General features: G+C 43.8%; 69 protein-coding genes, 1 pseudogene and 2 other annotated features (1 of these 72 only partly in view). All 70 genes and pseudogenes read left to right on the top strand.

Annotated features, from left to right (window positions below):
* Positions 1-614: 614 nt before the first annotated feature.
* Entirely contained in the window at positions 615-1,076 is a 462-nt protein-coding gene (locus tag AC3WTL_RS21250; protein WP_492369991.1) for a CtsR family transcriptional regulator, read from the top strand.
* Positions 1,077-1,099: 23 nt separating this feature from the next.
* A complete protein-coding gene (mcsA, locus tag AC3WTL_RS21255; protein ID WP_048011542.1) occupies positions 1,100-1,648 on the top strand; it encodes a protein-arginine kinase activator protein McsA in 549 nt (182 codons plus the stop codon).
* A gap of 1 nt (position 1,649) precedes the next feature.
* A complete protein-coding gene (mcsB, locus tag AC3WTL_RS21260) occupies positions 1,650-2,729 on the top strand; it encodes a protein-arginine kinase McsB (RefSeq protein ID WP_222501354.1) in 1,080 nt (359 codons plus the stop codon).
* Positions 2,730-2,733: 4 nt separating this feature from the next.
* The gene (clpC, locus tag AC3WTL_RS21265) at positions 2,734-5,184 is read left to right on the top strand and encodes an ATP-dependent protease ATP-binding subunit ClpC (protein ID WP_048011540.1); all 2,451 of its coding nucleotides are present in this window, start codon (positions 2,734-2,736) and stop codon (positions 5,182-5,184) included.
* A gap of 314 nt (positions 5,185-5,498) precedes the next feature.
* Complete coding sequence (radA, locus tag AC3WTL_RS21270; RefSeq protein WP_035332338.1) at positions 5,499-6,878, top strand: DNA repair protein RadA; 1,380 nt, start codon at positions 5,499-5,501, stop codon at positions 6,876-6,878.
* A 2-nt stretch (positions 6,879-6,880) separates the two neighbouring features.
* Positions 6,881-7,954, top strand: coding sequence for a DNA integrity scanning diadenylate cyclase DisA (gene disA / locus AC3WTL_RS21275; protein WP_048011539.1), 1,074 nt, complete (start codon positions 6,881-6,883; stop codon positions 7,952-7,954).
* 218 nt (positions 7,955-8,172) lie between these two features.
* Entirely contained in the window at positions 8,173-9,261 is a 1,089-nt protein-coding gene (locus AC3WTL_RS21280) for a PIN/TRAM domain-containing protein (protein WP_048011538.1), read from the top strand.
* Between the two features lie 85 nt (positions 9,262-9,346).
* Entirely contained in the window at positions 9,347-10,033 is a 687-nt protein-coding gene (gene ispD, locus AC3WTL_RS21285; RefSeq protein WP_197249128.1) for a 2-C-methyl-D-erythritol 4-phosphate cytidylyltransferase, read from the top strand.
* A 14-nt stretch (positions 10,034-10,047) separates the two neighbouring features.
* On the top strand, positions 10,048-10,533 hold the full coding sequence (ispF, locus tag AC3WTL_RS21290) for a 2-C-methyl-D-erythritol 2,4-cyclodiphosphate synthase (RefSeq protein ID WP_048011536.1): 486 nt from the start codon (positions 10,048-10,050) through the stop codon (positions 10,531-10,533).
* A gap of 84 nt (positions 10,534-10,617) precedes the next feature.
* Positions 10,618-12,075, top strand: a complete 1,458-nt coding sequence (gltX, locus tag AC3WTL_RS21295; RefSeq protein WP_197249127.1) for a glutamate--tRNA ligase — start codon at positions 10,618-10,620, stop codon at positions 12,073-12,075.
* 46 nt (positions 12,076-12,121) lie between these two features.
* Positions 12,122-12,350, top strand: a binding site (T-box leader).
* Positions 12,351-12,456: 106 nt separating this feature from the next.
* Positions 12,457-13,125 (top strand): serine O-acetyltransferase, encoded by a 669-nt coding sequence (gene cysE / locus AC3WTL_RS21300; protein ID WP_048011534.1) that lies wholly within the window; start codon positions 12,457-12,459, stop codon positions 13,123-13,125.
* Positions 13,106-14,509, top strand: a complete 1,404-nt coding sequence (gene cysS / locus AC3WTL_RS21305) for a cysteine--tRNA ligase (protein WP_492369992.1) — start codon at positions 13,106-13,108, stop codon at positions 14,507-14,509. The genes cysE and cysS overlap by 20 nt, the downstream gene beginning before the upstream one ends.
* A 3-nt stretch (positions 14,510-14,512) precedes the next feature.
* The gene (locus tag AC3WTL_RS21310) at positions 14,513-14,938 is read left to right on the top strand and encodes a Mini-ribonuclease 3 (RefSeq protein ID WP_248349380.1); all 426 of its coding nucleotides are present in this window, start codon (positions 14,513-14,515) and stop codon (positions 14,936-14,938) included.
* Positions 14,935-15,678 (top strand): 23S rRNA (guanosine(2251)-2'-O)-methyltransferase RlmB, encoded by a 744-nt coding sequence (gene rlmB, locus AC3WTL_RS21315; RefSeq protein WP_048011531.1) that lies wholly within the window; start codon positions 14,935-14,937, stop codon positions 15,676-15,678. The genes AC3WTL_RS21310 and rlmB overlap by 4 nt, the downstream gene beginning before the upstream one ends.
* Positions 15,679-15,680: 2 nt before the next feature.
* Positions 15,681-16,190, top strand: coding sequence for an NYN domain-containing protein (locus tag AC3WTL_RS21320; protein ID WP_222501358.1), 510 nt, complete (start codon positions 15,681-15,683; stop codon positions 16,188-16,190).
* A 70-nt stretch (positions 16,191-16,260) separates the two neighbouring features.
* On the top strand, positions 16,261-16,917 hold the full coding sequence (sigH, locus tag AC3WTL_RS21325; RefSeq protein ID WP_048011544.1) for an RNA polymerase sporulation sigma factor SigH: 657 nt from the start codon (positions 16,261-16,263) through the stop codon (positions 16,915-16,917).
* A 99-nt stretch (positions 16,918-17,016) separates the two neighbouring features.
* Complete coding sequence (gene rpmG, locus AC3WTL_RS21330; RefSeq protein ID WP_048011529.1) at positions 17,017-17,160, top strand: 50S ribosomal protein L33; 144 nt, start codon at positions 17,017-17,019, stop codon at positions 17,158-17,160.
* Between the two features lie 117 nt (positions 17,161-17,277).
* Positions 17,278-17,460 (top strand): preprotein translocase subunit SecE, encoded by a 183-nt coding sequence (secE, locus tag AC3WTL_RS21335; RefSeq protein ID WP_048011528.1) that lies wholly within the window; start codon positions 17,278-17,280, stop codon positions 17,458-17,460.
* A gap of 130 nt (positions 17,461-17,590) precedes the next feature.
* On the top strand, positions 17,591-18,124 hold the full coding sequence (nusG, locus tag AC3WTL_RS21340; protein WP_048011527.1) for a transcription termination/antitermination protein NusG: 534 nt from the start codon (positions 17,591-17,593) through the stop codon (positions 18,122-18,124).
* Between the two features lie 211 nt (positions 18,125-18,335).
* Positions 18,336-18,761, top strand: a complete 426-nt coding sequence (rplK, locus tag AC3WTL_RS21345; RefSeq protein WP_009336545.1) for a 50S ribosomal protein L11 — start codon at positions 18,336-18,338, stop codon at positions 18,759-18,761.
* Positions 18,762-18,995: 234 nt separating this feature from the next.
* Positions 18,996-19,739, top strand: a complete 744-nt coding sequence (gene rplA / locus AC3WTL_RS21350) for a 50S ribosomal protein L1 (protein ID WP_319003814.1) — start codon at positions 18,996-18,998, stop codon at positions 19,737-19,739.
* A gap of 50 nt (positions 19,740-19,789) precedes the next feature.
* Positions 19,790-19,929, top strand: a sequence feature (ribosomal protein L10 leader region).
* A 34-nt stretch (positions 19,930-19,963) separates the two neighbouring features.
* A complete protein-coding gene (rplJ, locus tag AC3WTL_RS21355) occupies positions 19,964-20,464 on the top strand; it encodes a 50S ribosomal protein L10 (RefSeq protein WP_048011526.1) in 501 nt (166 codons plus the stop codon).
* 57 nt (positions 20,465-20,521) lie between these two features.
* The gene (gene rplL / locus AC3WTL_RS21360; RefSeq protein ID WP_048011525.1) at positions 20,522-20,887 is read left to right on the top strand and encodes a 50S ribosomal protein L7/L12; all 366 of its coding nucleotides are present in this window, start codon (positions 20,522-20,524) and stop codon (positions 20,885-20,887) included.
* Positions 20,888-21,115: 228 nt separating this feature from the next.
* Complete coding sequence (locus AC3WTL_RS21365; RefSeq protein WP_163144789.1) at positions 21,116-21,718, top strand: class I SAM-dependent methyltransferase; 603 nt, start codon at positions 21,116-21,118, stop codon at positions 21,716-21,718.
* A gap of 366 nt (positions 21,719-22,084) precedes the next feature.
* A complete protein-coding gene (rpoB, locus tag AC3WTL_RS21370; protein WP_457989664.1) occupies positions 22,085-25,648 on the top strand; it encodes a DNA-directed RNA polymerase subunit beta in 3,564 nt (1,187 codons plus the stop codon).
* A 130-nt stretch (positions 25,649-25,778) separates the two neighbouring features.
* Positions 25,779-29,378, top strand: coding sequence for a DNA-directed RNA polymerase subunit beta' (gene rpoC, locus AC3WTL_RS21375; RefSeq protein WP_163144787.1), 3,600 nt, complete (start codon positions 25,779-25,781; stop codon positions 29,376-29,378).
* 156 nt (positions 29,379-29,534) lie between these two features.
* Positions 29,535-29,783, top strand: a complete 249-nt coding sequence (locus AC3WTL_RS21380; protein WP_163144786.1) for a 50S ribosomal protein L7ae-like protein — start codon at positions 29,535-29,537, stop codon at positions 29,781-29,783.
* Between the two features lie 103 nt (positions 29,784-29,886).
* Entirely contained in the window at positions 29,887-30,309 is a 423-nt protein-coding gene (gene rpsL / locus AC3WTL_RS21385; RefSeq protein ID WP_009336562.1) for a 30S ribosomal protein S12, read from the top strand.
* Between the two features lie 42 nt (positions 30,310-30,351).
* Complete coding sequence (rpsG, locus tag AC3WTL_RS21390; RefSeq protein WP_009336565.1) at positions 30,352-30,822, top strand: 30S ribosomal protein S7; 471 nt, start codon at positions 30,352-30,354, stop codon at positions 30,820-30,822.
* Between the two features lie 51 nt (positions 30,823-30,873).
* A complete protein-coding gene (gene fusA, locus AC3WTL_RS21395; RefSeq protein ID WP_035332301.1) occupies positions 30,874-32,952 on the top strand; it encodes an elongation factor G in 2,079 nt (692 codons plus the stop codon).
* Between the two features lie 119 nt (positions 32,953-33,071).
* Positions 33,072-34,259 (top strand): elongation factor Tu, encoded by a 1,188-nt coding sequence (tuf, locus tag AC3WTL_RS21400; RefSeq protein ID WP_076262039.1) that lies wholly within the window; start codon positions 33,072-33,074, stop codon positions 34,257-34,259.
* A gap of 476 nt (positions 34,260-34,735) precedes the next feature.
* Complete coding sequence (gene rpsJ, locus AC3WTL_RS21405) at positions 34,736-35,044, top strand: 30S ribosomal protein S10 (RefSeq protein WP_009336571.1); 309 nt, start codon at positions 34,736-34,738, stop codon at positions 35,042-35,044.
* A gap of 40 nt (positions 35,045-35,084) precedes the next feature.
* A complete protein-coding gene (rplC, locus tag AC3WTL_RS21410; RefSeq protein WP_035332300.1) occupies positions 35,085-35,711 on the top strand; it encodes a 50S ribosomal protein L3 in 627 nt (208 codons plus the stop codon).
* 28 nt (positions 35,712-35,739) lie between these two features.
* Positions 35,740-36,363, top strand: coding sequence for a 50S ribosomal protein L4 (gene rplD / locus AC3WTL_RS21415; RefSeq protein ID WP_048011517.1), 624 nt, complete (start codon positions 35,740-35,742; stop codon positions 36,361-36,363).
* Positions 36,363-36,647, top strand: coding sequence for a 50S ribosomal protein L23 (rplW, locus tag AC3WTL_RS21420; protein WP_035332296.1), 285 nt, complete (start codon positions 36,363-36,365; stop codon positions 36,645-36,647). Before rplD ends, rplW begins: the two co-directional genes overlap by 1 nt.
* Before the next feature lie 31 nt (positions 36,648-36,678).
* A complete protein-coding gene (rplB, locus tag AC3WTL_RS21425) occupies positions 36,679-37,509 on the top strand; it encodes a 50S ribosomal protein L2 (protein ID WP_035332294.1) in 831 nt (276 codons plus the stop codon).
* Between the two features lie 60 nt (positions 37,510-37,569).
* A complete protein-coding gene (gene rpsS, locus AC3WTL_RS21430) occupies positions 37,570-37,848 on the top strand; it encodes a 30S ribosomal protein S19 (protein WP_009336580.1) in 279 nt (92 codons plus the stop codon).
* 18 nt (positions 37,849-37,866) lie between these two features.
* On the top strand, positions 37,867-38,208 hold the full coding sequence (gene rplV, locus AC3WTL_RS21435) for a 50S ribosomal protein L22 (protein WP_009336582.1): 342 nt from the start codon (positions 37,867-37,869) through the stop codon (positions 38,206-38,208).
* Positions 38,209-38,211: 3 nt separating this feature from the next.
* Positions 38,212-38,868 carry a 30S ribosomal protein S3 gene (gene rpsC, locus AC3WTL_RS21440; protein ID WP_035332293.1) on the top strand — a complete coding sequence of 219 codons (657 nt, stop codon included), beginning with the start codon at positions 38,212-38,214 and terminating at the stop codon, positions 38,866-38,868.
* A 1-nt stretch (position 38,869) separates the two neighbouring features.
* Positions 38,870-39,304 (top strand): 50S ribosomal protein L16, encoded by a 435-nt coding sequence (gene rplP, locus AC3WTL_RS21445; RefSeq protein WP_048011516.1) that lies wholly within the window; start codon positions 38,870-38,872, stop codon positions 39,302-39,304.
* Positions 39,294-39,494 carry a 50S ribosomal protein L29 gene (gene rpmC / locus AC3WTL_RS21450; protein ID WP_009336588.1) on the top strand — a complete coding sequence of 67 codons (201 nt, stop codon included), beginning with the start codon at positions 39,294-39,296 and terminating at the stop codon, positions 39,492-39,494. The genes rplP and rpmC overlap by 11 nt, the downstream gene beginning before the upstream one ends.
* Positions 39,495-39,515: 21 nt before the next feature.
* Positions 39,516-39,779, top strand: a complete 264-nt coding sequence (gene rpsQ / locus AC3WTL_RS21455; protein WP_309856954.1) for a 30S ribosomal protein S17 — start codon at positions 39,516-39,518, stop codon at positions 39,777-39,779.
* Between the two features lie 41 nt (positions 39,780-39,820).
* Entirely contained in the window at positions 39,821-40,189 is a 369-nt protein-coding gene (gene rplN, locus AC3WTL_RS21460) for a 50S ribosomal protein L14 (protein ID WP_009336590.1), read from the top strand.
* A gap of 37 nt (positions 40,190-40,226) precedes the next feature.
* Positions 40,227-40,538: a 50S ribosomal protein L24 gene (gene rplX / locus AC3WTL_RS21465; RefSeq protein ID WP_035332291.1), complete on the top strand. Its 312-nt coding sequence runs from the start codon at positions 40,227-40,229 to the stop codon at positions 40,536-40,538.
* Positions 40,539-40,564: 26 nt separating this feature from the next.
* Positions 40,565-41,104 (top strand): 50S ribosomal protein L5, encoded by a 540-nt coding sequence (gene rplE / locus AC3WTL_RS21470; RefSeq protein ID WP_009336592.1) that lies wholly within the window; start codon positions 40,565-40,567, stop codon positions 41,102-41,104.
* A 25-nt stretch (positions 41,105-41,129) separates the two neighbouring features.
* Complete coding sequence (rpsN, locus tag AC3WTL_RS21475; protein WP_009336593.1) at positions 41,130-41,315, top strand: 30S ribosomal protein S14; 186 nt, start codon at positions 41,130-41,132, stop codon at positions 41,313-41,315.
* Between the two features lie 29 nt (positions 41,316-41,344).
* Positions 41,345-41,743, top strand: a complete 399-nt coding sequence (rpsH, locus tag AC3WTL_RS21480) for a 30S ribosomal protein S8 (RefSeq protein ID WP_035332289.1) — start codon at positions 41,345-41,347, stop codon at positions 41,741-41,743.
* 31 nt (positions 41,744-41,774) lie between these two features.
* Complete coding sequence (rplF, locus tag AC3WTL_RS21485; RefSeq protein WP_048011515.1) at positions 41,775-42,311, top strand: 50S ribosomal protein L6; 537 nt, start codon at positions 41,775-41,777, stop codon at positions 42,309-42,311.
* 32 nt (positions 42,312-42,343) lie between these two features.
* Complete coding sequence (gene rplR / locus AC3WTL_RS21490; RefSeq protein ID WP_035332285.1) at positions 42,344-42,706, top strand: 50S ribosomal protein L18; 363 nt, start codon at positions 42,344-42,346, stop codon at positions 42,704-42,706.
* Between the two features lie 24 nt (positions 42,707-42,730).
* Entirely contained in the window at positions 42,731-43,231 is a 501-nt protein-coding gene (gene rpsE / locus AC3WTL_RS21495) for a 30S ribosomal protein S5 (protein ID WP_009336597.1), read from the top strand.
* Between the two features lie 13 nt (positions 43,232-43,244).
* On the top strand, positions 43,245-43,427 hold the full coding sequence (gene rpmD, locus AC3WTL_RS21500; protein WP_009336598.1) for a 50S ribosomal protein L30: 183 nt from the start codon (positions 43,245-43,247) through the stop codon (positions 43,425-43,427).
* Positions 43,428-43,459: 32 nt separating this feature from the next.
* Positions 43,460-43,900, top strand: coding sequence for a 50S ribosomal protein L15 (gene rplO, locus AC3WTL_RS21505; RefSeq protein WP_035332284.1), 441 nt, complete (start codon positions 43,460-43,462; stop codon positions 43,898-43,900).
* On the top strand, positions 43,900-45,195 hold the full coding sequence (gene secY / locus AC3WTL_RS21510) for a preprotein translocase subunit SecY (RefSeq protein WP_197212336.1): 1,296 nt from the start codon (positions 43,900-43,902) through the stop codon (positions 45,193-45,195). The genes rplO and secY overlap by 1 nt, the downstream gene beginning before the upstream one ends.
* Positions 45,196-45,253: 58 nt before the next feature.
* Entirely contained in the window at positions 45,254-45,904 is a 651-nt protein-coding gene (locus AC3WTL_RS21515) for an adenylate kinase (protein WP_048011513.1), read from the top strand.
* A complete protein-coding gene (gene map / locus AC3WTL_RS21520) occupies positions 45,901-46,647 on the top strand; it encodes a type I methionyl aminopeptidase (RefSeq protein ID WP_048011512.1) in 747 nt (248 codons plus the stop codon). Before AC3WTL_RS21515 ends, map begins: the two co-directional genes overlap by 4 nt.
* Before the next feature lie 16 nt (positions 46,648-46,663).
* A pseudogene (locus AC3WTL_RS21525) lies at positions 46,664-47,022 on the top strand (KOW domain-containing RNA-binding protein).
* Entirely contained in the window at positions 46,979-47,197 is a 219-nt protein-coding gene (infA, locus tag AC3WTL_RS21530) for a translation initiation factor IF-1 (protein ID WP_009336604.1), read from the top strand. The pseudogene AC3WTL_RS21525 and the gene infA overlap by 44 nt, the downstream one beginning before the upstream one ends.
* A gap of 35 nt (positions 47,198-47,232) precedes the next feature.
* On the top strand, positions 47,233-47,346 hold the full coding sequence (gene rpmJ, locus AC3WTL_RS21535) for a 50S ribosomal protein L36 (RefSeq protein WP_000868344.1): 114 nt from the start codon (positions 47,233-47,235) through the stop codon (positions 47,344-47,346).
* A gap of 23 nt (positions 47,347-47,369) precedes the next feature.
* Positions 47,370-47,735 (top strand): 30S ribosomal protein S13, encoded by a 366-nt coding sequence (rpsM, locus tag AC3WTL_RS21540; protein ID WP_009336605.1) that lies wholly within the window; start codon positions 47,370-47,372, stop codon positions 47,733-47,735.
* A gap of 22 nt (positions 47,736-47,757) precedes the next feature.
* Complete coding sequence (rpsK, locus tag AC3WTL_RS21545) at positions 47,758-48,147, top strand: 30S ribosomal protein S11 (RefSeq protein ID WP_035332274.1); 390 nt, start codon at positions 47,758-47,760, stop codon at positions 48,145-48,147.
* A gap of 173 nt (positions 48,148-48,320) precedes the next feature.
* A complete protein-coding gene (locus AC3WTL_RS21550; RefSeq protein WP_048011509.1) occupies positions 48,321-49,265 on the top strand; it encodes a DNA-directed RNA polymerase subunit alpha in 945 nt (314 codons plus the stop codon).
* 76 nt (positions 49,266-49,341) lie between these two features.
* The gene (gene rplQ / locus AC3WTL_RS21555) at positions 49,342-49,704 is read left to right on the top strand and encodes a 50S ribosomal protein L17 (RefSeq protein ID WP_009336608.1); all 363 of its coding nucleotides are present in this window, start codon (positions 49,342-49,344) and stop codon (positions 49,702-49,704) included.
* A 582-nt stretch (positions 49,705-50,286) separates the two neighbouring features.
* Complete coding sequence (locus AC3WTL_RS21560) at positions 50,287-51,126, top strand: energy-coupling factor ABC transporter ATP-binding protein (RefSeq protein WP_492369993.1); 840 nt, start codon at positions 50,287-50,289, stop codon at positions 51,124-51,126.
* A complete protein-coding gene (locus AC3WTL_RS21565; protein WP_248349376.1) occupies positions 51,102-51,971 on the top strand; it encodes an energy-coupling factor ABC transporter ATP-binding protein in 870 nt (289 codons plus the stop codon). The genes AC3WTL_RS21560 and AC3WTL_RS21565 overlap by 25 nt, the downstream gene beginning before the upstream one ends.
* The gene (locus AC3WTL_RS21570; protein WP_048011505.1) at positions 51,968-52,765 is read left to right on the top strand and encodes an energy-coupling factor transporter transmembrane component T family protein; all 798 of its coding nucleotides are present in this window, start codon (positions 51,968-51,970) and stop codon (positions 52,763-52,765) included. The genes AC3WTL_RS21565 and AC3WTL_RS21570 overlap by 4 nt, the downstream gene beginning before the upstream one ends.
* Before the next feature lie 12 nt (positions 52,766-52,777).
* A complete protein-coding gene (gene truA / locus AC3WTL_RS21575; protein ID WP_163144784.1) occupies positions 52,778-53,515 on the top strand; it encodes a tRNA pseudouridine(38-40) synthase TruA in 738 nt (245 codons plus the stop codon).
* A 449-nt stretch (positions 53,516-53,964) separates the two neighbouring features.
* A complete protein-coding gene (gene rplM, locus AC3WTL_RS21580) occupies positions 53,965-54,402 on the top strand; it encodes a 50S ribosomal protein L13 (protein WP_048011503.1) in 438 nt (145 codons plus the stop codon).
* Positions 54,403-54,422: 20 nt separating this feature from the next.
* On the top strand, positions 54,423-54,815 hold the full coding sequence (rpsI, locus tag AC3WTL_RS21585) for a 30S ribosomal protein S9 (protein ID WP_048011502.1): 393 nt from the start codon (positions 54,423-54,425) through the stop codon (positions 54,813-54,815).
* 356 nt (positions 54,816-55,171) lie between these two features.
* Positions 55,172-56,014 (top strand): pyrroline-5-carboxylate reductase, encoded by an 843-nt coding sequence (gene proC, locus AC3WTL_RS21590; RefSeq protein WP_492369994.1) that lies wholly within the window; start codon positions 55,172-55,174, stop codon positions 56,012-56,014.
* Between the two features lie 35 nt (positions 56,015-56,049).
* Positions 56,050-56,508, top strand: partial view of a glutamate 5-kinase gene (gene proB, locus AC3WTL_RS21595; protein WP_222501371.1) — the 5' end (the start) only. It continues 660 nt past the right edge of the window; only the first 459 of its 1,119 coding nucleotides appear in the window; it begins with the start codon at positions 56,050-56,052; its stop codon lies beyond the right edge, outside the window.

The following is a 56,508-nucleotide window of genomic DNA, read 5'->3' on the forward strand; positions in this document are numbered from 1 at the left end:
GCGCCGATGGTAGTTGGGGGCTGTCCCCCTGTGAGAGTAGGACGCTGCCGGGCAAATGAAAGAGCACCTGATGGGTGTTCTTTTTTTTGTGTGTAATTATCTTAGCTGGACTCTTCTTTTTATTGAAAATGCAGATATGGGTCACTTCTCGCATTGATGCGGCAGAATTAAATTATATGCGCCATTCCTCATCTCTCCCTCTGTTTTAATAGTCGATTTCATTCTCCGAAAAGAAGAATTGTGCCAAATGTAAGATAAACATAAAAACATGCTAGATAAAACGAAACTTCTGCTGGATATTATCAAAAACCTGTCAGAAACTGCACCGATGCAGCACCAAAGAATCTAAAAACTGCACACTTCCCAGTAGCTCAGCCATCCCCGCTCCAAAGACCAATCAGCCCATACACATCAGCTGTCATCCAAAAACTTTCCCCAACCAAGCACAAACCCGCCCATCCAAAAATATATTGTTATCGACATTAACTTCCATTATCAGGTTTGGGAAGTCAAAAAATGGGGGAAAATTATTAATACCCGCCAATTGCAAGAAATTACATAAATCATGTATAATTAATGTCAAATATAGTCAAAGTCAGATAGGGGGAGGCCTGGTGAGAAATATATCCGACATAATTGAAAATTATCTCAAACAGGTTTTAGAGAAGAGTGAAAGGGAAATCGTGGAAATTAAAAGAAGCGAAATCGCTGACAAATTCCAGTGTGTTCCTTCTCAGATCAATTATGTGATCAACACCCGTTTCACGATTGAAAAAGGTTATGCAGTAGAAAGCAAGCGGGGAGGCGGGGGCTTCATCCGGATTATGAAAGTCCAGTCCTATGACCATGCTGATTTGATTGACCAGTTAATATCTTTGGTGCAGAGCAGGATTGCCCAGAGTAGTGCGGAGAATGTCATCTACCGTCTGGTAGAAGAAGAGATTATAACACACAGAGAAGCTAGAATAATGCTTAGTGTTATAGACCGTTCTGTTCTGTATATTGATCTTCCTTTCAGGGATGAGCTGAGGGCAAGAATGCTTAAGGCAATGTTGACCACTTTGAAATATAAATAGTAGTGAGCTGGAGAGGTGAAGTCATGATTTGTCAGGAATGTAATCAAAGGCCGGCCACGCTGCATTTTACAAAGGTTGTAAATGGCGAGAAAGCAGAGTTTCATCTTTGTGAGAAATGCGCACAGGAAAAAGGTGAAATGTTTATGCTGGGCAGCGGGTCCGGTTTTTCAATAAATAACTTGCTTGCTGGCCTTTTAAATATTCAGCCTTCCTTTCAGGGATCGGGCCAGGATCCTTTTCAGCAGGAGAAGGTTTTGCAGTGTGAGCAATGCTCCCTGACCTTTCAGCAGTTTATTAAAGTTGGCCGTTTTGGATGCGCCAGCTGCTATGAGACTTTTAAAGATCAATTAAACCCTATTCTTAGAAGGCTGCACAGCGGGAATTCCTCACACAGCGGGAAAATTCCGGCCAGAATCGGGGGAACCATTCATTTGCGCAGGAATATTGATGATTTAAAAAATCATTTAAAAGAAATGATTTCCAAAGAAGAGTTTGAGAGAGCGGCAGAATTAAGAGATGAAATAAGGAACTTGGAAAAACAGCTCAATGCCGATCAAAAGGGAGGGGAGTAGCTTGTCGCTGGAACGTTTCATAAATCAAGCTATCAGCTCCTGGATGAGTGCGGAAGGCCCTGATTCCGATATTGTATTAAGCTCACGAATCAGACTCGCCCGCAATATAAAGCAATTTAAATTCCCTACCTTATTTTCAAATGAAGAAGCAGAAGCAGTCATTGAAAAATTAAAGGCAAGGGTGGAGCACTCTTCGTTTTCAAAACTTGGGGAAATGGAGCTTTTATTAATGGATAGCCTTCAGCCTCTTCAAAAAAGAGTGCTGATGGAAAAGCATCTGATCAGCCCCCATCTTGCTGAGAATTCAACTCATGGTGCCTGCCTTCTTTCTGAAAATGAAGAAGTCAGCATCATGATTAATGAAGAAGACCATATAAGGATTCAATGCCTGTTTCCGGGGTTTCAGCTTTCTGAAGCCTTAAATATGGCAAATGAAATTGATGATTGGCTGGAAGAAGAAGCCGATTATGCATTTGATGAAGATATTGGCTTTTTAACAAGCTGCCCCACAAATGTAGGAACAGGGCTCAGGGCATCGGTTATGATGCATTTGCCGGGCCTCGTTCTCACACACCAAATGAACCGGATTATTCCGGCAATTAACCAGTTAGGTTTAGTTGTTAGAGGAATTTACGGGGAAGGCAGCGAAGCTTTAGGTAATATCTTTCAAGTTTCAAATCAGATCACTCTCGGAAAGTCAGAAGAAGATATCGCCGAGGATCTGAAAAGCGTTGTCAGTCAGCTGATTTCTCAGGAAAGATCGGCAAGGGAAGCATTAGCAAAGACTTCTAACATACAATTAGAAGATAGAGTCTTCCGCTCTTATGGCGTTTTATCAAACAGCCGGATCATTGAATCAAAGGAAGCAGCACAATGCTTGTCAGATGTTCGCCTGGGGATTGATATGCAGTACATCAAAAACATATCAAAGAATATATTGAATGAGCTGATGATCCTGACACAGCCCGGATTCCTGCAGCAATATGCAGGCGGGCCGCTCAGACCGCATGAACGTGATATCCGCAGGGCTTCACTAATTAGGGAAAGATTAAAAATGGAAGATCAAGAGTTGGGAGGATGAAATTATGATGTTCGGACGATTTACGGAAAGAGCTCAAAAAGTATTGGCGTTAGCACAGGAGGAAGCAATCCGTTTAGGACATAATAACATCGGAACAGAGCATATTCTGCTTGGGCTTGTACGCGAAGGTGAAGGAATTGCGGCTAAAGCTCTGTATGCTTTAGGCCTCGGCTCTGATAAGATCCAAAAAGAGGTTGAGAATTTAATTGGCAGGGGGCAGGATGCTTCCCAGACCATTCACTATACACCGCGTGCCAAGAAAGTGATCGAACTTTCCATGGATGAAGCAAGGAAGCTTGGCCATTCCTATGTAGGAACAGAACATATCCTGCTTGGCCTCATCCGTGAAGGCGAAGGAGTTGCTGCGAGGGTATTGAATAACCTTGGAGTCAGCCTCAATAAAGCGCGCCAGCAGGTGCTTCAGCTGTTAGGCAGCAATGAGTCCGGCAGCCATCAGGGAGGCTCCGCAGCCAATGCGAACACGCCGACCTTGGATGGATTAGCGCGTGACCTGACTGCTATTGCCAGAGAAGGAAGCCTCGATCCGGTTATTGGACGAAGCAAAGAAATTCAGCGTGTGATTGAAGTATTAAGCCGCAGAACGAAAAACAACCCGGTTCTCATTGGTGAGCCTGGTGTAGGTAAAACAGCCATTGCAGAGGGCCTTGCGCAGCAGATTATTAACAATGAAGTACCGGAGACTCTTCGCGATAAAAGGGTTATGACGCTTGATATGGGTACAGTGGTTGCCGGAACGAAGTATCGCGGTGAATTTGAAGACCGCCTGAAGAAGGTAATGGATGAAATCAGGCAGGCAGGAAACATCATTTTATTCATTGACGAGCTTCATACATTAATAGGTGCAGGTGGAGCAGAAGGGGCGATTGATGCTTCCAACATTCTAAAGCCATCTCTTGCCCGCGGCGAACTTCAGTGCATTGGTGCAACTACACTTGACGAATATAGAAAATACATTGAAAAAGATGCGGCACTTGAAAGAAGGTTCCAGCCTATTACGGTTGATGAGCCGACAGCCGAAGAATCTGTTCAAATTCTTGAGGGGCTGCGCGACCGTTACGAAGCCCATCACCGCGTAACCATTACAGATGCAGCGATTGAAGCGGCCGTAAAGCTGTCAGACCGCTACATTTCAGACCGCTTCCTTCCGGATAAGGCGATTGATTTAATTGATGAAGCGGGTTCTAAGGTAAGACTGCGCTCTTATACTACGCCTCCAAACCTGAAAGAGCTTGAGGTTAAGCTTGAGGATGTAAGAAAAGAGAAAGATGCTGCCGTTCAAAGCCAGGAATTTGAAAAAGCAGCTTCCTTAAGGGATACGGAGCAGCGCCTGCGTGAACAGCTGGAAGAAACGAAGAAAACATGGAAAGAAAAGCAGGGCAAAGAAAACAGTGAAGTGACGGTTGAGGACATTGCCAATGTGGTTGCCAGCTGGACTGGAATCCCTGTTTCGAAGCTTGCCCAAACTGAAACAGAAAAGCTTCTAAACCTGGAAGAAATCCTTCATTCCCGCGTAATCGGGCAGGAAGAAGCCGTTAAGGCCATTTCAAAGGCTGTCCGCCGTGCCCGTGCAGGCCTTAAAGATCCAAAGCGCCCGATTGGCTCATTTGTATTCCTTGGCCCGACTGGAGTTGGTAAAACTGAGCTGGCCCGTGCCTTAGCAGAAGCTATGTTCGGTGACGAGGATGCGATGATCCGCATCGATATGTCAGAATACATGGAGAAGCACTCCACATCCCGTCTGGTAGGTTCTCCTCCAGGTTATGTAGGATATGAAGAAGGAGGCCAATTAACCGAAAAAGTCCGCAGAAAACCATATTCTGTTGTGCTTCTCGATGAAATTGAAAAGGCCCACCCTGATGTATTCAATATCCTATTACAGGTATTGGAAGACGGAAGATTAACAGACTCGAAGGGAAGAACCGTCGATTTCCGCAACACTGTTCTGATTATGACATCCAATGTAGGTGCTGAAGCACTTAAGCGGAACAAATACGTTGGCTTTAACATCCAGGATGGGGAACAGGATTACAAAGATATGAAAGGAAAGGTAATGGAAGAGATGAAGAAGTCCTTCCGTCCGGAATTCCTGAACCGTATCGATGAAATTATCGTTTTCCATGCTTTGGAGAAAAAGCATCTTCAGGAAATCGTTTCGCTTATGTCTGATACCTTAACGAAACGTTTGAAGGAACAGGATATTACACTGGAATTGACAGACGCAGCCAAAGAAAAAATCTCGGTAGAGGGCTATGATCCTGAGTACGGAGCACGTCCGCTCCGCCGGGCGATTCAAAAGCATATTGAAGACCGTTTATCCGAAGAGCTGTTAAGAGGAACAGTCCTAACCGGACAAAGCGTGGTAATCGATGTGAAGGATGGAGAATTTGTGGTGAGAACCGCAGAACCAAGCAGAACAGCAAACCTTCAAAAGTAAGGTGTAACGGACCATATAATATAAGCATCAGATGATCACACACAGCAAAAAGGTACACGTCCCTGTTATACGTGTACCTTTTTGTACTCTTTCAGGCCATTTTTAAATGCAGCCTTAAAAGAGGCTTATTCAGCCGTTTTATGTTAATTTTAAGAGAGAAAAAGATATCTGGACAAAAACATTTTAAGACCCGTTGGAAAAGGGAATAGGAAGTAAACGCACTTCTTTCATCACTGGTTCTTCCACGCAAGGCCGGTAATAATAAGATTTTCCTTTACCGCGGCTGGTATGAATGTACAGAGAGGGGAAGAAGTATGGCTAAAAGAAAAACGAAATTCATGTGCCAGGAATGCGGCTATGAATCAGCGAAATGGATGGGAAAATGTCCGGGGTGCGGACAATGGAATACGATGGTGGAAGAGGTAGAGAAGCCAGCTTCAACGAGAAGAGGCGCTTTTGCACATTCACAGGGAACGGCCATAGCGGCAAAAGCTACGCCGATAACATCCATTGAAACAGTCAGCGAACCCCGCATACATACCGATTTAAAAGAATTAAACCGTGTCCTCGGGGGCGGGATTGTAAGAGGTTCTCTTGTTTTGATCGGTGGAGATCCGGGCATCGGGAAATCAACGCTTCTTCTTCAAGTGTCCTCACAGCTTGCGAACAGGAAGCATTCAGTCCTCTATATATCAGGGGAAGAATCCATGCGGCAGACGAAGCTGCGGGCTGACCGTTTGGGTGTTTCTTCAGACAGTCTGCTCGTATATTCGGAAACCAGCCTTGAAGAAATCAGCAGAACGATTGAAACAGTCAACCCTGACTTTGTCATTATCGACTCCATACAGACGATTTTTCATCCGGAAGTGACATCGGCGCCGGGGAGCGTTTCCCAGGTTCGGGAATGTACCGCTGAACTGATGCGCATTGGCAAAACGAAGGGAATTGCCATTTTTATCGTAGGGCATGTTACAAAGGAGGGCTCCATTGCGGGTCCAAGACTTCTGGAGCACATGGTGGATACGGTTTTATACTTTGAAGGTGAACGCCATCACACATACCGGATTTTACGAGCTGTAAAAAACAGATTCGGGTCAACAAACGAGATGGGCATTTTTGAGATGAAGGAACTTGGGCTTGAAGAAGTAGCCAATCCATCTGAAATTTTCCTCGAAGAGCGGTCACAAGGGGCTGCCGGTTCAACAGTTGTTGCTTCCATGGAGGGGACGAGGCCTGTTCTTGTTGAAATTCAGGCGCTTATTTCCCCGACAAGCTTTGGAAATCCAAGACGAATGGCAACCGGGATCGATCATAACCGGGTCCCGCTCCTGATGGCCGTTTTGGAAAAACGGGTCGGAATGCTCCTGCAAAATCAGGATGCCTACTTAAAAGTCGCTGGCGGAGTAAAGCTTGATGAACCGGCAATTGATTTGGCCATAGCGGTCAGCATTGCGTCGAGCTTCCGGGATAAGCCGACAAAAGCAACAGACTGCATTATTGGAGAAGTAGGACTCACAGGCGAGGTCAGGAGAGTCTCTAGGATCGAACAAAGAGTACAGGAGGCGGCCAAGCTGGGCTTTGAACGGGTCATCCTGCCGGCGAACAATCTTGGAGGCTGGAGCGCGCCGGGAGGCATCGAACTGATCGGAGTTAGCTCTGTTGGTGAAGCGCTAAAGGCTGCGTTAGGGGGATAAACATGGAGACTAAAAAAATGGGCGAAAAAACAATGAGTGAAATCCTTCGGTTCATGGCTCCGGGTACGCCTATCAGGGAAGGAATTGATAATGTTCTGCGCGCCAATACAGGCGGGCTGATTGTATTGGGCTCAAAAGAAAAGCTGAGCAACCTTGTTGATGGGGGTTTTCAAATTAATTGCCCATTTTCGCCAAGTTATCTGTATGAGCTGGCCAAGATGGATGGGGCTATTATTTTAAATGAAGAGGGGAACAAGATTCTGATTGCGAATGCCCAGCTTGCTCCTGATCCTGGTGTACCCTCTACAGAAACGGGCATGCGGCACCGCACGGCTGAGCGGGTTGCCCGGCAAACAGGCGCATTAGTGATTGCCATTTCCCAAAGACGCAATGTCATTACCCTTTATAAAGGGCATTCCCGCTATGCGCTGAGGGATATTGGCGTTATTTTAACGAAGGCGAATGTAGCCGTCCAGACACTTGAAAAATATAAGGTCGTTCTTGAACAGAGCATCGGCAATCTCAGCATCCTTGAATTTGAGGAGCTTGTTACCTACAGTGACATCCTGCATGTTTTTCATAATATCGAAATGGTTCTGCGCATTAAAAATGAGCTGCTCACCTATTTAAGTGAACTGGGGACAGAAGGAAGGCTGATCCGGCTCCAGATGAATGAGCTGCTGGTGGAGCTTGAACGGGAAGCAGAATGGATTATTAGAGATTATGCTCAATCAAAAGACATCGACTCCAGGGGGGCGCTTGTCAAACTACAGGTCCTTTCAAAAGGGGAAATGCTCGAAGACTCTGTCATTCTAAAGCTTCTCGGGTACAACGGTTATATTCACACGGAAGAATTTAAATGCCCCCGCGGCTTCCGCATGCTGAATAAAGTTCCGCGCCTGCCGCCAATTATTATTGAAAATCTGATTAACCGGTTTGAAGAGTTCCCAAATATCATCACGGCAACTGTAGAGGAGCTTGATGAGGTGGAAGGAATCGGGGAAGTGCGGGCAAGAAAAATTAAAGAGGGACTCAAGCTCATAAAAGAGCAGGTTTTTGCGGATCGCCAGCTATAAAGAGACCATTGAACTATGTAATTGGATATGCTAAAATGGTTGGTTAATTATTTGACAGTTTATTGCCAATGGTGCTACCCTTAAGGTGGATGAAATTATTAATTAAAACAGGTCTTTTACTATCGTGAAATAATTATAAGGAACAAAATTGAAAATACCCCGGATTCAGGGTTTCAATTTTGTGAATTTGTTTATAATGAGTAAAAGGAGGTGAAGGAATGTTAAAACGTATTGTACAGGCATGCTTCCTTATTATTGGGGTAACGCTTGGAATATTCTTAATTCCTGACTTATTAAAATTAATCAGTTTAGATGGCATTCCTCTTTTAAACAATCCATACGTGTCCGCCATTTTAGGTGCTATTATTTTTTATCTTTTAACTTTTTGGGCGGTTGATCATGTCGTCAATTTCGTGAGATGGGCAGAAGAATCACTGGTAAAAGTACCTATAACAGATATTATTTTTGGAAGTGTCGGCCTGGTTTTTGGATTAGTCATTGCCTTTTTAATCGGATATGCCCTAAATGCGATTGAGGTTCCGATACTGAATACCGTTGCTCCCATTGTGCTAACGCTTATATTCGGCTACCTGGGATTTCAGGTTGGTTTTAAAAAGCGGGATGAGCTTCTAAGTTTATTTTCCAGCAAGAAAAAGAAGAGCAGTGAAGAAGAACTTGAGCCTGAAGCTGCACCTAAAAAATCGCTCAAGATTCTTGATACAAGCGTTATTATCGATGGACGCATTGCTGATATCTGCCAGACTGGCTTTTTGGAAGGCACGATTGTCATTCCGCAGTTTGTGCTCGAAGAACTTCAGCATATTGCTGATTCATCAGATGTATTAAAGAGGAACCGCGGCAGACGGGGTCTGGATATATTAAACCGGATTCAAAAAGAGCTTTCGATTAATGTGGAAATCTATGAAGGCGATTTTGAAGAAATCCAAGAGGTGGACAGCAAGCTTGTGAAGCTGGCTAAGTTAACGAATGGCGTCGTTGTGACCAATGATTTTAACTTAAACAAGGTTTGTGAACTGCAAAAAGTGGCAGTCCTTAATATTAATGACCTGGCTAATGCGGTAAAACCGGTTGTGCTTCCAGGTGAAGAAATGAAGGTACAGGTAATAAAAGACGGCAAGGAACAGAATCAGGGGATTGCTTATCTGGACGACGGCACGATGATCGTGGTGGAAGAAGGCAGAAATTACATTGGCAAACATATTGATGTACTTGTCACAAGTGTTCTGCAGACATCAGCCGGAAGAATGATCTTTGCAAAACCCAAACTTCTGGAAAAAGCTTTATAATGTATGATGGAAAGTAGGACAGAATGTGCAGGGAGATTGATTTCCCTGCCTTTTTGCCTGCTTTTTTAAAAGAGGAGTCAAAAATATGAATTATCAAGTGATTCTCCCGGCAGCCGGGCAGGGGAAACGAATGGGAGCCGGAAGGAATAAGCTTCTTCTGGAAATTGGGGATGTCCCTGTGTTCATACATACGTTAAAAGTTTTTGAGAGTGACCCGGAGTGCACGGGCATTGTTCTGGCCATTAATCCTCAGGATGAGGAAGAAATGCGCATTCTCTTAAAACAGCATCAGATAAAGAAGGTGGCTGCTATGGTTGAAGGCGGTAAGGAAAGGCAGCATAGCGTCTATAATGCGGCCAAAGCAGCTTCGGGTGAGGAAGTAGTGCTGGTTCATGACGCTGCCCGCCCTTTTATTACACGGGATTTACTGCAGCCTCTGGTGAAAGCAGCCTGGGAAAAAGGAGCTGCTGTTCTCGCAGTGCCGCTGAAGGATACCGTTAAAAAAGCTGACGGGCATTTAATTACAGAAACACTTGAACGTTCCTGCCTGTGGGCTGTTCAAACTCCACAGGCATTTCGTGTTTCTTCCCTGCTTGAGGCACACCGCAAGGCAGACGGAGACGGCTTTTTAGGAACAGATGATGCGAGCCTCGTGGAGCGGTTAGGGAATGAAGTGGTGATTGTTGAGGGAAGTTACGATAATATTAAGCTGACAACGCCGGAAGATATTTATTTTGCGGAAGCAATTATAAAGAAAAGAAGTCATATGTAAAGGGGATTGTTATCATGTTTCGGATTGGACAAGGTTTTGATGTGCATCAGTTTGCTGAAGGACGACCGCTGATTATCGGGGGTATTGAAATACCATATGAGAAAGGGCTTTTAGGGCATTCAGATGCAGATGTCCTGCTGCATACAGTGGCAGATGCCTGCCTTGGGGCCATTGGAGAAGGAGACATTGGACGGCATTTTCCTGATACCGATCCTGAATTCAAGGATGCCGATTCGGCAAAGCTGCTGCAGCATGTATGGGGAATCGTAAAAGAAAAAGGGTATGAGCTGGTTAATGCAGACTGCACCATCATTGCCCAGAAGCCTAAGATGGCTCCTCATATCGGTAAAATGCAGGAGCGGATTGCAGAGCTTCTGGAAACCGAAAAAGAAAATATTAATGTGAAAGCAACAACTACAGAAAAACTTGGCTTTACAGGACGGGGAGAGGGAATCGCCTCCCAGGCCGCTGTTTTGCTGAAAAAGATAGAGAACCGTTAAAATTACCTTTCAGAAGAAAAACCTGAGTGTTAAAATATAGCTTACGATAAACTCAAGATTCAAGATTTTAAGGAGGCAGTCAGTATGTCAAATGAAATCCGCGTCCGCTACGCTCCGAGTCCGACTGGGCATTTGCATATCGGAAATGCGAGAACAGCGCTTTTTAACTATTTGTTTGCAAGAAGCAAAGGCGGAAAGTTCATCATCCGCATTGAGGATACAGATAAAAAACGTAATATTGAAGGCGGCGAGGAAAGCCAGCTTCATTATTTAAAATGGCTCGGCATGGATTGGGACGAAAGCATTGACAGGGAAGGCGAATATGGCCCGTACCGCCAATCTGAAAGAAATCATATCTATGAAACCTACTATAAGGAATTGCTCGAAAAAGGGCATGCCTATAAATGCTATTGTACGGAAGAGGAGCTTGAAGCAGAGCGTGAAGCTCAATCTGCAAAAGGCGATACTCCTGCTTACTCAGGAAAATGCCGCCACCTGACAGAGGAAGAGAGAGCTGCACTTGAAGCTGAAGGCAGAAAGCCCAGCATCCGCTTCCTGGTGCCAAAAGGCAAGATGCTGACATTCAATGACATGGTAAAAGGGGAAGTGTCATTCGAGTCTGATGGATTTGGCGATTATGTCATCGTTAAGAAAGACGGCACACCTACCTACAATTTTGCCGTAGCAGTGGATGATCACCTGATGAAAATTTCTCATGTTCTGCGCGGGGATGACCATATTTCCAATACGCCTAAACAGCAGATGATTTATGAAGCATTGGGCTGGGACCTTCCGGTGTTTGGACATATGACTTTGATTGTCAATGAAAGCCGCAAAAAACTGAGCAAGCGCGACGAGACGATCATCCAGTTCATTGAACAATATGAAGAGCTCGGCTACTTGCCGGAAGCACTCTTTAACTTTATTGCTCTGCTTGGCTGGTCTCCTGCAGGGGAGGAAGAGATTTTCTCACAAGAAGAATTCATCGATATCTTTGATGAAAACCGCCTTTCAAAGTCTCCTGCCCTTTTCGATAAGCAAAAGCTTGAATGGATGAATAACCAGTACATGAAGAAGCTTGATCAGGAGCGATTGGTGTCCATTTCAGCCCCTCACCTGGTGAAGGCAGGGAAGATCAGCGGAAACTGGCAGCAGGAAAACGAAGAGTGGGTTAATAGCCTGATCACTCTTTACCAGGAAAAAATGAGCTTTGGCGCTCAGATTGTCGAGCTTTCTGAACTGTTCTTTACAGAGGAAATGACCGTTGATGAAGAAGCGAAGGAAGTTCTGGCTGAAGAGCAGGTTCCTGAAGTGCTGACTGCATTCCTGCAGGAAATTGATGCACTTGCAGAATTCAAAGCAGATGAAATTAAAGCGGCTATGAAGGCTGTGCAGAAATCAACAGGCCACAAGGGCAAAAAGCTCTTCATGCCTATCCGTTCCGCAACGACCGGCCAAACCCATGGACCGGATCTGCCGCAGGCAATCGAGCTTTTAGGAAAAGAAAAAGTAAAAACTCGATTAATGAGCATTATTGGTTAACATCTTGGAGAAAATGTAATATAGTATTAAGTAAATTATTCTATATTGAAAAGTGTTGAAGAGGAAAAGTAAGAAAAAAGATGCTTTTTAGAGAAAACCATCACCGGCTGAAAGTGGTTTAAGCCTCTCTTTATTCTGAAGTGCGCCTCTGAGCCTCAATTCGAACGGACGCCAAGCTTCCAAGTAGATTTGAGCGGAAACTTATCCGTTAACAAGTTAAAGTTGAGGCTGTTTAAGCCTAAACAGAGTGGAACCGCGCGTAAAGCGTCTCTGTCCGATTGTGGCAGAGACGCTTTTTTTATATGCAAAACCTGCAAGAAATCAGTATATGAGAAAAATATTTATTAAAAAGAAGATCTATGCCAGGAGGGGAAATGAACCATGTTTGCAAGAATGAAGGAAGATATCGAAGTGGTATTTGAACAGGATCCGGCAGCAAGAAGTTATTTGGAAGTAATATTAACCTACTCAGGATTACATGCTGTCTGGTCACACCGCATTGCCCACGCACTTTTTAAGCGGAAGTTTTATTTTCTTGCAAGAGTGGTTTCCCAGATCAGCCGCTTTTTCACAGGAATTGAAATTCATCCGGGAGCAAAGATCGGCAGACGCTTTTTTATCGACCATGGCATGGGGGTTGTCATCGGGGAAACGTGTGAAATCGGTGATAATGTAACAGTTTTTCAGGGTGTGACACTGGGAGGAACCGGGAAGGAAAAAGGCAAGCGCCATCCTACCATTAAGGACAATGCGCTGATTGCAACAGGTGCGAAGGTTTTGGGCTCTATTACAATTGGCGAAAATTCTAAGGTGGGTGCAGGCTCTGTTGTTCTTCATGAGGTTCCGCCTAATTCAACAGTAGTCGGGATTCCTGGAAGGGTGAAAATCCGGGATGGTGTGAAAATTAGCAAGGATTTAAATCATTGTGATCTTCCCGATCCAATTGCAGACCGGTTTAAGGAACTGGAAGGGGAGCTGCGGGAATTAAAAACGGAAGTGGAAACATTGAGGAAAGAAAGGAGCCAGATTCATGGCCATTCAAATCTATAATACACTTACTCGTCAAAAAGAGGATTTTATTCCCTTGGAAGAGGGAAAAGTGAAAATGTATGTGTGCGGGCCAACCGTTTATAACTATATCCATATAGGGAATGCCCGCCCGCCGATTGTATTTGATACCGTAAGAAGATATCTTGAGTTCCGCGGCTTCGATGTACAGTATGTCTCCAATTTTACAGATGTGGATGATAAGCTGATCCGCGTGGCCAACGAATTAGGAACGGATGTTCTGGCAGTTGCAGAACGGTTCATTAATGCCTATTTTGAAGACGTTTCTGCGCTCGGCTGCAGAAGGGCTGATGTCCACCCGAGAGTGACAGAAAGCATCGATATCATTATTGAATTTATCCAGACATTGATTGATAAAGGCTTTGCGTATGAATCAGAGGGAGATGTCTATTATCATACCCGGAAATTTGATGAGTACGGCAAGCTTTCTCATCAGTCCATTGATGAATTGCGAGTCGGCGCCCGCATTGCCGTCGGCGAGAAGAAACAGGACTCCCTTGACTTTGTTCTTTGGAAAGCGGCGAAGGAAGGGGAAATCGCGTGGGAGAGTCCTTGGGGGCAAGGAAGACCCGGATGGCATATCGAATGCTCCGCGATGGCGAAGAAATACCTTGGGGACATGATTGACATCCATGCCGGCGGTCAGGATCTGGCCTTCCCGCATCATGAAAATGAAATTGCCCAGTCGGAAGCACTGACAGGAAAAACCTTCGCCCGCTACTGGATGCACAACGGGTATATTAATATCGACAACGAAAAAATGTCCAAATCACTGGGGAATTTCGTCCTGGTTCATGACATTATCCAAAAGCATGACCCGCAGGTTTTAAGGTTTTTCATGCTGTCGGTTCATTACAGGCATCCGATCAACTACAGTGATGAGCTTCTGGAAAACACCCGGACAGGGCTTGAGCGCATTAAAACGTCTTATCACAATTTGCAGCACCGCAGAGAAGCAAGTGTGAACCTGACCGATAATAATCAGGAGTGGCTGGATAAAATTACAGCACTTCATGAGCAATTCATTCAAGATATGGATGATGATTTTAACACAGCGAATGCTGTATCCATTTTGTTCGAACTGTCTAAGCTTGCGAATTATTATCTGATGGAGAAAAACACAGCTGTGGAAGTGATCGATGCTTTCACGAAAAAATTTGAAACACTGTTTGATGTATTGGGGCTTTCACTTGAAGAGGCACATGCAGATCTTCTGGATGAAGAAATCGAGCAGCTGATTGAAGAGAGGCAGCAGGCCAGAAAAGAGCGAAACTTCGAACTGGCAGATAAAATCCGTGATCAGCTGAAAGAAATGAATATTATCCTTGAAGATACACCGCAGGGAATCAGATGGAAAAGAGGCTAAGCAATGCTTCACTATGATAAAAAAGTAGATGAAAAACAATTGAATAGTCTTGCCTTGGCGTATATGGGAGATGCAGTATTTGAGACCTATATACGCCACCATCTCCTTCAAAATGGACGGGTTCGGCCTCACTTTCTTCATAAAGAGGCGACCCGGTATGTTTCTGCAAAAGCCCAGTCCCTGATCATTCATGAATTAATAGACGCTGAACGGCTGACAGAAGAAGAACTGGCGGTCGTCCGCAGGGGGCGGAATGCCAAGTCCGGTTCGGTGCCGAAAAATACAGATGTCCAAACATACAGATACAGCACAGCTTTTGAATCTCTGATCGGCTATCTGTTTTTAGCGAAAAGACAGGAGCGGATGGAAGAGCTGATTTTGGAATCCATAGATTTAGTTGAGAAAAGGAAAGGAGGAGCGGTAAAATGAGCCAGGATTTTATCATTGGGAAGAATCCCGTCATTGAAGCATTGAAGTCAGAGAGGGATATTAATAAGATTTTTATTGCTGAAGGTTCGCAAAGCGGGCAGATGCAGCAGGTAATCGGTTTGGCGAAGTCCGCCGGGGTGCTGGTCCAGTTTGTACCCAAGAAAAAAATAGATGGGATGGCAGAGGGAAATCATCAAGGCGTCATCGCACAGGTTGCTGCCTATCAATACGCAGAAATTGATGATTTGTTTGCTGCTGCAGAAAAGAAAAACGAAGCACCGTTCTTCTTGCTTCTGGATGAGATAGAAGATCCGCATAATCTTGGGTCCATCATGAGAACGGCAGATGCAGTTGGGGCACACGGAATTGTTATTCCGAAGAGGAGAGCGGTCGGGCTGACAGCAACGGTAGCTAAAGCTTCAACAGGTGCGATCGAGTATATTCCGGTTGTCCGTGTTACCAATATGGCCAGAACAATTGATGAATTAAAAGAAAGAGGCGTCTGGATCGCCGGTACGGATGCAAAAGGGAAACAGGACTACCGCCAGATGGATGGAGCGATGCCTTTAGGTCTTGTGATTGGCAGTGAAGGTAAAGGAATGGGCCGCCTGATACGTGATAAATGCGACTTCCTCATTAACCTGCCGATGGCTGGACATGTTACTTCCCTTAACGCATCAGTTGCGGCTGCATTGCTCATGTATGAGGTTTATCGGAAACGTCACCCGCTTGAGGGATAAAAATGGACATCCTTCTTGTTGACGGATACAACATAATTGGTGCTTGGCCGGAACTCAGGGAGCTCAAAAACAAGGATTTATCATCTGCCAGAGACCGACTGATTGAAAAAATGGCCGAGTACCAGGGATATTCCGGGTACAGAGTGATTGTCGTGTTTGATGCCCACTATGTAAAGGGCACGGAAAAAAAGTTTAAGAATTCAAAGATCGAAGTTATTTTCACGCGGAATAATGAAACGGCCGATGAACGCATCGAAAAACTGGCTATCGATCTCAGTAATATTAAAACTCAAGTTCATGTAGCAACCTCCGATTTCACAGAGCAGTGGGTCATATTTGGCCAGGGCGCGTTAAGGAAATCAGCGAGGGAGCTTCTGAATGAAATGAATCTGATTGAAAGCAGCATCGAAAAAAAAGTAAAAAAAATTCAGGGGAAAAAGCCAGTTTCCAAGATACCTCTCAGTGATGAAGTGGCAGAAATTTTTGAAAAATGGCGCAGAGGAGGCCAATGAGCGGTTGACGCTTGAAAAAACCGTGCTGTATAATGTTTCTAACCATGCTTGTACGGTCGGGGGGATCCTAGTGAGTGCTGACTTCAAGACAATCGACGAAAATCTTATAGACTTTATGCAGCTTGAGGACGAAGAAATAGTGGAGCTCGTTCATAAGGGCGAGAGTGAGGCGCTGGATTATCTTATTCATAAGTACCGCAACTTTGTCCGGGCAAAAGCAAGATCCTATTTTTTGATTGGCGCAGATAAAGAAGATATTGTACAAGAGGGAATGATCGGCTTATACAAGGCGATCCGTGACTTTAAAGAGGACAAGCTGTCTTCATTTAAAGCGTTTGCCGAGCTGTGCATCACCAGGCAAATTATAACCGCCATTAAGACGGCGACCCGCCAAAAGCATATTCCGCTGAACTCATATGTGTCTCTGGACAAGCCCATTTATGATGAGGAATCGGACAGAACGCTTATGGATGTTATCTCCGGGGCGAAGGTTATGGACCCTGAAGAGCTGATTATCAATCAGGAAGAATTTGATCATATTGAAGTGAAAATGTCTGAGCTATTGAGTGACCTTGAACGCAAGGTGCTTGCTCTTTATCTGGATGGGCAGTCCTATCAGGAAATTTCTGAAGAACTGAACCGTCATGTTAAATCGATTGACAATGCTCTTCAGCGGGTGAAAAGAAAGCTGGAAAGATATTTGGAAGTGCGTGAATTTTCACTTTAGACATAATTTCCCAACACCTTGCTTTTTTTGCAGTTATTGACATGTTTTAGGGTGCGTGTTAAAGTTTTAAGGGCGTAATGTGACTTAGTAGGTGGAAATATGACAAAAAAAGTGATTTTGGCTTGCTCCGTATGTGGTTCCAGGAACTATTCCACTGCGGGAAAAAATGATGCTGTACGGCTGGAATTGAAGAAATTCTGCAGCACATGCAGTGCTCATACGATCCATAAAGAAACAAAGTGATTATATAGATAAGAAGTTTGTTCTTTTAATAGACTGAAGCTGAGTGTTTTATGCAGATTTGAAGCCGCTTTAGCTTCTTGTTAAAGGATATATCTTTTGAAAGTTGGGGGTTACGAAATGCAGCGCATCGTGAATTTTTTCCGTGAAGTTGGCCGGGAAATGAGAAAGGTCAGCTGGCCTAAACGCAAAGAGCTGACAAGCTATACTGTTACCGTTCTTGCTACAGTTACGTTCTTCGCTCTGTTTTTTGCAGTGATTGACCTGGGAATTTCTGAATTGATTCGTATAATTCTTGAATAACCCCTGAGTTTCCATGGTATAATGGAGAATAACACAGGAAACATTTGCAAAGCCCGGAAACGGGTTTTTTAATTTGGAGAAAAATAATAAATTGGAATACAGGGAGGGAAGGACGAACAAGTCCTCGTGAATGGAAAAGAATTGGTATGTTGTTCATACGTACTCCGGCTACGAAAATAAAGTGAAAGCCAATCTAGAGAAACGTGTTGAATCAATGGGTATGCAAGATAAGATCTTTCGGGTGGTAGTCCCGGAAGAGGAAGAAACAGAATTGAAGAACGGCAAGAAAAAAGTAGTGAAGCGCAAGGTCTTCCCTGGTTATGTACTGGTAGAAATCGTGATGACAGATGATTCCTGGTATGTAGTAAGAAATACTCCGGGTGTAACCGGCTTCGTGGGTTCGGCAGGTTCAGGCTCAAAGCCGACTCCGCTATTGCCTGAGGAAGTTACTCATATTCTTAAGCATATGGGTGTTGAAGAAGCCCGCTTTGATATCAACTTTGAGATCGGCGAGACTGTTAAGGTGAACGAAGGTCCGTTTGCGAACTTCACAGGCTCGATTGAAGATATTGATAAAGATAAGGCAAAGATTAAAGTGCTTGTGAACATGTTTGGCCGTGACACTCCGGTTGAACTTGATTTTTCACAGATTGAAAAACTGTAAGAATCAGTCATCTGTGAAAGTACTTTTATATATCTTTGTAAAAAAACTTGAAATTGGCTTTGAAAAGTGATAATATTTCAAAGGTCAGTATGTCTCGGACAAAGAGACTGGACAGTAGTTAAAAGTTCTTTATCTTAATATAAAGACTATAAGTTGAGTGGGAGGGAACTTTCCCTATTACCACATCACGGACTTTAAGGAGGTGTGTCTCGTGGCTAAAAAAGTAATCAAACTTGTAAAGCTGCAAATCCCTGCAGGTAAAGCGAACCCTGCACCACCGGTAGGACCGGCACTAGGTCAAGCAGGTGTTAACATCATGGGATTCTGTAAGGAATTTAACGCTCGCACAGCTGAACAAGCTGGCTTAATCATTCCTGTTGAAATCACGGTTTTTGAAGACCGTTCATTTACATTTATTACGAAAACTCCTCCTGCTGCAGTTCTTCTTAAGAAAGCGGCTGGAATCGAGTCTGGTTCTGGTGAACCAAACCGTAATAAAGTAGCAACAGTCAAGCGTGACAAGGTACGCGAGATTGCTGAAACAAAGATGCCTGATCTAAACGCTGCAAGCGTAGAAGCTGCAATGCGTATGGTTGAAGGTACTGCACGCAGCATGGGTATCGTTATCGAAGACTAATCCATGTATGAAGCAGATTAAGGGATGAGGTTGCGACGTTGAATTTGGTTTCACTCGCAACCTTTGTTCTGTCAAGAGCGGGCGCCTTAAAGGGCGCCTCCGCTTTTACTGTCTAGCTGCGGCGCCTAGCCCCTCGAGGTCATAAGCCAATCCTCCCGGAAAGGTAAAGAACACCTTTCAGTGAGGCTTGTCATATGCTTGTCGGGTCTGACCAAGGCGCCTCCGCTTTTAAACGTGGGAGGTTATTCCGCTAAAACCACAATCAAGGAGGAAATAAAAATGGCTAAAAAAGGTAAGAAGTACGCAGAAGCTGTGAAGCTTGTTGATTCTTCAAAAGCTTACCCGATTGCTGAAGCAATTGAACTTACGAAGAAAACTAATTTTGCAAAATTTGATGCAACTGTTGAGGTAGCATTCCGCCTTGGAGTTGACCCTAAGAAAGCTGACCAGCAAATCCGTGGAGCAGTTGTTCTTCCAAACGGAACTGGTAAAACTCAGCGCGTTCTTGTATTCGCTAAAGGCGAAAAAGCGAAAGAAGCAGAAGCTGCTGGAGCAGATTTCGTAGGCGATTCTGAATACATCAACAAAATCAGCCAAGGCTGGTTTGACTTTGATGTAATCGTTGCTACACCTGACATGATGGGTGAAGTTGGTAAACTTGGCCGTGTATTAGGACCTAAAGGCTTAATGCCAAACCCTAAGACTGGCACAGTTACTTTTGACGTTCAAAAAGCAGTTAACGAAATCAAAGCAGGTAAAGTTGAATACCGTGTTGACAAAGCTGGTAACATCCACGTGCCAATCGGTAAAGTATCTTTCGAAGACGAAAAGCTTGTTGAAAACTTCAACACTATTTTCGACACAATGATGAAAGTGAAGCCTGCTGCTGCTAAAGGAACTTACATGAAGAACGTTTCTGTTACTTCTACAATGGGACCTGGCGTAAAAGTAGATCCATCATCTGTTGCAGTTAAATAATACCAATTGACATTCTGAAATACATGCTGTAATATGTATTTTGTTGTTAAAATATAATAACATTTGTGCCGTAGACAGCAGGTGCTTAATTGCTTAATTTCCTGCCGAGGTATTACGATAGAATTGCTTTTTCTTGCTATTGTATACTTCCTCCATGTCTGCAAAGTCGTGGAGGTTTTTTATTGAACGGTATGAATGTAGAAAATTCTACAGGAGGTGTAAGGATGAGCAGCATTATCGAACAAAAGAAACAAATCGTAGACGAAATTGCTGATAAGCTTAAATCAAGTTTATCAACAGTTGTTGTTGACTACCGTGGTCTTACTGTTGCTGAAGTTACTGAACTTCGTAAACAGCTTCGTGAAGCTGGCGTAGAATTCAAAGTATACAAGAATTCAATGACTCGCCGTGCTGCTGAAGCTGCTGAACTTTCCGGTTTAAACGAGTCTTTAACTGGACCTAACGCAATCGCGTTCAGCACAGAAGATGTAGTTGCTCCAGCGAAAATCCTTAATGATTTCGCGAAAAAGCATGAAGCACTTGAAATTAAAGCAGGTGTAATCGAAGGAAATATCGCTTCAGTAGAAGATGTCAAAGCTCTTGCTGAACTACCATCACGCGAAGGCTTGCTTTCTATGCTACTCAGCGTACTTCAAGCACCTATCCGCAATCTTGCTCTTGCTGCAAAAGCTGTTGCAGATCAAAAAGAAGAACAAGGCGCGTAAGTTAATTTTAGCGTTAAACTAATAGATTCAAACCAAAAATAAGGAGGAAACATAATCATGACTAAAGAACAAATCATTGAAGCAGTTAAATCTATGACTGTTTTAGAACTAAACGACTTAGTAAAAGCTATTGAAGAAGAATTTGGTGTAACTGCTGCTGCTCCTGTAGCAATGATGGGCGGAGCTGCTGCTGGTGGCGCTGCTGAAGAGCAAACTGAATTTGACGTTGTTCTTGCTTCTGCAGGCGACCAAAAAATCAAAGTTATTAAAGTGGTACGTGAAATCACAGGTCTTGGACTTAAAGAAGCGAAAGAACTTGTTGACAACACTCCAAAAGCTCTTAAAGAAGGCGTTTCTAAAGAAGAAGCTGAAGAAGTTAAAGCTAAGCTTGAAGAAGTTGGAGCTGGCGTTGAAGTTAAGTAATAGCCTTTATGAAAAGTCCGCTGCTTAAGCGGGCTTTTTGTTTTGGGAAATTAAAAAAACAGCGAAATGTTTATAACTGTGGATGAACTTGTCTGCGTCTGGCTTCAGCAGTTACGGTTTTGTTATAACTTTTTGCTTTTTAATAGGCAATCCTATATAATTCCTTCGAAACCACATAATTTGTGATTCTCCTTTTATCTTCTTATATATACTCCTGGAGGTGATTTCATGTCTGAACACTACTATTCCAAAACACAGCAAGTTGATAGCAGCCCTAAAATCTGGAGCTATACACTAATGGGATTCCCATTCCGCTTTAAAACAGATAACGGTGTTTTTTCAAAGGGTGAAGTGGATTTTGGGTCTAAATTATTAATCGAGACATTTGAACAGCCGGAAGCGGATGGGAATATTCTCGATGTCGGCTGCGGATATGGACCTATCGGGCTGACTGCTGCAAAGCTTATGCCGGAACGGACTGTTCATATGGTTGATGTAAATGAGAGGGCGCTAGGCCTGGCGAAGGAAAATGCAGAATTGAACGGCATAAAAAATGTCCAAATCTATGAAAGTGACCGCCTTGAAAGTACGAAAGGCAATAAGTTTGCGGCTATCCTGACAAACCCGCCAATCCGCGCCGGGAAAAAGATAGTGCATGATATTTTTGAACAAAGCTTTGAGGCTCTGATATCGGGCGGAGAGCTATGGGTTGTCATCCAGAAAAAGCAGGGTGCACCATCTGCGATCGATAAACTGACAGAGTTATTCGGTGAAGTTGAGACGGCAGAAAAGAAAAAAGGCTATTTTATATTAAGAGCAAAAAAAGATTGACTTGACTTTTTTGCTATGATAGTATTGTAAAATGCCAACATATTATATTTCTATTTATAACTAAATTTATCTAATAGTTGTATAAATTTGGTTTTAATGGGAAAGCTAACAAAATAATAGTCGTATTGTGAAAATGTGGTTTTTGAAGTGAAAACCCTTTTTCTTTTTGTCTTGTAAGAATGGAGGCTTGGCTTTATGTCCCTGTCCTTTTTTGGGGGATAAGCCTGCTTCTGGGCCAGTTTTACTGGCTGGCTTCGTGCGCCATCGGTCCAGCTGCTAATACCTGAACCGATAGGCAGGCGCTCATTGCTTTTCTTATAGGATGATATAAATTGCTATTAGCAACAATAACGCTTGATTTGAGGGGTGAATCAGTTGACAGGTCAACTAGTTCAGTATGGACGACACCGCCAACGTAGAAGTTACGCACGAATCAGTGAAGTTTTAGAATTACCAAATCTAATCGAAATCCAAACCTCTTCTTATCAATGGTTTCTTGATGAGGGTTTACGAGAAATGTTCCATGATATTTCTCCGATTGAAGACTTTACTGGTAATTTGTCGCTTGAATTTATTGATTACAGCCTTGGCGAACCAAAATATTCCGTTGAGGAATCGAAAGAACGAGATGTTACATATTCTGCACCTTTACGTGTGAAAGTGCGTCTTGTAAACAAAGAAACAGGCGAAGTTAAAGACCAGGATGTCTTTATGGGTGACTTCCCGCTTATGACAGAGACAGGTACGTTCGTTATTAATGGAGCGGAACGTGTCATTGTATCCCAGTTAGTGCGTTCTCCGAGCGTATACTTCAGTGGAAAGCTTGATAAAAACGGGAAAAAAGGCTATACAGCAACCGTAATCCCGAACCGCGGCGCATGGCTTGAGTATGAAACAGATGCCAAAGACGTCGTATACGTCAGAATAGATCGTACTCGGAAACTGCCCGTTACGGTTCTTTTGCGTGCACTTGGGTTCGGCTCTGATCAAGAGATCATCGATTTGGTTGGAGACAACGAGTACATTCGCAATACGCTTGAGAAAGACAATACTGAAAGCACTGAAAAAGCGCTTCTTGAAATCTATGAGCGTCTTCGTCCTGGCGAGCCGCCAACGGTCGAAAATGCAAAAAGCTTGCTTGTCTCAAGATTCTTTGATCCAAAGCGTTATGACCTTGCGAACGTTGGACGCTATAAGATCAATAAGAAGCTTCATATTAAAAATCGCCTGTTTGGCCAAAAACTGGCTGAGACGCTTGTGGATCCAGAAACTGGCGAAATCATTGCGGAAAAAGGCGTTACACTTGACCGCCGTACATTAGACCGCATTCTTCCTAACCTTGAGAAGGATATCGGCTTCAAAACGGTAAGCCTATTAGGCGGAGTAGTAGATGATGAAGTATTGCTACAGTCTATTAAGATTTACGCGCCTAATGAAGATGGCGAAAAGGTCATCAATGTGATCGGCAATGCCTATGTGGAAGAAGCAGTGAAAAACATTTCACCTTCTGACATCATTGCATCTATCAGCTATTTCTTTAACCTTCTGCATTCTGTAGGAGATACAGATGATATTGACCATCTTGGAAACAGACGTCTTCGTTCAGTCGGAGAACTATTGCAGAACCAGTTCCGCATCGGTTTATCCCGTATGGAGCGTGTGGTCCGCGAAAGAATGTCCATCCAGGATACAAATACGATTACACCTCAGCAGCTGATTAATATCCGTCCTGTTATTGCGTCAATTAAAGAGTTCTTTGGAAGCTCTCAGTTGTCCCAGTTCATGGACCAGACAAATCCGCTTGCTGAACTTACACATAAACGCCGTCTTTCTGCGTTAGGACCGGGCGGTCTGACGCGTGAACGTGCCGGCTTCGAAGTCCGTGACGTTCACTACTCTCACTATGGCCGTATGTGTCCGATTGAAACGCCGGAGGGACCAAACATCGGTCTGATTAACTCCTTATCTTCATTTGCGAAGGTAAACCGCTTCGGCTTTATCGAAACACCATATCGCCGAATCGACCCTGAGACCGGAAAAGTTACATCCCGCATCGACTATCTGACAGCCGATGAAGAGGATAACTATGTAGTGGCACAGGCAAATGCACTTCTTGGTGACGATGGTTCATTCCTGGACGAAGAAGTAGTTGCCCGTTTCAAAGGTGAGAACACAGTTGTCAAACGCGACCGTGTTGACTACATGGATGTATCGCCGAAACAGGTAGTATCTGCTGCGACAGCATGTATCCCGTTCCTTGAAAACGATGACTCCAACCGTGCCCTGATGGGAGCGAACATGCAGCGTCAGGCTGTGCCATTGATGCAGCCTGAGGCCCCAAGAGTCGGAACTGGTATGGAATATGTATCAGGTAAAGACTCAGGTGCTGCAGTCATCTGTAAGCATGAAGGAATTGTTGAGCATGTAGAAGCCCGCGAAGTTTGGGTTCGCCGTATTCAAAATGTAGATGGCCAGGAAGTTAAAGGCGATCTTGATAAATACAGAATGCTTAAATTCATCCGATCCAACCAGGGAACCTGCTACAACCAGCGTCCTATCGTCGCTGTTGGCAACCGTGTAACAAAAGGAGAAATCCTTGCTGACGGTCCTTCCATGGAACTTGGTGAATTAGCTCTTGGACGCAACGTTCTTGTAGCGTTCATGACTTGGGATGGCTATAACTACGAGGATGCGATCATCATGAGTGAGCGCCTTGTAAAAGATGATGTTTATACATCCATCCATATTGAAGAATATGAATCAGAATCTCGCGATACAAAGCTTGGACCTGAAGAGATCACAAGAGATATCCCTAACGTTGGGGAAGATGCACTGCGCAACCTGGACGAACGCGGAATTATCCGTACAGGTGCAGAAGTAAAAGATGGCGATCTTCTAGTTGGTAAAGTAACTCCTAAAGGGGTAACGGAACTGACAGCTGAAGAAAGGCTATTGCACGCAATCTTTGGTGAAAAAGCACGTGAAGTCCGTGATACATCCCTTCGTGTGCCACATGGCGGAGGCGGTATTGTACTGGATGTTAAAGTGTTTAACAGAGAAGACGGAGACGAACTTCCTCCAGGTGTTAACCAGCTTGTACGTGTATATATCGTTCAGAAGCGTAAAATCTCTGAAGGTGACAAGATGGCCGGACGCCACGGTAACAAAGGTGTTATCTCCCGTATTTTACCGGAAGAAGATATGCCTTACCTGCCGGATGGCACTCCAGTAGACATCATGTTGAACCCTCTTGGGGTTCCATCGCGTATGAATATCGGACAGGTGCTTGAGCTTCACCTTGGTATGGCTGCCAGAGCACTTGGCATCCATGTTGCATCTCCTGTATTCGATGGTGCACGTGAGGAAGATGTATGGTCAACGATCGAAGAAGCAGGCATGGCGCGTGATGCGAAGACTGTCCTTTATGATGGACGTTCAGGCGAGCCGTTCGACAACCGTGTATCTGTCGGAGTCATGTATATGATCAAACTGGCACACATGGTTGACGATAAGCTTCATGCCCGTTCAACAGGACCTTACTCTCTTGTTACGCAGCAGCCATTGGGCGGTAAAGCACAGTTTGGCGGACAGCGTTTCGGTGAGATGGAGGTATGGGCACTTGAAGCATATGGTGCTGCCTATACACTTCAGGAAATCTTAACAGTTAAGTCCGATGACGTGGTTGGACGTGTTAAGACATATGAATCAATCGTCAAAGGCGAGAATGTTCCTGAACCAGGTGTACCGGAATCATTCAAGGTACTGATCAAAGAGCTTCAGAGTTTAGGTATGGATGTTAAGATCCTATCCGGCGATGAAGAAGAAATTGAAATGCGCGACATGGAAGATGAAGATGAAGTTCAGCAGGCTGAATCATTGACAATCGCTCCGGAAACGCAAAACGAAGAGCAAGCAGTTACGAAAGAATAATTTCATATAAATTCCTTCATCCCTTGGCGCTCCGCCTTACATGGCGGATGCCGCTGGGGATATTATTGGCACTTTGCTGCTGTTTGAGCAATAAGGGTAAAACCCGGAGATCAAAAGGGAGGTAGGCCCCTTGCTAGATGTAAACAATTTCGAGTATATGAAAATAGGTCTTGCTTCACCGGATAAGATACGTTCTTGGTCACATGGTGAAGTTAAGAAGCCTGAAACGATCAACTATCGTACATTAAAACCAGAAAAAGACGGTCTATTCTGCGAGCGCATTTTCGGACCGACGAAAGACTGGGAATGTCACTGTGGAAAGTATAAGCGTGTTCGATACAAAGGCGTGGTCTGTGACCGATGCGGCGTTGAAGTAACACGTGCGAAAGTCCGCCGTGAAAGAATGGGCCATATTGAACTTGCAGCCCCTGTATCCCACATTTGGTATTTCAAGGGCATCCCAAGCCGTATGGGTCTTGTGCTGGACATGTCCCCGCGTGCACTTGAGGAAGTTATTTACTTCGCTTCTTATGTTGTAACGGATCCTGGCGATACGGCTCTTGAAAAGAAGCAGCTGCTTTCTGAAAAAGAGTACCGTGCATACCGTGAAAAATACGGAAACAAGTTCCAGGCATCCATGGGTGCTGAATCCATTAAGAAGCTTCTTTCTGACATAGATCTTAACAAAGAAGTAGATACCCTTAAAGAGGAACTGAAAACTGCCCAGGGCCAGCGACGCACTCGTGCAATCAAGCGCTTGGAAGTACTTGAAGCTTTCCGTGGTTCTGGAAATGAACCGTCCTGGATGATTCTCGACGTTCTTCCGGTTATTCCTCCGGAGCTTCGTCCGATGGTACAGCTGGATGGCGGACGCTTTGCCACTTCCGACCTGAATGATCTATACCGCCGTGTAATCAACCGCAACAACCGTTTGAAGCGTTTATTGGACCTTGGTGCTCCAAGCATTATCGTTCAGAACGAAAAACGCATGCTTCAGGAAGCTGTAGATGCGCTAATTGATAACGGCCGCCGCGGAAGACCGGTAACTGGACCAGGAAACCGCCCGTTGAAATCCCTATCGCATATGCTTAAAGGGAAACAAGGACGCTTCCGCCAGAACTTGCTTGGTAAGCGTGTTGACTATTCCGGACGTTCGGTTATCGTCGTAGGACCAAACTTAAAAATGTACCAGTGCGGACTTCCAAAAGAAATGGCATTGGAATTATTCAAGCCGTTCGTTATGAAGGAATTGGTGGAGAAGGGCTTAGCTCACAACATCAAATCTGCAAAACGCAAAATTGAAAGAGTACAGCCGGAAGTTTGGGATGTTCTTGAAAGTGTTATTAAAGAGCACCCTGTATTGCTTAACCGTGCTCCAACTCTTCACAGACTCGGCATTCAGGCATTCGAACCGACATTGGTGGAAGGACGCGCTATTCGTCTTCACCCGCTTGTATGTACTGCTTACAACGCAGACTTTGACGGTGACCAAATGGCTGTTCACGTGCCGCTTTCAGCTGAAGCACAGGCGGAAGCCCGCTTGCTGATGCTGGCAGCACAGAACATCCTGAATCCGAAAGACGGTAAGCCAGTTGTTACTCCTTCTCAGGATATGGTACTAGGTAACTATTACCTGACACTAGAAAGAGCCGGTGCCGTTGGCGAAGGTATGATTTTTAAAGATACAAGCGAAGCTCTGCTTGCTTATCAAAATGGATATGTGCACTTGCATACAAGAGTAGCTGTCCATGCTGGATCCTTAAATAATCAGACTTTCACTGAAGAACAAAATAAAAAGCTTTTATTAACTACGGTTGGTAAGCTTATTTTCAACGAAATTCTGCCTGAAACATTCCCTTACATTAACGAGCCTACAAAAGAAAACCTTGAGATTGAAACTCCTGTGAAATACTTTGTAGAGCCTGCTACTGATGTAGCTGCCGTTATCAAGGAAATGCCTCTGGTAGATCCGTTTAAGAAAAAGATCCTTGGAAACATCATTGCGGAAGTCTTTAAACGCTTCAAAATTACGGAAACGTCTAAAATGCTTGACCGCATGAAGAACCTTGGATTCAGGCACTCCACAAAAGCCGGCATCACAGTCGGTGTTGCTGATATCGTAGTATTAAGGGAGAAGCAGGAAATTATCCAGGAAGCACAGAGCAAGGTTGATAATGTATTGAAACAGTTCAGACGCGGTCTTATTACTGAAGACGAGCGTTATGATCGTGTTATTTCAATCTGGAGTGCAGCGAAAGATAATATCCAGGCAAAATTAATGAAGTCATTGGATAAATCCAACCCGATCTTCATGATGAGTGACTCCGGTGCCCGTGGTAACGCGTCCAACTTCACTCAGTTAGCCGGAATGCGCGGACTGATGGCCAACCCGGCTGGACGTATCATTGAATTACCGATCAAATCGAGTTTCCGTGAAGGCTTAACAGTACTCGAGTACTTTATTTCCACGCACGGTGCCCGTAAAGGTCTTGCCGATACGGCTCTTAAAACAGCTGACTCAGGTTACCTTACTCGCCGTCTTGTTGATGTTGCGCAGGATGTCATCGTTCGCGACGACGATTGCGGAACTGACCGCGGCTTGCTTATCGCATCCCTTAAGGATGGCACTGAAGTCATTGAAGCGCTTGAAGAGCGTCTGATTGGACGTTATGCAAGAAGAAATATCAAGCATCCTGAGACAAATGAAGTGATCGTGCCTGAAAATGGATTGATCACTGAAGATATTGCAGTCGAAATTGTTTCAGCCGGCATTGAAAAGGTATGGATCCGTTCAGCATTCACTTGTAACACCCGCCATGGTGTTTGTAAGAAGTGCTACGGCCGCAACTTAGCTACCGGCCAAGAGGTTGAAGTTGGAGAAGCAGTAGGTATTATCGCTGCCCAATCCATCGGTGAACCAGGTACACAGTTAACGATGCGTACCTTCCATACCGGCGGGGTAGCAGGAGACGATATCACTCAAGGTTTACCGCGTATCCAGGAAATTTTCGAAGCGCGTAACCCTAAAGGTCAGGCGGTTATTTCAGAGATCGATGGTGTAGTAGTCGGCCTCAACGAAGGCCGCGACCGCCAGCAGGAGATTGTTGTTCAGGGTGAAGTTGAGTCCAAGACCTATACTGCACCGTATACAGCCCGCTTAAAAGTAGCTGTAAACGACCAAGTAGTACGTGGACAGGAACTGACTGAAGGTTCTATTGACCCTAAAGAGTTAATTAAAGTTAAAGATGTAACAGCTGTTCAAGAATACTTGCTGCGTGAAGTTCAGAAGGTATACCGCATGCAGGGTGTTGAAATCGGCGATAAGCACATCGAGGTAATGGTCCGCCAGATGCTTCGCAAAGTGCGTGTAATCGATGCGGCAGAGACAGATGTGCTTCCAGGTACACTGCTTGATATCCATCAATTTACAGATGCCAATGAAAAAGCCCTTCTTGCTGGTAAAATGCCTGCTACAGGACGTCCGGTTCTGCTGGGTATTACAAAAGCATCTCTTGAAACAGATTCATTCTTATCAGCAGCCTCCTTCCAGGAGACAACAAGAGTTCTTACCGATGCAGCGATCAAAGGCAAGCGCGATGAGCTTCTTGGCCTGAAAGAGAATGTAATTATTGGTAAGCTTGTCCCTGCCGGAACAGGTATGCAGAGATACAGAAGAGCAGAGCCTTATACAAATGAGGAAGCTGCTGAAGATACTGTTACTGTAGAATAAAGTAATCATTGCGGTGCTTGCTTATTTGATAGCAAGTACCGCATTTTATAGTGAATAAAAGAAATAAAAATCATTTTGCTTGTTGACATTGAAATATGAAGGTGTTACTATAGCAAAGGTGCTCCTATTCACCGGATACTTTGGAGGATGTCGTAAATGTCTTATGATAAAGTATTGCAGGCAAAAAGTATTATTGTAGGAACAAAGCAAACAGTCAAAGCTCTTAAACTGGGAACAATCGATGAAATCGTAGTCGCCAGTGATGCTGATCCTAGGGTTACAGCAAAAGTGGTTAGTACAGCGAAAGAGATGAACGTTCCGATTGTGTATGTCGATTCGATGAAAAAACTCGGAAAGGCATGTGGAATCGAAGTTGGGGCAGCAGCTGTTGCCATATCTATTTAAAAACTGTTTTTGTAGATTGGTATCTGCAAGAACTTTGTTTTTGCAACAAAATGAACCACCTGGATGTGTGGGCTTAAACAAATTCGAAGGGAGGAAAAATCAAATGCCTACTATTAATCAATTAGTGCGCAAGCCTCGTCAAACTAAGTCTGAGAAGTCAAACTCACCTGCTCTTAACAAAGGCTACAACAGCTTCAAGAAGGCTCAAACAAATGTAGCTTCACCTCAAAAGCGTGGTGTTTGTACTCGTGTTGGTACAATGACTCCAAAGAAACCGAACTCTGCATTACGTAAATATGCTCGTGTTCGTTTAACAAATGGTATCGAGGTTAATGCTTACATCCCTGGTATCGGGCACAACCTTCAAGAGCACAGTGTTGTTCTTATCCGTGGAGGACGTGTAAAAGACTTACCGGGTGTGCGTTACCACATCGTGCGCGGCGCTTTAGATACTGCTGGTGTTAACAACCGTATGCAAGGCCGTTCTAAATACGGTGCTAAGCGTCCAAAAGCAGCTAAAAAATAATTCTAATTAATAGACAACCATCTTTGAAAGGAGGAACAATCCATGCCACGTAAAGGTCCTGTAGCAAAAAGAGACGTATTGCCGGATCCGATTTACAACTCAAAGCTAGTTAGCCGTCTGATCAACAAAATGATGATCGATGGTAAGAGAGGTAAATCTCAAGCAATTCTTTACTCTGCGTTCGATATCATCAGCGAGCGCACTGGCAAAGAACCAATGGAAGTTTTCGATCAGGCGCTTAAAAACATCATGCCTGTACTTGAAGTTAGAGCACGCCGTGTAGGTGGTGCAAACTATCAGGTACCAGTTGAGGTGCGTCCTGACCGCCGTACAACTCTTGGTCTTCGCTGGTTAGTAAACTATGCGCGTCTTCGCGGTGAAAAGACTATGGAAGAGCGTTTAGCTAACGAAATCCTTGATGCAGCTAACAACACTGGTGCATCTGTTAAGAAACGTGAAGATACACACAAAATGGCAGAAGCAAACAAAGCGTTTGCTCACTACCGCTGGTAAGATATACTGCTTAACTAAAATAACACTCATACTAGGAAGGAGAAAGACCCAATGGCTAGAGAGTTCTCCTTAGAAAATACTCGTAATATCGGTATCATGGCTCACATCGATGCCGGTAAAACAACAACTACTGAGCGTGTACTTTACTACACTGGCCGTATCCATAAAATCGGTGAAACGCACGAAGGTGCTTCACAGATGGACTGGATGGAGCAGGAGCAAGAGCGTGGAATCACAATCACTTCTGCTGCAACAACTGCACAGTGGAAAGGCCACCGCGTTAACATCATTGACACTCCTGGACACGTAGACTTCACAGTTGAAGTTGAACGTTCACTTCGTGTTCTTGATGGTGCGGTAGCTGTACTTGACGCACAGTCAGGTGTTGAGCCGCAAACTGAAACAGTTTGGCGTCAGGCTACTACTTACGGAGTACCACGTGTGGTATTCGTAAACAAAATGGATAAAATCGGTGCAGACTTCTTGTACTCATTGAAGACTCTTCATGATCGTCTTCAAGCGAATGCAGCTGCAATTCAATTACCAATTGGTGCTGAAGATCAATTCGAAGGCATCATCGATTTAATTGAAATGAAAGCTACATTCTACGGAAACGATTTGGGTACTGATATCGAAGACCGTGAAATTCCAGCTGAATACGTAGATCAAGCAGAAGAATACCGTGAAAAGCTAATTGAAGCGGTAGCTGAACTTGATGAAGAATTAATGGAGAAATACCTTGGCGGTGAAGAAATCACTAACGAAGAGCTAAAAGCTGCTATTCGTAAAGGTACAGTAAACGTTGAATTCTACCCAGTAATCTGTGGTTCTGCGTTCAAAAACAAAGGTGTTCAAAAAATGCTTGATGCAGTAATCGACTACCTTCCATCTCCACTTGATGTACCTTCTATTAAAGGTACAACACCGGATACTGAAGAAGAGGTTACTCGTCCTTCAAGCGATGATGCGCCATTCTCAGCACTTGCATTTAAAGTTATGACCGACCCTTACGTTGGTAAACTTACATTCTTCCGTGTGTATTCCGGTACATTAAACTCCGGTTCATATGTACAGAACTCTACTAAAGGAAAGCGTGAGCGTGTAGGACGTATCCTGCAAATGCATGCGAATTCCCGTGAAGAGATCTCAGTAGTACACGCTGGAGATATCGCAGCTGCTGTAGGTCTTAAAGACACTACTACAGGGGATACTCTATGTGATGAAAAGAGTCTTGTTATTCTTGAGTCTATGGAATTCCCAGAGCCGGTTATCTCATTATCTATCGAGCCTAAATCAAAGGCTGACCAAGATAAGATGACAACTGCTCTTCAAAAACTTCAAGAAGAAGATCCTACATTCCGCGCTCATACTGACCAGGAAACTGGACAGGTTATCATCGCGGGTATGGGTGAGCTCCACCTTGATATCCTTGTTGACCGTATGAGACGTGAATTTAAAGTGGAAGCTAACGTAGGTGCTCCTCAGGTTGCATACCGTGAAACTTTCCGTGGTTCAGCTCAGGTTGAAGGTAAATTCGCACGTCAATCCGGTGGACGCGGACAATTCGGTCACGTTTGGATCGAATTCAGTCCTAATGAAGAAGGTAAAGGCTTCGAATTCGAAAACGGAATCGTTGGTGGTGTCGTTCCTCGTGAATACATCCCAGCTGTTCAAGCGGGTCTTGAAGATTCGCTTGAAAGAGGAGTACTTGCCGGATTCCCAATGGTTGACATCAAAGCCCGTTTATTTGACGGTTCTTACCATGATGTTGACTCCTCTGAAATGGCGTTTAAGATTGCTGCATCTATGGCACTTAAAAACGCTGCGTCTAAATGTAACCCTGTAATTCTTGAGCCGGTTATGAAGGTTGAAGTTGTAATCCCTGAAGAATACATGGGAGACATCATGGGTGATGTAACTTCACGCCGTGGACGCGTTGAAGGTATGGAAGCTCGCGGTAACGCACAAGTAGTTCGTGCGATGGTTCCACTATCAGAAATGTTTGGATATGCAACTTCATTGCGTTCTAACACGCAGGGACGCGGTACATTCTCAATGCACTTCGACCACTATGAAGAAGTACCAAAATCAATTTCTGAAGAAATCATCAAAAAAAATAAAGGTGAATAATTGATTTTACCTTTTCAATAAAGTATAACTACTATTGTAGGCTATAAGCGCTGTGGAAAGGGAAACCTCTCCACAGCATCAAATACTTAACTTTTATTATCTGAAGGAGGATTTTTCAAATGGCAAAAGCTAAATTTGACCGTTCAAAACCCCATGTTAACATCGGTACTATCGGACACGTTGACCATGGTAAAACTACTTTAACTGCAGCTATCACAACTGTTCTTTCTAAAAAGGGCGGCGGTGAAGCACGCGGATACGATCAAATCGACGCGGCTCCAGAAGAGCGCGAGCGTGGAATCACAATCTCAACTGCACACGTTGAGTACGAAACTGAAAACCGTCACTATGCACACGTTGACTGCCCAGGTCACGCTGACTATGTTAAAAACATGATCACTGGTGCTGCACAAATGGACGGCGGAATCCTAGTTGTTTCTGCTGCTGACGGCCCAATGCCACAAACTCGTGAGCACATCCTTCTTTCTCGTCAGGTTGGTGTTCCTTTCCTTGTTGTATTCATGAACAAGTGTGACATGGTTGACGATGAAGAACTACTTGAATTAGTAGAAATGGAAGTTCGTGACCTTCTTTCTGAGTACGAATTCCCTGGTGATGACATTCCTGTAATCAAAGGTTCTGCACTTAAAGCTCTTGAAGGAGAAGCTGAGTGGGAAGCTAAAATCGAAGAACTTATGGCAGCTGTTGATGAGTACATCCCAACTCCAACTCGTGACACTGACAAGCCATTCATGATGCCTGTTGAGGATGTATTCTCAATCACTGGCCGTGGTACTGTTGCTACAGGACGTGTTGAGCGTGGACAAGTTAAAGTCGGTGACGTTATCGAAATCATCGGTCTTGCTGAAGAGCCAAAATCAACTACTGTAACTGGTGTAGAAATGTTCCGTAAGCTTCTTGACTATGCTGAAGCTGGAGACAACATTGGTGCCCTTCTTCGTGGTGTTGCACGTGAAGATATCCAACGTGGACAAGTACTTGCTAAGCCAGGTTCAATTACTCCACACACTAAGTTCAAAGCTGAAGTATACGTTCTTTCTAAAGAAGAAGGTGGACGTCATACTCCATTCTTCACTAACTACCGTCCTCAGTTCTACTTCCGTACAACTGATGTAACTGGTATCTGTAATCTTCCTGAAGGCGTAGAAATGGTTATGCCTGGAGATAACATCGAAATGACTGTAGAACTAATCGCTCCAATCGCTATCGAAGAAGGTACTAAATTCTCTATCCGTGAGGGTGGACGTACTGTAGGCGCTGGCGTAGTTGCTACAATCACTGAGTAATCTCAGCTAATAAAAACAGATGGGTGACGACCCATCTGTTTTTTTTATATGTAAAAAGATGAATGGAATAAAAGAGTTCGTTTCAATTTCAATAATATTTCTTTCGGTCCTGCTTGCAATTCACGGAAAGAGATCCTTCCTCCTTTAAAACTCCCGAATAAATCCGCTTATCTTCTATATATAATCATCACTATATTTTTCTATTCAATTACTCACAGTGCAAATAGTTAGACTTCTTCCTATACTATTGAAAACTCAATACTCAGCAGTTATAATAGTAAAAGTGTGCGGAACAAAAAGAAATAACATATACATGTTGCATTTCATTTATTGTTTCTGTATAATAGACAATGTTGGTCTTTGACTGCGATGATGTGAAAGGTTGCTGACACACCCGGCCGCTTTGCCATGGCGAGTGTGTGGGAAATTTTCACGGAGAATGTCTATATTAAAATAGGCGAAAAGGAGGGAAAATAATGGCAAAACAAAAAATTCGTATTCGTTTAAAAGCGTATGATCACAGAATTCTTGATCAATCAGCAGAAAAGATTGTTGAGACTGCAAAACGTTCTGGTGCGGCTGTTTCTGGTCCGATTCCATTACCAACTGAAAAGTCTATTTACACAATCCTACGTGCGGTTCACAAGTACAAAGACTCTCGTGAACAGTTCGAAATGCGTACGCACAAACGTCTAATCGACATCGTTAACCCAACACCACAAACGGTTGATTCTCTAATGCGTTTAGACTTACCGTCTGGTGTAGATATCGAAATCAAACTTTAATCAATAAATAATCATAAGAAACTTAGGAGGTGTGACTGAAATGACCAAAGGAATCTTAGGAAGAAAGATTGGTATGACTCAAGTATTTGCTGAAAACGGTGATCTTATCCCGGTAACAGTAGTTGAGGCAGCTGCTAACGTTGTTCTTCAAAAGAAATCAGTTGAAACTGATGGATATGAAGCAATCCAGATTGGATTTGAAGACAAGCGCGACAAGTTGTCCAACAAACCTGAAAAAGGGCATGTTGCTAAAGCAAACACTGCTCCTAAGCGCTTCGTACGCGAATTCCGCGGAGCTGATTTAGGACAATATGAAGTTGGTCAAGAAGTCAAAGTTGATATTTTCGCAGAAGGCGATACTGTTGATGTAACAGGAATTTCAAAAGGTAAAGGTTTCCAGGGTGCCATCAAGCGCCACGGACAATCTCGCGGGCCTATGGCTCACGGTTCTCGTTACCACCGTCGCCCTGGTTCAATGGGTCCTGTAGCTCCAAACCGTGTATTCAAAGGTAAATTATTACCTGGTCGCATGGGCGGAGAGCAAGTGACTGTACAAAACCTTGAAATCGTTAAAGTTGATGTTGAACGCAACCTTCTTTTGATCAAAGGTAATGTACCTGGTGCCAGAAAAGCATTAGTAAAAATCAAAAGTGCGGTAAAAGCATAATAATTAAACTGGAAAGGAGGAAAACAGAATGCCGAAAGTAGCATTGTTTAACCAAAGCGGATCTAAAGTTGGTGATATCGAACTTAATGATGCGATCTTTGGTATCGAGCCCAACCAGCACGTACTTTTCGAAGCTGTTGTTATGCAAAGAGCTTCATTACGTCAAGGGACTCATAAAACTAAAATTCGTTCTGAAGTAGCGGGCGGAGGACGTAAGCCATGGCGCCAAAAAGGCACAGGCCGTGCACGTCAAGGTTCTATCCGTTCACCACAATGGCGCGGAGGCGGTACTGTATTTGGTCCTGTACCACGCAGCTACAGCTACAAACTGCCTAAAAAGGTTCGCCGTCTGGCAATCAAATCTGCGTTATCTTCTAAAGTATTAGAAGAAAACATCCTAGTATTAGAAGGCCTTGCTTTCGAAGCTCCTAAAACTAAAGACTTTAAAGGTGTATTATCTGGTCTTTCTGTTGATTCAAAAGCACTTATCGTAACTGCTGACCTAGATGAGAACGTAGCACTATCTGCTCGTAACATCCCTGGTGTAACAGTTGTGTCTGCTTCTGGAATCACTGTTTTAGATGTTTTAAACCATGATAAGCTTATCATGACGAAAGCAGCGGTTGAAAAAGTAGAGGAGGTGCTTGCATAATGGATGCACGCGATATCATTAAGCGCCCCGTAATCACTGAACGTTCTACTGACATTATGGCTGATAAAAAATATACGTTCGAAGTTGACGTACGAGCTAACAAGACTCAAGTTAAAGACGCTGTAGAGCAAATCTTTGGCGTTAAAGTTGAGAAAGTTAACATCATGAACTACAAAGGTAAGTTCAAGCGTATGGGCAAATTCGGCGGATACACTAACAAACGCCGTAAAGCGATCGTTAAATTAACAGCTGAAAGCCAAGAAATCGAGCTATTTGAAGCTTAATTCACTATAACTAGAAGAGGAGGGAAACGAAATGGCGATTAAAAAGTATAAACCTACCTCTAATGGTCGTCGCGGCATGACGGTTTCTGATTTCGCAGAAATCACGACTAACCAACCAGAAAAGTCTTTACTTGCTCCTTTAAAGAGAAAAGGCGGCCGTAACAACCAAGGTAAGTTGACAGTTCGTCATCAAGGCGGCGGTCATAAACGTCAATATCGTATCATCGATTTTAAACGTACCAAAGATGGCATTCCAGGACGCGTTGCCACAATCGAGTATGATCCAAACCGCTCTGCAAATATTGCACTAATTAACTATGTAGATGGAGAAAAGCGTTACATCCTTGCACCTAAGAACTTACAGGTGGGCATGGAAGTAATGTCTGGTCCTGAAGCAGATATCAAAGTGGGTAATGCACTTCCACTAGCTAACATTCCAGTGGGTACAGTAATCCACAACATCGAATTAAAACCTGGTAAAGGCGGACAATTAGTACGTTCTGCTGGTACTTCTGCACAAGTTCTTGGTAAAGAAGGCAAGTACGTATTAGTTCGTTTAAACTCTGGTGAAGTTCGCATGATTCTTGCTGAGTGCCGTGCGACTGTTGGTCAAGTCGGAAACGAGCAGCACGAGCTTATTAACATTGGTAAAGCAGGTCGTTCACGCTGGTTAGGCAAGCGCCCAACTGTACGTGGATCTGTAATGAACCCTAACGATCACCCACACGGTGGTGGTGAAGGACGTGCGCCAATCGGACGTAAGTCTCCAATGACTCCTTGGGGCAAACCAACACTTGGTTACAAGACTCGCAAGAAGAACAACAAATCAGACAAATTTATCGTACGTCGTCGTAAAAAATAACGGGATTGTACTACGGTTCCAATTAAGAACCGTAGAGCAATCACGAAGGGAGGTTCAATCATGGGTCGCAGCTTAAAAAAAGGACCTTTTGTTGATGAACATTTAATGACAAAGATCGAAAAGCTTAATGAAACAGAAAGCAAGCAAGTTACTAAAACTTGGTCTCGCCGTTCTACGATCTTCCCACAATTCATCGGACACACAATCGCAGTTTATGATGGTCGTAAACATGTGCCTGTATACATCACTGAAGACATGGTAGGCCACAAGCTTGGAGAATTCGCTCCAACTCGTGCGTACAAAGGCCATGGCAATGATGATAAGAAAACAAGACGTTAATGAGAGGAGGGCATTCTAATGCAAGCTAAAGCTGTTGCAAGAACAGTTCGTATTGCTCCTCGTAAAGCTCGTTTAGTCGTAGATTTAATTCGAGGAAAGCAAGTAGGCGAAGCAGTAGCGATTTTAAACCTTACACCTAAAGCTGCTTCTCCAATCGTAGAGAAAGTTTTAAAATCTGCACTAGCTAACGCTGAGCACAACTACGAAATGGACGTTAACAACCTGGTAGTTGCTCAAGCATTCGTAGACGAAGGACCAACTTTAAAACGTTTCCGTCCTCGCGCTATGGGCCGTGCAAGCCAAATTAACAAGCGCACTAGCCATATTACTATCGTTTTATCAGAAAAGAAGGAGGGATAATCAGTGGGTCAAAAAGTAAATCCAGTCGGTTTGCGTATCGGTGTCATCCGTGATTGGGAGTCAAAGTGGTACGCAGGCAAAGACTATGCTGATCTTTTACACGAAGACCTTAAGGTTCGTGAGTACATCACAAAGCGCTTAAGCGATGCTTCTGTTTCTAAAGTAGAAATCGAACGTGCTGCCAATCGCCTGAACATCACTATCCACACTGCGAAACCAGGAATGGTTATCGGTAAAGGTGGTACTGAGGTTGAAGCACTTCGCAAGTCACTTAACTCATTAACTGGCAAGCGTGTTCACATCAACATTCTTGAAATTAAAAGAGCAGATATCGATGCGAAATTGGTTGCGGAAAACATTGCTCGTCAATTAGAAAACCGCGTATCTTTCCGTCGTGCTCAAAAACAAACTATTCAACGTGCAATGCGCGCTGGCGCTAAAGGTATCAAAACAATGGTATCTGGTCGTTTAGGCGGTGCTGATATCGCTCGTTCAGAATCATACAGCGAAGGAACAGTTCCACTTCATACTCTTCGTGCTGATATCGATTATGCTACAGCTGAAGCTGATACAACTTACGGTAAATTGGGCGTAAAAGTATGGATCTATCGTGGAGAGGTCCTTCCTACGAAGAAGAAAACTGGGGAAGGAGGCAAATAATATGTTATTGCCAAAACGCGTAAAATATCGTCGTGTACACCGCGGAAAAATGCGTGGTCAATCAAAAGGCGGAACTGAAGTAAACTTCGGTGAATATGGCCTTCAAGCTCTAGAAGCTTCTTGGATCACTAACCGTCAAATTGAATCTGCACGTATTGCAATGACTCGTTACATGAAACGTGGCGGTAAAGTTTGGATTCAAATTTTCCCTCACAAACCATACACTGCAAAGCCTCTTGAAGTCCGCATGGGTTCCGGTAAAGGTGCTCCTGAAGGATGGGTAGCAGTTGTTAAGCCTGGTAAAGTAATGTTCGAAATCGCTGGTGTATCTGAAGAGATCGCTCGTGAAGCATTACGTCTTGCAGCACACAAACTTCCAGTTAAGTGCAAGTTTGTAAAACGAGAAGAAATTGGTGGTGAATCAAATGAAAGCTAATGAAATTCGTGACCTTACCACTGCCGAAATTGAACAAAAAGTTAAATCATTAAAAGAAGAGCTTTTCAACCTTCGCTTTCAATTGGCGACTGGACAACTTGAAAACACAGCTCGCATTCGTGAAGTACGCAAAGCGATTGCCCGCATGAAAACTGTTATTCGTGAAAGAGAAATCGGCTTTAGCAAGTGATATTGAGAGGAGGTTCGCACAATGAGTGAACGCAACCAACGCAAAGTTTACACTGGACGCGTCGTTTCTGACAAAATGGATAAGACAGTAACGGTTCTTGTCGAAACTTACAAAAAGCATCCACTTTACGGTAAACGCGTTAAGTACTCTAAAAAGTTCAAGGCTCATGATGAGCAAAACCAAGCAAAAACTGGCGATGTCGTTCGTATTATGGAAACTCGTCCACTATCTGCGACTAAACGCTTCCGTCTTGTAGAAGTAGTTGAAAAAGCAGTTATTATCTAATTGTTCGGTTGGGAGATTTATCCCGAAGGGAGGTTACACACATGATTCAACAAGAATCACGTTTAAAAGTTGCTGACAACTCTGGTGCTCGTGAAGTACTTACAATCAAAGTTCTTGGTGGCTCTGGCCGCAAAACTGCTAACATCGGTGATGTTATCGTTTGTACAGTGAAACAAGCAACACCAGGTGGCGTTGTTAAAAAAGGTGATGTTGTTAAAGCGGTAGTTGTTCGTACTAAGAGCGGTGTACGCCGTAATGACGGTACTTACATTCGTTTCGATGAAAACGCATGTGTAATTATTCGTGATGACAAAGGACCACGCGGAACTCGTATCTTCGGACCGGTTGCCCGTGAACTACGTGAAAACAACTTCATGAAAATTGTATCTTTAGCTCCAGAAGTATTATAAATAACAAATCAAATTGCCTTTAAGGAGGTGCGCACAGATGCATGTGAAAAAAGGTGACAAAGTTATGGTCATCTCTGGTAAGGATAAAGGCAAAACGGGCGTTATTCTTGCAGCGTTCCCTAAACAAAGCCGAGTGCTTGTTGAAGGAGTTAACATTGTAAAGAAACACTCTAAGCCTTCTCAGATGAACCCGCAAGGCGGAATCATCAGCCAAGAGGCACCTGTTCATGTATCAAACGTTATGCCTGTCGATCCTAAATCTGGTGAACCAACTCGTGTAGGCTATAAAACGGTTGATGGCAAAAAAGTACGTGTTGCAACAAAATCCGGTGAAGTTCTAGATAAATAGTTTAAAGAAGAAGGGAGGTACAATGAATGAACCGCCTAAAAGAAAAGCATTCAAAAGAAATTACTCCTGCTCTAATGAGCAAGTTTAACTATAAATCAGTTATGCAAGCACCTAAGCTTGAAAAAATCGTTATCAACATGGGTGTTGGTGACGCTGTTCAAAACGCTAAAGCACTAGATAAAGCTGTTGAGGAATTAACTTTGATCACTGGTCAAAAGCCGGTTATCACTCGCGCTAAGAAATCAATCGCTGGCTTCCGTCTTCGTGAAGGTATGCCAATCGGTGCGAAGGTTACTCTTCGTGGAGAGCGCATGTATGAGTTCTTTGATAAGTTAGTATCTGTATCTCTTCCACGTGTACGTGACTTCCGCGGTATCTCTAAGAAGTCATTTGACGGCCGTGGTAACTATACTCTAGGTGTCAAAGAACAGTTGATCTTCCCTGAGATTGATTACGATAAAGTAAGCAAAGTTCGTGGTATGGATATCGTTATCGTAACTACAGCTAACACTGATGAAGAAGCTCGTGAACTTTTAACTCAATTTGGAATGCCATTCCAAAAGTAATCGCTAAATAGAGGGAGGCGAAAACGTGGCTAAAAAGTCAATGATTGCGAAACAAAAACGCACGCCTAAACACAAGGTACAGGAGTACACTCGCTGCGAACGCTGCGGACGTCCACATTCTGTATACCGTAAATTTAAGCTTTGTCGTATTTGTTTCCGTGAATTAGCATATAAAGGACAAATTCCTGGCGTGAAAAAAGCTAGCTGGTAAACCCCAAGCATGGGAAGGAGGTAAAAACAATGGTCATGACAGATCCAATTGCAGACTTGCTAACTCGCATCCGTAATGCGAACATGGTTCGTCACGAAAAATTAGAAGTTCCTGCTTCTAACATCAAGAAAGAAATTGCAGAGATCTTAAAGCGTGAAGGTTTTGTACGTGATGTTGAGCTTATCGAGGATAACAAGCAAGGCATCATCCGCATTTTCCTAAAATACGGTTCAAACAACGAACGCGTTATCACTGGTCTTAAGCGTATCAGTAAGCCTGGTCTTCGTGTATACGCAAAGGCTGATGAGGTACCTCGCGTACTTAACGGTCTTGGAATCGCACTAGTTTCTACTTCTCAAGGAGTTATCACTGATAAAGAAGCCCGCGCTAAACAAGTCGGCGGAGAAGTATTAGCATACGTTTGGTAATAGAGTTTTTCATGAATGGAGGTGCAATTAAATGTCTCGTATAGGTAAAAAACCAATCGAAATTCCAACTGGTGTTACTGTTACTAATGACAATAACACTGTTACTGTGAAGGGTCCTAAAGGTGAACTAACTCGTTCATTCAACCAGGATATCGAAATCAAGGTGGAGGACAACGTAATCAACGTTTCCCGTCCATCTGATGCGAAAGAACACCGCGCATTGCACGGAACAACTCGCGCACTTCTAGCTAACATGGTTGAGGGTGTGTCAAAAGGATTCGAAAGAGGACTGGAGCTTATCGGTGTCGGTTACCGTGCTCAAAAACAAGGCAAAAAGCTTGTTTTAAACGTTGGTTACTCTCATCCTGTTGAAATCGAACCTGAAGAAGGTATTGAAGTTGAAGTACCATCTAACACAAAGATCATTGTTAAAGGTACTAACAAAGAGCGTGTTGGTGCATTGGCTGCCAACATCCGTGATGTTCGTCCTCCAGAGCCTTACAAAGGTAAAGGTATCCGCTATGAAGGCGAATATGTTCGTCGTAAAGAAGGTAAAACTGGTAAGTAATGCCGCTTAGGTAAACGAAAGGAGTGACCGAAATGATTACGAAGGCTGATAAAAATGCAGTTCGTAAGAAAAGACATGCTCGTGTGCGTGCGAAACTTTCTGGAACTGCGGCTCGTCCTCGTTTAAATGTGTATCGTTCAAACAAGCACATTTATGCTCAACTTATTGATGATGTAAACGGAGTTACTGTAGCAAGTGCTTCTACACAAGATAAAGAAGTGAACCTTGATGCAACTGGCAACGTTGATGCAGCAGTTAAGGTCGGAGAATTAGTTGCAAAGCGCGCAGTCGAAAAAGGCGTTAAAGCTGTCGTTTTCGATCGTGGTGGCTATCTATATCATGGACGTGTTCAGGCATTAGCTGATGCAGCACGTGAAAATGGTTTAGAATTTTAATAGACAAAGGAGGGACACAAAAAGATGCGTCGTATTGATCCAAACAAACTTGAACTTGAAGAGCGCGTAGTTACGGTTAATCGTGTAGCAAAGGTTGTTAAAGGTGGACGTCGTTTTCGTTTCTCTGCTCTTGTAGTAGTAGGTGACAAAAACGGTCACGTTGGCTTTGGTACAGGTAAAGCACAGGAAGTTCCTGAAGCGATCCGCAAAGCTATTGAAGATGCTAAGAAAAACTTAGTCGAAGTACCTATGGTTGGAACTACAATTCCTCACCAGGTAATCGGTCACTTCGGTGCTGGAGAAATCCTTCTTAAGCCTGCTTCTGAAGGTACTGGAGTAATCGCCGGAGGTCCAGTTCGTGCGGTTCTAGAATTAGCTGGTGTTGGTGATATCTTATCTAAATCTTTAGGTACTAACACACCAATCAACATGGTTCGCGCCACTTTGAACGGTTTAACTCAATTAAAACGTGCTGAGGACGTAGCGAAATTACGTGGTAAATCAGTAGAAGAACTGTTAGGATAAGGAGGGATATCAAATGGCGAATAAACTAGAAGTAACCCTCACTCGCAGCGTGATTGGTCGCCCGCAAGACCAGCGCGAAACAGTTAAGGCTCTTGGCTTACGCAAAATGCACCAAACAGTTGAGCATCAAGATAATCCTGCTATCCGCGGAATGATCAACAAAGTTGCTCACCTTGTTGTGGTAAAAGAAAAATAAATCTATTCTTCTACAAATAAGGAGGTGCCAACATGAAACTTCATGAATTAAAGCCTGCAGAAGGTTCTCGTGGGGAACGCAAACGCAAAGGCCGTGGTATCGGTTCCGGTAATGGTAAAACTGCTGGTAAGGGTCATAAAGGTCAAAACGCTCGTTCTGGCGGCGGTGTCCGTCCTGGATTCGAGGGTGGTCAAACACCTTTATTCCAACGCTTGCCTAAACGCGGTTTCACTAACATCAACCGTAAAGAGTACGCGATTGTGAACCTTGATGCTTTAAACCGTTTCGAAGATGGAGCTGAAGTAACTCCAGCGCTTCTTATCGAAACTGGTGTAGTAAGCAACGAAAAAGCAGGAATCAAGATTCTTGCAAAAGGCAAAGTTGAGAAAAAGCTTACAGTAAAAGCTCATAAATTCTCCTCTGCTGCAAAGGAAGCTATTGAAGCTGCCGGCGGTCAAACTGAGGTGATTTAATGTTTCAGACAATCTCCAATTTTATGCGTGTGGGTGATATAAGACGAAAGATTATTTTCACCCTTTTAATGCTGATTGTATTTCGCATCGGTACATTTATCCCTGTACCGGGCGTAAATGCAGAGCTATTAAAAGCCCAGGATGAACTTAATGTATTCGGTGTTCTGAATACATTTGGCGGCGGGGCGCTCCTAAACTTCTCCATCCTTGCAATGGGTATCATGCCGTACATTACGGCATCCATCATTGTGCAGCTTCTGCAGATGGATGTTGTTCCTAAGTTTACGGAATGGTCAAAGCAGGGAGATGTTGGACGCCGTAAGTTAGCTCAGTTTACCCGTTACTTTACTATCGTGCTTGGTTTTATCCAGGCTCTCGGTATGTCTTATGGGTTTAATAACCTAGCAGGCGGAATGCTGATTGAGAATCCGGGAATTACCTCTTATCTATTGATTGCTGTGGTATTGACTGCCGGAACTGCATTTTTAATGTGGCTTGGTGAGCAGATTACTTCAAAAGGTGTAGGAAATGGTATTTCCATCATTATCTTTGCTGGTATCGCAGCTGGGATTCCTTCAACGGTTAACCAGATTTACGCTCAGCAGTTTGAAAATGCTGGAGAGCAGCTATTCCTTCGCATTGTGACAGTTGTGCTTATCCTAATCGCAGTCATTGCTATTGTTGTAGGAACGATCTTCATCCAACAGGCATTAAGAAAAATTCCTATTCAATATGCTAAGCGTGTAACAGCAGGACAAAATTCTGCTGGCGGACAATCAACTCATCTTCCGTTAAAAGTTAATGCAGCTGGTGTTATACCAGTAATCTTTGCAATTTCTTTCATCATCACGCCAAGAACCATTGCCGGTTTCTTTGAGCAGAATGATGTTACTCTATGGATTCAAAGAATATTTGACTATACGTCTCCAATCGGAATGGTCATCTATAGTGCATTAATCATTGCTTTTACTTATTTCTATGCTTTCATTCAGGTGAACCCGGAACAAGTTGCGGAAAACCTGAAGAAGCAGGGCGGTTATATCCCGGGCATTCGTCCAGGAAATAACACGCAGGAATATCTGACTCGCGTCTTATACCGTTTAACTTTTGTTGGTGCGCTATTCCTGACAGTGATTTCAATCCTGCCGGTATTCTTCATCAATATCGCCGGATTGCCTGAATCTGCGCAAATTGGAGGCACAAGCCTGCTGATCGTTGTCGGTGTTGCACTGGAAACGATGAAGCAGCTTGAAGCACAGCTGGTTAAACGTCATTATAAAGGTTTCATTAAATAATTTGGTTGTAGGGGACGCATGTTCCCTTATACCATTTAGTGACTAGGGGGAAATTGACGTGAATTTAGTTTTAATGGGGCTCCCTGGTGCCGGTAAAGGTACACAAGCCGAGAAGATCGTCCAAAAATACGGCATCCCTCATATTTCTACAGGAGATATGTTCCGTGCGGCTATTAAAGACGAAACGGACCTAGGCCTTAAAGCAAAATCATTCATGGATAAAGGCGAGCTTGTTCCTGATGAGGTAACAATCGGCATTGTACGTGAACGATTAAGCAAGGATGATTGCGAAAAAGGCTTTTTGCTGGATGGCTTCCCAAGAACGGTTGCCCAAGCAGATGCCCTTGAAAACATCCTTTCTGATTTGAACAAGAAAATTAATTATGTTGTTAATATTGATGTTGATCAGAGTATTCTAATGGAACGTCTTACAGGACGCCGCATCTGTAAAGACTGCGGAGCAACTTATCATTTAGTATTCAATCCGCCAGCGAAAGACGGAGTGTGTGATCGCTGCGGCGGTGAGCTGTATCAGCGTGCTGATGATAACGAAGCGACTGTTCAGAATAGACTTGACGTTAATATTAAACAAACCAAACCGTTGCTTGATTTCTACGAAACGAAAGGTTATCTGCGCAATATTGATGGTCAGCAGGATATTAATAAAGTATTTTCTGATCTTGATGCATTGCTCGGGGGCTTACAATGATCATTTGCAAAACCCCGCGTGAGCTTGAAATAATGCGTGAGGCCGGCAGAATCGTAGCACTTACACATCAGGAACTGAAAAAACATATTGCACCCGGAATCACAACCCGCGAACTGGATGTTATTGCTGACCGGTTTATCCGTAAACACGATGCAATTCCATCATTCAAAGGGTACAATGGTTTCCGCGGCAGCATCTGTGCTTCAGTTAACGATGAACTTGTTCATGGCATTCCTGGTGGTCGAGTTTTAAATGACGGTGATATAATCAGCATTGATATCGGTGCTAAATATAACGGTTATCATGGTGACTCAGCCTGGACTTATGCTGTTGGCCAAATTGATGAGGAATCCGGGCGTCTGATGGATGTGACAGAGGAATCATTATATAAGGGCCTTGAAGAAGCAAAACCGGGTGAGCGCTTGTCGAACATCTCCCATGCTATCCAAACGTATGCGGAATCTAATGGCTTTTCCATTGTACGCGAGTATGTCGGCCATGGTGTAGGGCAAGACTTACATGAGGATCCTCAAATTCCTCATTATGGACCCCCTAACAGAGGGCCGCGCTTAAAGCCGGGAATGGTACTTGCTATTGAACCTATGGTGAATGCAGGAAGTCGTTATGTTAAAACCTTAACCGATAACTGGACAGTTGTAACGGTTGACGGTAAAAGGTGTGCACATTATGAGCATACAATAGCGATCACTGAATCCGGTTATGAAATACTGACAAAAGCCTAAGGTGCAGGTGATTCCATTGGTTGGTTCTGATGCGAATCCGCAGCATGGTCAAATTGTTTTGATCAAAAGTGGAAGCGATGCTGGTCAATATGCTATAATTATAAGGTTGTTGGATGAAAGGTATGTTATGCTTGCTGACGGCGGCAGGAAGAAATTCGACCGCCCGAAGAAAAAGAACGTTCAGCATCTGCAATTGCTTAATTATATCTCTCCAGAAGTTCAGACCAGTCTCCAGGAGACCGGCCGTGTAACAAACGGAAAGTTGCGCTTTGCGCTTGCAAAGTATGTAAATGAATTCGTATATGACATGAAGAAGGGAGAATAAAGTTCAATGGCGAAAGACGATGTAATCGAAATAGAAGGCACAGTTGTTGATACTTTGCCAAATGCAATGTTTAAGGTAGAATTAGAAAATGGTCATACAGTGCTAGCTCATGTATCCGGTAAGATCCGCATGCACTTCATCCGCATTTTACCTGGAGATAAAGTAACAGTTGAGCTATCTCCATATGATTTAACACGCGGTAGAATCACATATCGTTTTAAATAATCATTGCACTCCGTACTATTAAGGAGGTTAGGATAATGAAAGTAAGACCATCAGTTAAACCAATCTGCGAAAAGTGTAAAGTTATCCGCAGACGTGGAAAAGTAATGGTTATCTGTGAAAACCCTAAACATAAACAAAAACAAGGTTAATTCGAAGGAGGTGCGCTTATACAATGGCACGTATTGCTGGTGTAGATGTTCCACGTGAAAAACGTGTAGTAATCTCATTAACTTATATCTTTGGTATTGGTAAATCTACAGCTCAGAAGGTTTTGGCTGAAGCTGGTGTTTCTGAAGACACTCGTGTTCGTGATCTTACAGAAGATGAACTTAACAAAATCCGTGACATCATCGACAAATTGAAAGTTGAAGGTGACCTTCGCCGTGAGGTTTCACTAAACATCAAACGTCTAATGGAGATCGGAAGCTATCGCGGTCTACGTCATCGCCGTGGTTTACCGGTTCGCGGACAAAACACTAAAAACAACGCTCGTACACGCAAAGGTCCTCGTAAGACTGTAGCGAACAAGAAGAAATAATCGGTAAAGGAGGTAACTTTAAATGGCTCGTAAAACTAATACACGTAAGCGTCGTGTGAAAAAGAATATTGAACAGGGTATTGCACATATCCGTTCTACTTTCAACAACACAATCGTAACTATCACTGATGTTCATGGAAATGCTATTTCATGGTCAAGTGCTGGAGCTCTTGGATTCAAAGGTTCTCGTAAATCTACTCCATTCGCAGCACAAATGGCAGCTGAAACTGCAGCTAAAACTTCTCAGGAACACGGTATGAAATCCCTTGAAGTAACTGTTAAAGGACCTGGTGCAGGACGTGAAGCTGCAATCCGTGCTCTTCAAGCTGCTGGTCTAGAAGTTACTGCTATCAGAGACGTAACTCCAGTTCCTCATAACGGATGTCGTCCGCCTAAACGCCGCCGTGTATAATTTTTCTGTATAGAATTTGTATCCTTGTCTATAATGGGATATGATACTAATTTTTTAGTTATACAGAATAATTATTCCAGTTGTTGTGCACAAAACGGGAACGTATACATGGGGGAATTTCGGTTAGAGATTGCTAGCCGGGGTTTCGACGTTTTGAAGGAGGGTATATTTTGATGATCGAAATAGAAAAACCAAAAATCGAAACGGTTGAGATCAACGATGATGCCAAGTACGGCAAGTTCGTCGTCGAGCCACTTGAGCGTGGGTATGGTACAACTTTGGGTAACTCCTTACGTCGTATCCTTTTATCCTCACTCCCAGGTGCCGCTGTCACATCGATCCAAATTGATGGGGTACTTCATGAGTTCTCAACAATTGAAGGCGTCGTAGAAGATGTAACATCTATCATTTTAAACATTAAAAAACTAGCACTTAAAATCTACTCTGATGAAGAAAAAACATTGGAAATCGATGTTCAGGGTGAGGGTGTAGTGAAGGCAGCTGACGTAACACATGACAGCGATGTTGAAATCCTAAATCCGGATCTTCATATTGCTACTCTTGGTTCGAATGCCCACCTGCGCATGCGTTTAACTGCAAGACGCGGACGAGGCTATACACCAGCTGACCAAAACAAGAGAGAAGATCAGCCAATCGGTGTGATTCCGATTGATTCCATCTACACTCCAGTATCTCGTATTTCTTACCAGGTAGAGAATACACGTGTGGGTCAAATGACTAACTTTGATAAGTTAACATTCGATGTTTGGACTGACGGCAGTACAGGTCCTCAAGATGCGGTTGCACTTGGAGCGAAGATCTTAACTGAGCATTTGAATATCTTTGTCGGTTTAACTGACGAAGCTCAAAATGCCGAAATCATGGTTGAAAAAGAAGAAGACCAAAAAGAGAAAGTACTTGAGATGACAATTGAAGAACTTGACTTGTCTGTGCGTTCTTACAACTGCTTAAAGCGCGCTGGCATCAATACTGTTCAGGAATTAGCCAATAAGACTGAAGAGGATATGATGAAGGTCCGTAACCTTGGCAGAAAGTCACTTGAGGAAGTAAAACATAAATTAGAAGATCTTGGACTGGGCTTACGCAAAGACGATTGATTAATGATGATTAATTGATTATCTGCATGTTTGCTTTCAGCAGATTGAATGACTTCAACAAAGGAGGGAAACTTTCATGGGATACAGAAAGTTAGGACGCACTAGCTCACAACGTAAAGCTATGCTGCGTGACTTAGCAACAGATCTAATCATCAATGAGCGCATCGAAACAACTGAAGCTCGTGCGAAAGAACTTCGTTCAGTTGTTGAGAAAATGATCACTCTTGGAAAGCGCGGCGACTTGCATGCACGCCGTCAAGCAGCTGCATTTGTTCGCAACGAGGTAGCTAACGCTGAAACTGACCAGGATGCAGTTCAAAAATTATTCAGCGACATCGCAACTCGTTATGAAGAGCGCCAAGGCGGATACACTCGTATTATGAAACTTGGACCTCGTCGTGGAGACGGTGCGCCAATGGTAATCATCGAGTTAGTATAATTTTTTAAGGAAAGGGCGCGGGACGGTTTCATAGAACTTGTTCTTTGCCCTTTTTCTATAAAAATGGCTGTTTCCTTAATTTGTAAGGAACGCCGAAATCAGGCCAAAAACGAGCGTTACGATGAGCATGTACAGCTAGTAAACAGGAATGGATGAACAATAGATTCCCCATTGCCTGGTACATTGACTCGTCTAGCTCATGCACCTCTTCCGGAAAGAAGAAATGCGCCCGGCAGTTTACTGCCTGACGGAAAGAGGTGCAGGCTTTTTTAAATTCAGTATGTTCATAAACCATAAGGAAATCGAGTGTCTCTGAACATTTATACAATAGCAAGAACCAACCACCATACTGCGTCAGTATGAGCTTTTAATAGGGAGGCATAATAGGCATCCAATAAGCTTAGATAGCAGAAATCCAGATTTCTTGTGTATTACAAGTGTGGGAGAATGGTATCATTCAACGCTTGCTATCCGGTAACATAACCTATTATCGAACTATTTAAAGCTCGCCAACAATGGCGGGTTTTTTCATTATTAGAGCAGAGCTGAAATAGAGAAGCAGAGCTGAGAGGAGGACTTCAAATGACCGAGCCGCTGGTAGAATTAAAAAATGTTTCGTTTAAGTACGATGCAGAAGCTGCATATGCTCTGGACAATGTCTCTTTTAATATATATAAAGGAGAATGGCTCGCAATAGTCGGGCATAATGGTTCCGGAAAATCTACACTTGCCAAATTGCTTAATGGCCTGCACTTTCCTCTGGAAGGCAGCATTACAGTAGGCGGAACTTCATTGAGTGAAGAGACGGTATGGGAAGTAAGAAAGAAGATTGGCATGGTTTTTCAAAATCCGGATAACCAGTTTGTTGGAACGACCGTACGGGATGATGTGGCTTTTGGTTTAGAAAACCATGGTATTGAAAGAAATGACATGGTTCAGCGTGTTACAGAATCACTGGAGAAGGTAAAAATGACATCATTTCTTAATCAAGAGCCGCACCATCTTTCCGGAGGACAGAAACAAAGGGTGGCCATTGCCGGTGTCATTGCCTTAAGGCCGGATATTATTATTCTCGATGAGTCAACATCCATGCTGGACCCAAGAGGGCGTGAAGAGGTACTTGAAACTGTCAGAGAGCTCAAGCGGGATTATCAGATGACCGTCATCTCCATCACTCATGACCTGGAGGAGGCAGCAAAGGCAACCCGCATCATAGTCATGAACAAAGGCAAGCTATATCGGGAAGGCACGCCTGAGGAAATTTTTCAAATGGATGAGGAGCTTGTAAAGCTGGGGTTAGATATTCCTTTTCCTGTGAAGCTTAGCAAGGTATTAAGAGAAAAAGGATTGCCGTTATCTAGACATTATCTATCTGAAGAAGAGTTGGTGGAAGAATTATGGACATCTCACTCCAAAATGTAGAATACCGTTATCAGATTAATACGCCATTTGAACGTCTTGCAATAAAGGATGTCTCCATCGATATTCCATCTGGCACGTTTCTAGCGATCATCGGTCATACCGGGTCAGGCAAGTCGACTGTCCTCCAGCATTTAAATGCCCTGCTTAAGCCGACAGAAGGCCAGGTGGTGATTGGAGACCGGATGATCAACCCGGAAAAGAAACAAAAAAACCTGAAAGAAATCCGGCAAAGAGTCGGAATCGTATTTCAATTTCCTGAGCATCAGCTGTTTGAGGAAACGGTCGAGAAAGATATTTGCTTTGGTCCAATGAACTTCGGAGTTACAGAAGAGGAAGCCAAAAAAAGAGCGCGAGCAGCTATAGGACAGGTGGGCCTGCCGGAAGAAATTTTAAGCAAGTCCCCATTTGACCTGTCAGGCGGCCAAATGAGACGGGTAGCCATAGCCGGAGTGCTGGCAATGGAGCCTAATGTCATTGTCCTGGATGAGCCTACTGCAGGACTCGATCCGCGGGGCCGAAAGGAAATCATGGATATGTTCTACAGTCTGCATGGGACAAGGGGGCTCTCGACGGTGCTTGTGACACATAGCATGGAGGATGCTTCCCGCTATGCTGATCAGATTGTCATCATGCACAACGGTGAAGTCTACAAAAAGGGAACACCGGAAGAAATTTTTTCATCTCCGGAAGGCTTGCTTAAGCTTGGACTCGATGTTCCGGAGGTTGTCCGCTTTCAGCTGAAAATGGAAAAATCACTTAACGTCCGTCTTTCTAGGACGTGTCTGACAATGGATGAGCTGACGGATGAGATTGCTGCTGTGATGAAAAGGGGGACAGCTACATGATGGACAAAATGATTTTTGGGCGCTATGTTCCGGCCGAGTCTGTCATCCATAGGATGGATCCCCGTTCAAAGCTTGTCCTTATTTTCTTATTCGTGTGCATCGTCTTTCTGGCAAATAATTTGCTGACATACGGTCTTCTGACGGTTTATACCTTTCTTATGATTGCTTTATCGAAGGTTCCGATCCGGTTTATCTATACAGGATTGAAGCCGGTCCTTCTGCTTGTTATTTTCACTTTATTCCTCCATTTGTTTTTGACAAAAGAGGGTGAAGTTCTCTTCCGGTTTGGATGGATTACAATCTATGAGGAAGGTTTGAGACAGGGGATTTTCATCTCATTGCGCTTCTTCCTGCTCATTCTGATGACTTCTATTCTGACTTTAACCACAACTCCGATTGAAATTACGGATGGTCTGGAAAGTCTGCTCAATCCATTAAATAAAGTGAAGTTTCCAGTGCACGAACTGGCTTTGATGATGTCGATTTCTCTCCGCTTCATTCCGACACTCATGCAGGAAACCGATAAAATCATGAAGGCCCAGACAGCCAGGGGAGCCGATTTTACAAGCGGGCCGATAAAAGAACGTGTTAAAGCCATTATACCTCTTTTAATTCCTTTGTTTGTCAGCTCGTTCAAGCGGGCTGAAGAGCTTGCTGTGGCGATGGAGTCACGCGGCTATAGAGGCGGGGAAGGCAGAACGAAATACAGGCAGCTTAGCTGGGGCCTGAAGGATACGGCAATGCTCGCCATGCTTGCAGCCCTGGCTCTGTTGTTAATCCTGCTGAGAACGTAATGGGGTGACCTTATGCAAAGATTTAAATGTATTGTGACGTATGACGGCACCCTTTTTGCAGGCTATCAGGTGCAGCCTGGCAAGCGGACTGTGCAGGGAGAGCTGGAACGGGCCTTAAAGAAGATTCATAAAGGAAAAGACATCAGGGTGACTGCCTCAGGCAGAACCGATGCAGGTGTCCATGCAAGGGGCCAGGTGATTCATTTCGATTCCCCTTTGAATATTCCGATTGAAAAATGGGAAATTGCCCTTAATTCCCTGCTGCCGGATGATGTGGCCATCATCGGGACGGAGACAGTGTCAGATGACTTTCATGTCCGTTTTGATGCAAAAGGGAAGGAATATCGGTACTTCGTGCACCGATCCTCCAGGAGGGACCCGTTTAAACGCCAATATGCCTATCAGTACCCGTACCCAATAAATAAGGATGCGATCAGACAGGCGGCAGCGGGTTTAATAGGGACACATGATTTCACAAGCTTCTGCTCCGCCAAGACGGAAGTGGAGGATAAAGTCAGGGAACTCCAGGAGATAGATGTTCTTGAAGAAGGGAACATGATCATCTTCCGATTTAGAGGCACTGGATTTTTATATAATATGGTCCGGATCCTGACAGGCACCCTTCTGGAAGTCGGCTCAGGGGAAAGAGACCCCGAATCCATGCCAGCTGTCCTTAAGGAAAAAAACAGATCAGCTGCAGGAAAAACAGCTCCTCCCCAGGGTTTATATTTGTGGGAAGTTTTTTATTAAGATTATCTGCTGGTGAAGGTGGTATTTTGGTTTTTATACAGAGTTGATTGGAGCGGAGGGCACTTGACTCCTACGGGAAGCGAGGAAAGTGAGAGACCCCGCAGGCGAAGCCGAGGAGGCTCTCATTACTCCCCGTGGAAAGCAAGTGTCCGCAGCGGAAATCAACGGACTCCATTCATAGGGCTAATAGTATTGATAAAGAAAAATCTTATAAAAAATTTGGAAAATCCTAATGAGGAACCGCGAGGGCGCGTTGTAAAGCCAAACGCAAATAAAAAAAGATTTTAAAACAACTAAACCAGGTGTAACATTCGCTTGACAATAGACTGTCAAAGTTATATTATAGCATATGGTATTATTATTAAAACCACGATAAGCCCCGGAACTTATTGTGTCGAATAGATAAACCAAAAAATTGATTATGAATGGAATTATTAGGAGGGAAACTGATGCGTACAACGTTTATGGCGAATGCAAACAATATCGAACGTAAATGGTACGTGATTGATGCTGAAGGCAAAACTCTTGGTCGTCTTGCTAGTGAAGTAGCGTCAATCCTACGTGGTAAACATAAACCAACTTATACACCACATGTTGATACTGGTGATCATGTAATTCTTATCAACGCTTCAAAAATCGAACTTACTGGGAAAAAGCTTACTGACAAGATCTACTACCGTCACAGCATGCACCCAGGCGGTTTAAAAACAAGAACTGCTCTTGAAATGCGTACAAACTACCCTGAGAGAATGCTTGAGCTTGCTATCAAAGGCATGCTTCCAAAGAACTCTCTTGGCCGTCAAATGTTCAAGAAATTACACGTATATGCTGGTAGCGAACATAAGCACCAAGCACAACAACCTGAAGTTTACGAACTTCGTGGATAATTTTTAGGGAGGTTATTAACTTGGCACAGGTTCAATATATTGGTACTGGTCGTCGTAAGAGCTCCGTTGCACGTGTTCGTTTAGTTCCAGGCGACGGTAAAATCATCATCAATGGTCGTGAAATCACAGAATACATTCCTTTTGCAGCTTTACGTGAAGTTGTAAAACAGCCGCTTGTAGCTACTGAAACAGTAAACAGCTACGACATTCTTGTAAATGTAAACGGCGGTGGATACACTGGTCAAGCTGGCGCAATCCGCCACGGCATCGCTCGTGCATTGCTTCAAGCTGATCCTGAATTCCGTCCAACATTAAAGCGCGCAGGACTATTAACTCGTGACGCACGTATGAAAGAGCGTAAGAAATACGGTCTTAAAGGTGCTCGTCGTGCTCCTCAGTTCTCAAAGCGTTAATTATTGCTTACCAAAGCTCTCAGCCATTTTGGCTGGGAGCTTTTTTCTTATTTTATTTAACCTCTGCTCCCTTTATTCCCTGCAGCCCACCCAGCAAGCTGAGGCTTTATTTCGGCAGCGTTGAAAAATTGGAAATTATATTATTGCAAATATCGGGCTGAGAGAGGATTATTTACGATGAGAGAGCCTCAGCGGAGCTTAGACCGTATATGTTAGCGTTTTCATTCACTATCTCGCCCTTATCCTCCCGTCTTTCCCTAATACCCTTGAATCTGTATTTGAGCATGTTACGATAGATAACGTTGATAAAATACGAACGGATATACGAACAGTTTTTCATCTAAAGGAGGATGTCCATGTTAGCCAATAAAACAATCGCATTTTTAGGGGCAGGGTCAATGGCGGAATCTATGATCTCAGGAGTCATTACAGCTGAAAAAATGTCACCTGATCGAGTTTTTGTAACGAACAGGAGCAATGCAGACAGACTGGAAGAGATTCAAGATCAGTATGGTGTATGTGCCATACCGCAAAACGAACTTCCATTTGAGGAAATTGATTTATTTATTTTAGCCATGAAGCCAAAAGGAGCAGAAGAAGCTCTTCGTTCCATTAAAGACAAATTATATCCCGGCCAGGTGATTCTTTCCGTGTTGGCAGGCGTTACAACAGAGTTCATGGAAGAGCATTTAAATCCGGGGCAGCAGGTAGTGCGTGTGATGCCGAATACTTCTAGCATGATTCAGGAATCTGCGACGGCTGTCGTGGCAGGAAAGAATACGAGCATGGCCAATGTGGAAATGGTAAAGGAATTGCTGGAATGCATGGGTGAAGTGTATACCATCGATGAAGACCAGATGGATGTTTTTACAGGATTAGCCGGAAGCGGTCCTGCTTACTTCTATTATCTGATGGAAAATATGGAGCGGGTAGGGGTGCAAAAAGGAATGGATGAAGAGACTGTCCGCAAAATTGTTGCCCAGACGATATTTGGAGCAGCTAAGATGGTGCTTGAAAAGGAAGAAACGCCAACTTCTCTAAGAGAGAAAGTGACTTCTCCTAATGGCACGACCGCCTCAGGACTGGAAGCATTAAGGAGATACAACGGGGGCGAAGCCATCACACAGGCAGTTGAGCATGCCGCCAAACGTTCGAAGGAGATCAGTGAAGAGTTGGAAGGTGCTCTTGTCACTTCCTAAGGGAAATGGATTTACAAGTTCACAGGAGGTATTGGATGTTGATGAAAGAAAAGCAGATAAAAAGAGTTGTTATTAAGATTGGAAGCAGCTCATTAACAAGCATGCACGGGGAGATCAGCCGCAGAAAGCTTGAAAAGTTTGCTGAGCAAATTGTCGAGCTGAAGGATGCCGGCTATGAAACAGCAGTTGTGTCATCAGGTGCTGTTGCAGCAGGATATAGGAAGCTTGGCTGTCTTGACCGGCCTTCTTCCCTTCCGGAAAAACAGGCTGCAGCTTCAATAGGCCAGGGGCTATTAATGGAATCTTACTCAGAACTCTTTTTATCTCATGGCTACGTAGCTTCACAAATCTTGATTACCAGAAGCGATTTCTCTGATGAAAATCGCTATGGCAATATGCATAACACCATGAATGTGCTGCTGGAGCGAGGCATCATCCCGATCATAAATGAAAATGACACGGTTACAGTCGATCGCCTGCGCTTCGGAGACAAT

This window comes from Cytobacillus sp. EB106-05-05-XG126, from assembly GCF_058791715.1.

Coding starts and splice junctions, on each gene's coding strand:
- mcsA (WP_048011542.1), top strand. CDS start 1,100: ATGATTTGTCAGGAATGTAATCAAAGGCCGGCCACGCTGCATTTTACA.
- clpC (WP_048011540.1), top strand. CDS start 2,734: ATGATGTTCGGACGATTTACGGAAAGAGCTCAAAAAGTATTGGCGTTA.
- radA (WP_035332338.1), top strand. CDS start 5,499: ATGGCTAAAAGAAAAACGAAATTCATGTGCCAGGAATGCGGCTATGAA.
- disA (WP_048011539.1), top strand. CDS start 6,881: ATGGAGACTAAAAAAATGGGCGAAAAAACAATGAGTGAAATCCTTCGG.
- AC3WTL_RS21280 (WP_048011538.1), top strand. CDS start 8,173: ATGTTAAAACGTATTGTACAGGCATGCTTCCTTATTATTGGGGTAACG.
- ispD (WP_197249128.1), top strand. CDS start 9,347: ATGAATTATCAAGTGATTCTCCCGGCAGCCGGGCAGGGGAAACGAATG.
- ispF (WP_048011536.1), top strand. CDS start 10,048: ATGTTTCGGATTGGACAAGGTTTTGATGTGCATCAGTTTGCTGAAGGA.
- gltX (WP_197249127.1), top strand. CDS start 10,618: ATGTCAAATGAAATCCGCGTCCGCTACGCTCCGAGTCCGACTGGGCAT.
- cysE (WP_048011534.1), top strand. CDS start 12,457: ATGTTTGCAAGAATGAAGGAAGATATCGAAGTGGTATTTGAACAGGAT.
- cysS (WP_492369992.1), top strand. CDS start 13,106: ATGGCCATTCAAATCTATAATACACTTACTCGTCAAAAAGAGGATTTT.
- AC3WTL_RS21310 (WP_248349380.1), top strand. CDS start 14,513: ATGCTTCACTATGATAAAAAAGTAGATGAAAAACAATTGAATAGTCTT.
- rlmB (WP_048011531.1), top strand. CDS start 14,935: ATGAGCCAGGATTTTATCATTGGGAAGAATCCCGTCATTGAAGCATTG.
- AC3WTL_RS21320 (WP_222501358.1), top strand. CDS start 15,681: ATGGACATCCTTCTTGTTGACGGATACAACATAATTGGTGCTTGGCCG.
- rpmG (WP_048011529.1), top strand. CDS start 17,017: ATGACAAAAAAAGTGATTTTGGCTTGCTCCGTATGTGGTTCCAGGAAC.
- secE (WP_048011528.1), top strand. CDS start 17,278: ATGCAGCGCATCGTGAATTTTTTCCGTGAAGTTGGCCGGGAAATGAGA.
- nusG (WP_048011527.1), top strand. CDS start 17,591: ATGGAAAAGAATTGGTATGTTGTTCATACGTACTCCGGCTACGAAAAT.
- rplJ (WP_048011526.1), top strand. CDS start 19,964: ATGAGCAGCATTATCGAACAAAAGAAACAAATCGTAGACGAAATTGCT.
- rplL (WP_048011525.1), top strand. CDS start 20,522: ATGACTAAAGAACAAATCATTGAAGCAGTTAAATCTATGACTGTTTTA.
- AC3WTL_RS21365 (WP_163144789.1), top strand. CDS start 21,116: ATGTCTGAACACTACTATTCCAAAACACAGCAAGTTGATAGCAGCCCT.
- AC3WTL_RS21380 (WP_163144786.1), top strand. CDS start 29,535: ATGTCTTATGATAAAGTATTGCAGGCAAAAAGTATTATTGTAGGAACA.
- rpsL (WP_009336562.1), top strand. CDS start 29,887: ATGCCTACTATTAATCAATTAGTGCGCAAGCCTCGTCAAACTAAGTCT.
- rpsG (WP_009336565.1), top strand. CDS start 30,352: ATGCCACGTAAAGGTCCTGTAGCAAAAAGAGACGTATTGCCGGATCCG.
- fusA (WP_035332301.1), top strand. CDS start 30,874: ATGGCTAGAGAGTTCTCCTTAGAAAATACTCGTAATATCGGTATCATG.
- tuf (WP_076262039.1), top strand. CDS start 33,072: ATGGCAAAAGCTAAATTTGACCGTTCAAAACCCCATGTTAACATCGGT.
- rpsJ (WP_009336571.1), top strand. CDS start 34,736: ATGGCAAAACAAAAAATTCGTATTCGTTTAAAAGCGTATGATCACAGA.
- rplC (WP_035332300.1), top strand. CDS start 35,085: ATGACCAAAGGAATCTTAGGAAGAAAGATTGGTATGACTCAAGTATTT.
- rplD (WP_048011517.1), top strand. CDS start 35,740: ATGCCGAAAGTAGCATTGTTTAACCAAAGCGGATCTAAAGTTGGTGAT.
- rplW (WP_035332296.1), top strand. CDS start 36,363: ATGGATGCACGCGATATCATTAAGCGCCCCGTAATCACTGAACGTTCT.
- rplB (WP_035332294.1), top strand. CDS start 36,679: ATGGCGATTAAAAAGTATAAACCTACCTCTAATGGTCGTCGCGGCATG.
- rpsS (WP_009336580.1), top strand. CDS start 37,570: ATGGGTCGCAGCTTAAAAAAAGGACCTTTTGTTGATGAACATTTAATG.
- rplV (WP_009336582.1), top strand. CDS start 37,867: ATGCAAGCTAAAGCTGTTGCAAGAACAGTTCGTATTGCTCCTCGTAAA.
- rplP (WP_048011516.1), top strand. CDS start 38,870: ATGTTATTGCCAAAACGCGTAAAATATCGTCGTGTACACCGCGGAAAA.
- rpmC (WP_009336588.1), top strand. CDS start 39,294: ATGAAAGCTAATGAAATTCGTGACCTTACCACTGCCGAAATTGAACAA.
- rpsQ (WP_309856954.1), top strand. CDS start 39,516: ATGAGTGAACGCAACCAACGCAAAGTTTACACTGGACGCGTCGTTTCT.
- rplN (WP_009336590.1), top strand. CDS start 39,821: ATGATTCAACAAGAATCACGTTTAAAAGTTGCTGACAACTCTGGTGCT.
- rplX (WP_035332291.1), top strand. CDS start 40,227: ATGCATGTGAAAAAAGGTGACAAAGTTATGGTCATCTCTGGTAAGGAT.
- rplE (WP_009336592.1), top strand. CDS start 40,565: ATGAACCGCCTAAAAGAAAAGCATTCAAAAGAAATTACTCCTGCTCTA.
- rpsH (WP_035332289.1), top strand. CDS start 41,345: ATGGTCATGACAGATCCAATTGCAGACTTGCTAACTCGCATCCGTAAT.
- rplF (WP_048011515.1), top strand. CDS start 41,775: ATGTCTCGTATAGGTAAAAAACCAATCGAAATTCCAACTGGTGTTACT.
- rplR (WP_035332285.1), top strand. CDS start 42,344: ATGATTACGAAGGCTGATAAAAATGCAGTTCGTAAGAAAAGACATGCT.
- rpsE (WP_009336597.1), top strand. CDS start 42,731: ATGCGTCGTATTGATCCAAACAAACTTGAACTTGAAGAGCGCGTAGTT.
- rpmD (WP_009336598.1), top strand. CDS start 43,245: ATGGCGAATAAACTAGAAGTAACCCTCACTCGCAGCGTGATTGGTCGC.
- rplO (WP_035332284.1), top strand. CDS start 43,460: ATGAAACTTCATGAATTAAAGCCTGCAGAAGGTTCTCGTGGGGAACGC.
- secY (WP_197212336.1), top strand. CDS start 43,900: ATGTTTCAGACAATCTCCAATTTTATGCGTGTGGGTGATATAAGACGA.
- map (WP_048011512.1), top strand. CDS start 45,901: ATGATCATTTGCAAAACCCCGCGTGAGCTTGAAATAATGCGTGAGGCC.
- infA (WP_009336604.1), top strand. CDS start 46,979: ATGGCGAAAGACGATGTAATCGAAATAGAAGGCACAGTTGTTGATACT.
- rpmJ (WP_000868344.1), top strand. CDS start 47,233: ATGAAAGTAAGACCATCAGTTAAACCAATCTGCGAAAAGTGTAAAGTT.
- rpsM (WP_009336605.1), top strand. CDS start 47,370: ATGGCACGTATTGCTGGTGTAGATGTTCCACGTGAAAAACGTGTAGTA.
- rpsK (WP_035332274.1), top strand. CDS start 47,758: ATGGCTCGTAAAACTAATACACGTAAGCGTCGTGTGAAAAAGAATATT.
- AC3WTL_RS21550 (WP_048011509.1), top strand. CDS start 48,321: ATGATCGAAATAGAAAAACCAAAAATCGAAACGGTTGAGATCAACGAT.
- rplQ (WP_009336608.1), top strand. CDS start 49,342: ATGGGATACAGAAAGTTAGGACGCACTAGCTCACAACGTAAAGCTATG.
- AC3WTL_RS21560 (WP_492369993.1), top strand. CDS start 50,287: ATGACCGAGCCGCTGGTAGAATTAAAAAATGTTTCGTTTAAGTACGAT.
- AC3WTL_RS21565 (WP_248349376.1), top strand. CDS start 51,102: ATGGACATCTCACTCCAAAATGTAGAATACCGTTATCAGATTAATACG.
- AC3WTL_RS21570 (WP_048011505.1), top strand. CDS start 51,968: ATGATGGACAAAATGATTTTTGGGCGCTATGTTCCGGCCGAGTCTGTC.
- truA (WP_163144784.1), top strand. CDS start 52,778: ATGCAAAGATTTAAATGTATTGTGACGTATGACGGCACCCTTTTTGCA.
- rplM (WP_048011503.1), top strand. CDS start 53,965: ATGCGTACAACGTTTATGGCGAATGCAAACAATATCGAACGTAAATGG.
- proC (WP_492369994.1), top strand. CDS start 55,172: ATGTTAGCCAATAAAACAATCGCATTTTTAGGGGCAGGGTCAATGGCG.